Raw genomic sequence first — 57671 nt, forward strand, 5'->3', positions numbered from 1 at the left:
GGTCACCAGGGCGAGGCCGCCCACGGGGTAGGCGCTGTCGGTGACGGTGAGGATCTTCTTCGCTCCCGCGTGGACGGTGAGGGTCGCGCCGCGCGCCGCCACCCGCAGCCTGGTCCACTGGCCCGAGACGTAGCCCGGCACGGCGGCCGAGCCGAGCGTGACGCCGCTGCGGTAGACGAAGACCTGGCCGTTGTCGCGCAGCGCGACCAGGTAGCCGGTGTCCATGTCGGTGGCGTTGAGGTTGCGCACCATGAGCCCCGCCCAGTTGGTCCTGCCTCCGCTGGCGTTCACCCCGGTGATCCGCAGGTCGACGCCCGCCACCACGTCGCGGTAGGCCCTGCCCTCCAGCGCGGCCGTGATCCCCCAGGTGGCGGAGGAGTCGGACTGGACGTACTCGCCGCCGCTGACCGACCAGGCGCCGGCGCTGTGCCGCCAGCTCTTCTCGCCGGCGGCGAAGTCGTCGGCGTAGGGGAAGCTCAGGTCGGGTCCCTGCGAGACGAGCGCGTCGAGGATCTGCCTGTGCCGGTTGTCGACCTCGAGGCCGGACTGCTCGTAGGAGGTCGAGTCGGTGATCAGGGTGTCGGCGATGGCCCGCGCGGTGACCGGCTTGGTCCTGGCCAGCAGGTTCAGCAGCTCCACGTCCTCCAGGCCGTCGAGCTGGGTCTCGCTCCTGACGCTGTCGTAGACGTCGTAGGCCGCCTTGTTCGGCCTGACCAGCCAGTTGTCGCCGGTCTGCCAGTCGTCGAAGGTGTCCGACGACCGGTTGAGGTCGCTGAAGTCCCACCAGAAGTTCCAGCCCCAGTGCAGGTAGCCGGTCCCGCCGATCTTCCAGGTGAGCCAGGGGGTGAGCCTGGTCGAGGCCAGGTGGTAGGAGATGAAGCGGTTCATCCGCCTGTCCTGCGGGACGATGCAGTTGTAGAGCCACAGGTCCGCCCCGCTCAGGCGGCGGCGCTGGTAGTAGCCGACGTTCCCGTCGTAGAGGCCCGTGTACGGCGTCGCGGTCGTGAGGTCGCCCTCCATCGCGGGCAGCACGGCCAGGTGCGCCTCGTTGGTCAGCGGGTTCGGGAAGTACTCGCGGTACGTGGCGTAGACCCACTTGGCGGCGTTGACCTGGTTGGCGGTGGACGGCTCGTCCAGCGCGCTCATGTAGAACAGGTCGGTCCACCCCTTGGCGTCCAGGTGGGCCTTGAGCGCGGGGAAGAGCTGGGCGAGGTAGGCGTTGGTCTCGGCGGTGTCGGGGTCGGCCAGGACCCGCTGCACGACGCCGTTCACCTTCTTGATCATGTCGAGCTTGACGACGTCGTTCGGCAGGCCCTCGAGCAGGTGCGGGGTGTAGATGTACTGCATCGCCCCCGCGTCGACGAAGGTCTGGACGAACCTGTCGAAGGTGGCCCAGCCGAAGGTGTAGTCGCCCGCCGCGTCCACGGTCGTGTCGGGGATGAGCAGGGCCTGGAAGTCGGCGAAGATCACGTTGTTGCGGTGCTTCGCGTGGTTGGCCGCGATGTTCTCGATGACCCGCCACCAGTTGGCGTCGAACATCTGCACGCCGTACTGGGCGGGGATGGCCCTGACCGTGCCGTTGTAGTCCCAGCCCGCCGAGGTGAACCAGTTGTTCATCTTGAAGGTGGACCGGTCGGCGGGCGGGATCGTGACGCCGTAGACCGTGACCGCGACGTTCACCACGACGTCGCCCGCGCCGCTCCTGACCGTGGCGGTGCCGGTGTACGTGCCGGGAGCCTGCGAGGCGGGGACCCTGACGCTGTAGTGGTAGGGCAGGGTGAGGTTCGCGGCGAGAGTCTGCGGCGTGTTCTCCACCAGCGCGTCGTAGTAGGCGGTGCCGCCGTCGGGCGGGCTCTGGTGCGCGCCCACCTTGGAGATGCGCGGGTGGTTGTACTCACGCCTGACGGTGACGGCCGACGCGGGGATCACCGCGCCCGAGGGGCCGCTCAGCGCGCCTGCCGTGACCTGGACACCGGTCAGCGGCGTGTCCGACCTGACCAGGATCTGCGCGGCCTCGCTCTCGCCACGGGCCGCCCAGAGCGCGACCGAGGAGGAGTCGCCCGACGGTCGGACGGTCGAGGAGAAGGCCCGTTCGGCCGCGCTCTGCACCCAGACGGACAGCGCGGCCGCATGAGCGGGAACGGCCAGGAGCGTGGAGATGACGAGAAGGGATACCGCTGCTGACAGGGCCGGTCTGATTGCCATCCAAGGCTCCTCACGAGATCCCCCGAGGACGCAAATAAAACGTTTCAAACCGCTGGATCGGACGGTAGACCTGCGCAGAGCTGCGGTCAATAATCCGTCTTCGGACCGTTATACGCACCGCTGACCCCGTTGACAGCGCCCCGTCCGCTCCTTAGCGTTCGCGACAACGGTCCTTAAAACGTTCTCCACGAAGGGGTCGAGACCGGATGAAGCTCGTCATCGCCGACGCGGGGCCGGTCAGCCCGCTGCCGATCCTGCGGCCCCCCGCCGTGCCGATCACCGACTTCGGCCACCGCCCTCGCTGCTCCCCTATGGCGCCCGCGACTCCTACCGGCGCGACCCCGTCGAGCGCGAGGTGCCCGCGATCACGCTGGAGAACGAGCACCTGAGGGCGGTGTTCCTGCCGGGGCTCGGCGGCCGCCTGTGGTCGCTGGTCGAGCTGTCCACCGGCAGGGAGCTGCTGCACCGCAACCCGGTGATCCAACCGGCCAACCTCGCCCTGCGCGACGCGTGGTTCGCCGGCGGCGTGGAGTGGAATCTGGGCACGACCGGCCACTGGGCCCTGACCTGCGATCCCCTTCACGCGGCCTGGGTGGACGCGCCGTACCCCGTGCTGCGGCTGTACGAGTACGAGCGGATGCGCGGGCTGGTGGTCCAGATCGACGCCGCCCTGCCTCCTGGCTCTCGCGCGCTGGTGGTGTCGGTCGCCGTGCGCAACCCGCGACCGGAGAGCGTGCCCGTCTACTGGTGGTCCACCATCGCCGTCCCGCAGACCCCCGGCACCCGCGTCCTCGCGCCCGCCACCCTGGCCGACCACTTCGGCTACGCCCACCGCCTGACCACCGTGCCCTATCCGGGCGATCCCGACGTCAGCCGCCCCGGCACCTGGCGGGCGGCCGCCGACTACTTCTTCCACGTCACGTCGGAGACTCCCTGGATCGCCGCCGTCGACGCCGAGGGCCACGGCCTGCTCCACACCTCCACTCCCCGGCTGCGGGGCAGGAAGCTGTTCGGCTGGGGCACCTCCCCCGGCGGCGACCACTGGCAGCGCTGGCTGTCCGGTCCCCGCTCCCCCTATCTGGAGATCCAGGCCGGCCTGGCCAGGACCCAGCTGCAGCACCTCGCCCTGCCTGGCCACACCACCTGGACCTGGACGGAGACCTACAGGCCCCTGGCCCTCCCCGAGCCCGACGCCCCGTACGACCGGGCCCGCGCGGCCGTCGACGTGCTGGTCCAGGCCTCGGGACAGCCGGAGACCGGCCCGTGGACCGAGCTTCCCGTCACGGACGTCATCCACCGAGGATCCGGGTGGGGCGCGCTGGAGCGAAGGGCAGGAGGGCTGCCCGCGTCGGCGGCCACACCCTTCCCCGACGACACGCTCGGCGCGGAGCAGGCCCCGTGGCTGACCCTCCTGGAGGATGGCCGGCTACCGGGCGAGGCGGAGTGCGTCGTCGGAGCGCGCTGGCTGGCCCTGCTTCGTGCGGCGGCGGACCCGCACGGCCGCTACCACCTCGGGCTCAACCTGTGGTCCACCGGCGACAGGGCCGCGGCCCTGGACGCCTGGGGCAAGGCGCTGGCCGAACGGCGCGACCCCCTCGTGCTGCGCGCCGTCGCAGAGGCCCACAGGATCGACGGCGACGATGCCACGGCGGCGGCGCTGCTCCTCGAGGCGCACGCGCTGGCGCCGGCCGTGCGCCCGCTCACCGTCGAGACCCTCGCCGCCCTGCTCGCCGCCGGCCGTCCCGCCGACGCTCTGACGCTCATCGACCGCCTGCCTCCTGGCGATCGCGCCCATGGCCGCATCCGGCTGCTGGAGGCCAGGGCCGCCCTGGCCGCCGGCGAGCGCGACAGGACCGGCCGCATCCTGCGGGACGGCCTGGTCGTCCCCGACCTGCGGGAGGGCGAGGACGCCCTGGACGAGCTGTGGTTCGCCTATCACGGCGAGGAGCGCGACCTGCCCGCGGACTACGACTTCCGCATGAGCTGACGGCCTCGGCACCTGGGTCAGTCGCGGGAGATGGCCAGCCGGCGGCTGTCCCGGGGAGCGCCGCGAGAGATCACGACTGCTGCCCGGCGTTCCGGTCGGCCTGGTTCCGCTGCCACTGCTCCATGACCTGCCCGAGGGACGCGTTCACGAGGAGCAGGAACTCGGCTGCGACGCCGAAGCGGGCGCCGGCCGGGGTCGCGGCACCGAGGATCTCCACCGCGTGCTGCGACGCGGTGATCAGGGTGTCGTTCATCCGCAGAGCCGCAAGGGTGGACCGGACCCAGAGCTCGTCGTCGACGACATAGCGTTCGCGGCGCCCGCCGGGGGTTCGTTCCCGTGCGAGTAGTCCCTGCTGTTCGAGGAAGGCGACGGTCTGCGAGATCGACGCGGGGCTGACGCGAAGTCGCTGGACCAGGTCAGCGGCGGTGAGGGTCCCGGAGTCTGTGGCGTACAGGCAGGCCAGCACCCTGGCCGCCATCCGGGGCATCCCCTGCTGCTCGAGGAGCGTGGCGAAGGATTCCGTGAGGTCGTGGACCGCCTGGGGGTCACGCCCATGGCTGCTGTCGCCGACCGGCGGCGCCGGAGGCTTGGCCTGCCTGCGTCGGCGCGCACGCTGATTGGTGGCCTCCTGCGCCCGCTGCGCCCCGTAGCCGTCGGGTCCGCCGTTGCGGGTGACCTCCCGCATGATGGTCGAGGCGGGCCGCCCGAGACGTCGGCCGATCTCGGTGTATCCGAGCCCTTCGGCCAGCCCCGCAGCGATGTGCTGACGGTCCTCATCGGTGAGTCTGTCTCCGGGCATCGGTGCTCGTCTCCCATCTGCCGGCAGGCGCGGAGCTCGGCGCCGCACCTTCGCCGCACAGTATGCATTCACTCGAAGCTCATTGCAATGCAACTCTTGATCGCCCCTTGCATTCAGTGTCACATTCATTGCAATAAATGTTCATTATCGCGGCTTAACAGGGTTCTACCTCTGCGCTTTATGTTGACCGATTTATGAATGCAATGTACTGTCGCAGACGTTCAGCAATGAATGAACGCCCAGGTAAGGAAATTCATGATGGAACACGGCAACAGCGGATTTTCCAAGGCCGGACTGGACAGACTGCGCGAGGTGCTGGCACGGCATGTCGAGTCCGGGAAGATCCCCGGGCTGGTCGCCCTGGTCACCCGGGGCGAGGAGACGCATGTCGAAGCGCTCGGGACGATGCGCCATGACGGTGGCGCGCCGATGCGCCGCGACACCATCTTCCGGATGGCCTCCACGACCAAGCCTGTCGCGGTCGCGGCGACAATGGTCCTGCTGGATGAGTGCCGGCTGCGGCTGGACGACCCGGTGGATCCGTGGCTGCCCGAGTTGGCCGACCGGCGGGTGCTGAAGCGTCCCGACGGCCCGCTGGACGACACCGTGCCGGCACGGCGGCCGATCACCGTGCGGGACCTGCTCACCTCCACGTGCGGGCTCGGACTGGACATGACGGCGCGGACCGCCCCGATGATGAGCGCCTTCTTCGAGCAGGGGGTCTACGGCCAGGAGGACGGATGGCTGCTGCCCGAACCGGGGCCGGACGAGTGGATGCGCCGCCTGGGCACGCTCCCGCTGATGTACCAGCCCGGAGAGCGGTGGCTGTACAACGTCAGCGACGACGTGCTCGGCGTGCTGGTGGCCAGGGTCACCGGCCAGTCGTTCGAGGAGTTCCTGCGCGAACGCATCTTCGGCCCGCTGGGCATGAAGGACACCGCCTTCCACGTGCCCGCCGACAAGCTCGACCGGCTGCCGCCCCTGTACGCCCCCGACTGGCAGACCGGAGAGTTCCTCGTGGAGGACGAGGTCGAAGGGGGACACCACAGCAGGCCTCCGGCGTTCCAGTCAGGCGGCGGCGGACTCGACTCCACCGTCGACGACTATCACGCCTACTTCCGGATGCTGCTCAACCACGGCATGCACGGCAGCGAACGGATCCTGTCCCGGCCCGCCGTCGAGCTGATGACCACCAACCGCCTCACGCCCGAGCAGACAGCCGCCCTCCAGGCCTGGGCCCGCAGCGTCGTCCATCTGTCACACGGCCAGGGGCAACACGGCGGCTGGGGCTTCGGAATGACGGTGCGTACCCATCGCGGCGACTACGCGCCCATCGGTCAGTTCGGCTGGGACGGCGGAGCCGGCACCACCACCTACGCCGACCCGGACAACCAGCTCGTCGGCATCCTGCTCACCCAGACCGGGATGTCCACCCCGGATTCGGCGCATGCCATCCACGATTTCTGGACCACCCTCTACCAGGCCATCGACGACTGACCTCGCGGTCGTGTGAGGAGCGGGCGACGAACGTGGTGCGCGGCGCACGGCCGATAGCCCGTGGTGGCCGACGCTCCTCCCCATCGCCTGCATGAACAAGCCCGTCACGTCTTATACATGGCCGCCTGCGGGGCGCAGGGCAGACTCTTCTCAACTTCTTTTCGGATTTCTTGCCCGCGATGTCGATCCGGCGGTTCCGCCGTTCGACCCATGGGTGAGAGGGTCCGAACGGGACCCGCGACACCGCAGGAGAAGACCGTGAAGTACATGCTGATCATGCGCGCGAGCGACGAGGCCTACGCCGCGTTCCAGGACGTCGACTTCAACGAGATCATCGAGTCCATGGGCCGGTACAACAGCGAGATGATCTCGGCCGGCGTGCTGGTCGCCGCCGAGGGTCTCGATGACGCGTCACAGGGTGTCGTCGTGGACTACTCCTCCGAGCCTCCCGTCGTCACCGACGGACCTTACGGTGAGACCAAGGAGCTGTTCGGCGGCTTCTGGATCCTCGACGTCGCCTCGAAGGAGGAGGCCGTCGAGTGGGCCAAGCGGGCGCCGATGAGCGGTCCGGGGATGAAGGCCGAGATCCGCCGCGTCACCAGTATCGACGAGTTCCCGCAGGACAACGAGTGGATCCAGAAGGAGCGGGCATGGCGGGTGGCGACCGGCCAGCTGTGAGCGACCCGTACGGCGGTCGCCAGGCAGTCGTGGCGGTGTGGCGGATCGAGTCCGCGCGCATCGTCAGCACACTCGCCCGCTTCACCGGCGACTTCGCTCTGGCCGAGGACCTGGCCCAGGAGTCACTGGCCGAGGCGCTCGTCGCCTGGCCGCGTGACGGCGTCCCGCGCAATCCCGCGGGATGGCTGCTCACCGTGGGCAGGCGTCGCGCGATCGACTCCTTCCGCCGCCGCTCGGCCCTCGACGAGAGATACGCCGCCCTCGCCCGGCACCTGGGAGAGGGCGGCGCCGCCTCCGGCCATCCGGTGGGCGCCGCACCGGACACCGACCTGCTGTGGGATCCGGACCATGTCGACGACGACCTGCTGGCGCTGATGTTCATCGCCTGCCACCCGGTGCTGTCGCGCGAGGCCCAGATCGCGCTCACGCTCCGCGTCCTCGGCGGCCTCACGAGCGACGAGATCGCCAGGGCCTTCCTCGTGCCGACCGCCACGGTGCAGGCGCGCATCACGCGGGCCAAGAAGACGCTCGCGGCCGCGCGGGTGCCGTTCGAGGTGCCGCCGACCCACGAGTGTCGCAAGCGGCTCGGCCCGGTGCTCAGTGTGCTGTACCTGATCTTCACGGAGGGCTCGACCGCCTCGTCCGGACCGGAGTGGATCCGCCCCGACCTGGCTCGCGAGGCGGTACGGCTGACCCGGATCCTGGCGCGGCTGGTCCCTGACGAGTCGGAGGTGCACGGCCTGCTCGCGCTCCTCGAGCTCACCGCCGCCCGCTTCCCCGCGCGCCTGGACGACGACGGGGAGCCGGTCCTGCTGGAGGATCAGGACCGCCGGCGCTGGGACCGGGCGGCGATCCGGCGCGGGCGGGCGGCCCTGGTTCAGGCAGGGCGGGTCGGCCGTGGTCTCGGCGTCTACGGCGTGCAGGCCGCGATCGCCGAGTGTCATGCCGTCGCGCCGTCCGTCGAGGAGACGGACTGGGAAAGGATCGTGCTGCTCTACGAGGCGCTCGGCAGGCTGGCTCCCTCGCCTGTCGTCGAGCTCAACCGGGCGGTCGCGCTCTCCATGGCCCAAGGCCCCGCGGCCGCGCTTCCCCTCGTCGACGACCTGGTGGCGGCGGGCGGCCTGTCCGGCTCCCATCTGCTGCCGAGCGTGCGCGGGGAGTTGCTACGCCGCCTCGGGAAGGTCGACGACGCGCGGCGTGAGATCGAGCTCGCCGTACGGCTCTGCGCCAACGAGCGCGAGCGCGGCCTGCTCCGGCGTAAGCTCGCCGCCCTGGCCTGAGCGCCGGCCAGACACCCGCGCGACGCCCGCCGCGCACGGCCGGACCCGCGCGGACCCGTGAAAGTTTCACCGCTCGTTGTCGGCGGGCGTGGGGCGTGTTTCAATTCCACCGCGAGTGCCGTGTGGCCCTGACACACCGGGCTTTCGCCGTGCTGTCCGACGGCGTCGCACTCGAAAGGGCATCTCAGTCTTGCGGAAACTCCGGCACCTGGCCGCACTGGCCTGCACCGTCCTCCTGGCCTCGTTCCTGGTCGGCTCCTCGCCGGCCCAGGCCCACGGCGTCACCATGTTCCCCGGCAGCCGTACCTTCCTGTGCTGGCAGGACGGCCTGCGGGAGAACGGCTCGATCCAGTCCTACAACCCCGCCTGCGGCGCGGCCGTGGCCCAGAGCGGCACGACACCGCTGTACAACTGGTTCGCGGTCCTGCGCTCCGACGGCGGCGGCCGTACCACCGGCTTCATCCCCGACGGCCAGATCTGCAGCGGCGGCAGCGGCGGACCCTACGACTTCACCGCCTACAACGCCGTCCGCGACGACTGGCCGCTGACCCACCTCAGCGCCGGCTCCACCATCCAGGTACGGCACAGCAACTGGGCCGCGCACCCCGGCTCGTTCGTCGTCTACATCACCAAGAACGGCTGGAACCCCGCCGCGCCGCTGAAGTGGTCGGATCTGGAGGTGCTGACCAGCGTCGCCAACCCCCCGCAGTCGGGCGGGCCCGGCGGGCTGAACTACTACTACTGGGACCTGCAACTGCCCTCGGGCAAGAGCGGGCGGCACATCGTCTTCACCCACTGGATCCGCGCCGACAGCCAGGAGAACTTCTACAGCTGCTCTGACGTGGTCTTCGACGGGGGCAACGGCGAGGTCACAGGGGTGGGCCCAGGCCAGAGCCCCTCACCCACGCCGACGGTCACTCCCACCTCGACCCCGACGCCCACTCCCGGCGGCTGCACGGCCACCTGGCGCGCCGTCGACAACCCGGGCTGGCCCGGCCACTTCCAGGCGGAGGTCACGGTGAAGAACACCGGATCCACCGCGACCAACGGCTGGCGCGTGCAATGGGCCTACACCGGAGGGCAGGGCTTCGAGGGCGCGCCATGGAACGGCGTGCTGACCTCGCAGCCGCCTGACGTCTCGGTGAGCAACGCCTCCTACAACGGGCGGCTGGCGCCGAACGCGACGGCGGCGTTCGGATTCAACGCGACGGGCAGCGTTCCGTCACCCGCTCCCGCCCTGACCTGCACCACCTCCTGACCCGGTGTCCCGCGGGCCCCTCCCCGGGGCCCGCGGGGCCGGCTACTCTCCAGCCGCTTCAGCAGTGAGGATCACATGAGACGAACCCTCCGCCTGCCGTACGCCTGGCAGGTCAGGACACGGGCCGCCGTGCTGGTCGCGGCGTCGGCGGCCGTCCTGGTCGCCGTTGCCGTGACCGTCGTGGCGCTGGCCGCGAACGCGGACGAGTTCGGCCCGCCCGAGCTGAAGCGGGCCCTGGCGCTGCGGGTGACACAGGTGCTCGAGCAGGCCACGCTGCAGGAGCACCGCGAGCACGGGCACCACTTCGGCGAGCACGACGGGCAGGTGGTCTGCGCGGTCGCGCCGTTCGGCGTCCACCCCGAGGGCGCGGTGAAGGTGGCCGAGGTGCGGTGGGTCTACGCGCACCACATGTGCGCGGTCACGGGCGCGCGCCAGTCGTGGGCGACCTCGGTGCGCGCCGCGGGCCCCATCGCCGTACGGCTGGCGGGCAGGCCCACGGTACGGGTGCCCGCCTCCGGCGGGGACTACGCCGAGCAGGTCAGGGCGCTGGTGCCCGAGCGCTGTCACGAGGCGGCGCTGGCCGGGTTCGCCGACGACGAGGCGATCGAGGAGGCGCGGCGCAGGTTCGACGGCAGACGCGGCTGACCGCCGTCGCGGTCAGCCGCGCCCCGCTCCCGGTCCTGGTGCGAGTGCTGTGGCCGCGGCCCTCCCTTCCTGCTCGTGGGAGCGATCCCATAGAACCGCCGGGAAGGGCCGGGACGTCAACCCCCGGCCGAGAAACCCGCCGTCCGCCGTGAATCTTTCAGCGGGGCGCGACCCGTCGGCCTACCCCGCCGCGGTCCAGACGGCCCTGGCCACGATGGGCGTCTGCGCGCCCTCCCAGTCGACGCTGGCCGACCAGATGGCCACCGACTTCTTCCAGTTCACCCTTCCCGGCGGGCTCTCCGTCGCCCTCAACAAGTACGCGGGCCCGCCCGACTACCACGGCTACTACCAGAGCAGCACCCCCAAGGGCTGGGAGGCGGGACTGCGAAAGATCGTCCAGTCGCTCTCCCGCGGCCGGCCGGTGATCGTGATGGTCAGGTCCGGCTCGCTGCCGTGGAACACCAGCTCACCGCTGCCCCGGCACTACATCGTCATCCACGGCTACGGCGGCTGGCAGCACCCTGACGCCGGCTACCTGGCCTCGAACTTCAAGGTCCTGGACCCATGGGACGGCGTCGAGCACCAGATGTCCCTCGACGACCTCATGGCCGCCACCCATCTGGCGGTCAGCCAGGGCGACTACTTCGTGGCCAGGACCTGACCCACGGACGCCCGGCAGGGCGAGGGTGTCCGGCGCCCACGCCCCCCGTCCCGGGGTCCTGCGGCGGAGAGCCGCCTGTGGTCATCCGGATCGTTCGGGCCCCTCAGGGATTCGGGAGAGCTTGTCGGGGTTGCTGACGACGTAGATGTCACGCACCTGCTCGCCGTCGGGGGTGAGGTCGACGACCATGACGGCGAACGGCGCGTTCCGCGCGAAGACCACCGCGGACGGGTCGCCGTTGACGTCCCTGTACTGGATGTCGAGGCCCTCGGCCTGTTCGGCGGCGCTGGAGACGAGGAGCCTGGCGACCTTGTCGCGGCCCTTGACCGGCCGTGGACTCGCCACGTTGGACCTGCCTCCGCCGTCGGACCACAGCGTGACCTGCGGCGCGAGCATCTCCATGAGCGCGTCGAGGTCGCCGCCGAACGCGGCGGCCACGAACCGCTCGGTGACCTGCCGCTGCACGCGCGGGTCGACGTGGTGGCGTGGCCGCCGGGCCTGGACGTGCCCGCGGGCGCGGTGAGCCAGCTGGCGGACCGCCGAGGGGCTGCGGTCGATCATGTCCGCGATCTCGGTGTGGGCGTAGGCGAACACCTCGTGCAGGATGAACACCGCGCGTTCCAGCGGGCTGAGTGTCTCCAGGACCACCAGCATCGCCATCGACACCGACTCCGCCCGCAGGACCTCCTCCGACCCGTCGGCCACGTCGCCGGCGGAGGCGACGAGCGGTTCGGGCAGCCACGGTCCGACATAGGCCTCGCGGCGGCGGCGCAGCGCGCTCTGCTGGGCCAGCGCCTGGTTGACCGCGATGCGCACCAGGTAGGCGCGCGGGTTCTCGATCCGGCTCTGGTCTCTCGAGGCCCACGACAGCCAGGCCTCCTGCAGCACGTCCTCGGTGTCGGCGACGCTGCCGAGCATGTTGTAGACGATGGAGAACAGCAGTTCACGATGGTCGGCGAAGACCTTGGTCGGGTTGTCCGGCATCGTGGCCCTCCTCAACTGTCGCGGACATCCCCCTAAGAGCCGCGGAGGGCCTGCCGATGTGACATCGGCCCCGGAAGTGTGAGCCGCGTCTCAGAGCCAGCCCGCCTCGGTGGCGATGCGGACCGCGTCCATGCGGGTGCGGGCGTTCAGCTTGGTCACGGAGGAGGCGAGGTAGTTGCGCACGGTGCCGTAGCTGAGGTGCAGGTCGCGGGCGATGTCGCGGGGCGTGGCTCCCTCACCCGTCAGGCGCAGGACCTCGGCCTCGCGCTCGGTCAGCGGGTTGCCAGGGACGTCGAGCGCCGCGTAGGCGAGCTGCTGGTCGATGACCAGACCGCCGGCCGCGACCGTGCGGATGGCCTGCACCAGGTCCTGCGGCCTGGAGTCCTTCAGCATGAAGCCGGAGACGTGCGCCTCGACGCCGCGCCGTAGGTTGCCTGGCCTGCCCAGCCCGGTGAGGATCAGCACGCGGCATTCGGGCAGCCGCTCGTGCAGCAGAGCAGCGGCGCTCAGCCCGTCGAGCGCCGGCAACTCGATGTCGAGCACCGCGACGTCGGGCCGGTGCTCCAGCGCCGCGCGCACGATCGCGTCGCCCGTGTCCACTTCGGCCACGACCTCGATGTCCTCCTCGAAGCCGAGCAGGGCGACCAGCGCCTCACGCAGCATCCGGACATCCTCCGCCACAAGCACACGAATCACAGGTTGCATGCTAGGCGTGATAGACAACGCACGTGACGGCCAAGGACGCGAGCGGACGAGCGTGGACAGGCTGGGCGCTCGTGTTCGGGTACATCGCCCTGCTCGTCCCTGCGCGCTTCACCATCTTCCAGACCATGGCCCAGGGGGAGCGGTACTCGCCGCTCACCTCGGCGTCCGGTCTGGGCCTCATCGTCTCCGTCATGGCGCTCTTCGCCGTGGTGGCCGTGGGCAGGCGGTGGGCCGTCCCTCTGCTGGCGGCCGTGACCTTCGGGGCCTACGTGCCGTTCGCGGAGCTGTGGGGACCGATCGCGGGGCCGCTGGCCGCGGCGATGCCGTTGACCGTCGCGGGCCCGGCCGGATGGGCCCTGTTCGCGGGGGTGATAGGCGCCGACACGCTGGTGTCGTTCGTGCTCCACGCCCCGGGCGTCTTCACGGTGACCAGCTTCGCGATCATCGACCTCAACACCGGGCTCACCCTCTTCGCACTGGTACGGCTGGCCGTCCTGCTGGCGCAGACGCACGCGGCCAACCGGCAGGTCGCCACGCTGGAGGTGGCCGACGAGCGTCTGCGCGCGGCCGACGACCTGCGCAGGGCCATCGGCGCCAGGCTCTCCGCCGTCCTGACACTGTCGCGCAGAACTCCGGTCACCGCCGACGCGCTCGCCGACATCGCGCGGATCTCGCGGAAGGCGGCGGAGGAGGCTCGGGCGGTCGCCGACGTACGCAGGGAGCCGCTGCCGCCGCCCGTCCACGCGGCCGGCCTGCCTGACGCGTCGGCCAGGCTCGCCCGCTGGTCCATGATCGCGATGACCCTCAGCATCTCGACCATCACGCTCAACAACGTCGCAGACTCCGGCGCCGCGGACCGGCAGGTCTGGGCCGTCGCGCTTCTCGTGACGGTGCTGACGGCCGTCCTTCAGCTCTACCACGGCGTTCCCCGCGCCTCCACACCCGCGGCCTGGCGCTGGACGGTCCCGGCGCAGATCCTGATCGCCGTCGCGGCCGCCGTGTACGTGGGCCAGGGCATGTTGGGGGCGCTGGTGGGCCTCGCGGTCAGCAACACGTTGCTGTGGCTGCCCCCACGCTGGTCGGTGCCCATCGTCGTGGTCGCCGCCGTCGGTGAAGGGCAGCTCCTGCGGCTCTACCCCGAGGTCGGCGACTACGCGCTCTACCAGACCGCGTCGTTGCTCGTCATGGCCATCGGCGTGTACGCCTTCAACCGCCTGCCCCAGGCGGCCGCGCGCCTGCGCGCTCTGCGCCGCCAGATCGCCAGGAACGCCGTGATCGCCGAGCGGCTGCGGGTGGCCAGGGACGTGCACGACCTGCTCGGCTTCACCCTGTCGGCCATCACGCTCAAGGCCGAGCTGGGCCTGCGCGTGCTCGACGACGACCGGGTCAAGGCCGAGTCGCTGCTGGAGGAGGTGGGCCCGCTGGCCGTCCGCGCGCTCGCGGACGTGCGCTCGATCACCGAGGAGGGCGCCACGCTCAGCCTGCGCGAGGAGATCGACTCCGCACGTGTCCTGCTGGCCTCCGCGGGCGTGGACGTCCTGCTGGACATCCGCGCCCCGGAGGAGGACCCCGTGCTCGCCACGGTCCTTCGCGAGGCCGTGACGAACGTCGTCAGGCACGCGGTCCCGCGCTCGTGCACGATCGCGGTGGCCGACGACGGGCACGAGGTACGGCTGAGCGTCGCCAACGACGGCGTCACGCCGGCCCTTCCCTCGGCAGGCAGGGGGCTGGCCAACCTGGCGGCCAGGGTCGAGGAGGCGGGCGGCTCGTTCTCGGCCGGCGACCAGGGCGACGGCACGTTCACCCTGGTCGCGGCCGTCCCCCCACCAGAACGACGCCGCCGGGACGACGCCATCAGGACGGCGCCCCCAGGACAGCGCCGTTAGGGCGCGTCCGGTCGATCACGAATCGTCGGTCGGGTCGGGCCCGTGGCCGGTCGGCGATCTCAGCGATCGTCTGTCTCGACAGTCGCGCCCGGCGGTGCAGGCGAGCACGTCACGATCGCTCGCCGACGAGCCCGGCTGTGCCAGGCGAAGCCGAGCGCGGCGAGCACCTGCGTCCCTGCCGCGGTCAGGAGTGCTCCGGGAAGCGACCAGTCCGCGACCGGTCCTGCGATGCCCGCGCCCAGGGCGAAACCTGTGATCTTCAGGCTCGCGCCCGTGGTGAAGATCTGACCCCGCAGACGCCCGGGCGCTTCACGATGACGTATCGCGAACAGGGCGGTGAGTTGGGGGCCCTCCCCAAGGCCGGCGATCACCATCGCGGCGATGACCAGAGCCGGTCGATCGGTCGCGAGGAGGACCAGGGCGGCAGCGAGGACGATCGTGCTGCACCAGATGATGGTGTCCGGGGCCAGAAGCCGAGGGTGGCGGGTGAGTATCGCGTTGGCGACGAGCGCGGAGGCGGCGGTGACGGAGAGAAGGATCGCTCCGTAGCCGGCCGCGCCGAGGGAGTCGCCGAGCAGGGGGATACACGCGATCACCATGCCCTGGCCCGCGCAGGAGATCACCGAGGTGCCGGTCGCCCTTGCCAGTCCCCTGCTGCGGAGGATGGCGCGGAGTCCAGCGGCGAGGTCGGAGGCGACCGAGGGGCTCGGCCGGCTCTTGGCCGGCTTCGGGATCGCGGGCAGCGTCAGCGCCGAGGGCAGCGCCGAACAGATCAGCGCCGCGGACACGACCACACCAGCTGAGGCGCCCCACACTCCCGCGACGATCCCGGCCAGCGCCGGACCCACCAGACTCGCGAGGTTGAACGTCATCGCATCGAGCGCGTTGGCGCGGGGCAGCCGCTCACCGGTCGCCACTCGAGGCAACTGGGAGGTCCATCCGCCGGACAGAGCCGGTCCCAGCAGCCCGACGCACACGGCAAGCAGGATCGTGACGACGACCGGGACACGTCCCAGACTGGCGAGGATGGCCACCAGGCCCGTCGCGTAGACGCCGAGCGCCCAGGCAAGCAGGCGGCCTGGTCTGGTCGCTCTGTCGAGCAGCACGCCGAAGACGGGGCCGCCGATCGCCGCCGAGATCATGATGCCTGCCAGCAGCGAGGAGGCCGTGGAAACCGATCCGGTGATCGCCGCTCCGGCGAGCAGCAAGGCCGGCCCTGACATTTCGTCTCCCGTGCGGGCGGCGGTTGCCCCCACGGCATATCCCCTTAAGGCGTAACGCTTTCTCACGACCGTCACGTTACGCAGGTAACTCAAAACTTGGCCAGATGCGTTACATTCGACCGGTGACCCCTTCGAGCACTGAATGGTCCACCCGTCATTCGGTACAGGCCGTCGCACGGCGTACCGCCGCCCTCGTCAACGCCCTGTCCGACGAGGAGCCGACCCCGGGTGTGATCGCTGAGCTGCTCAGGGAGCACGGAGAGGTCGGCTCTGTCGATCTCTCGCCGAGTGATGTCGCCGAGATGCGTGCCGCCGCCGTGCTCCTGCGGGAGGTCTTCGCCGCCGCCCACGTCGATGTCGCCGCGTCGCTGCTGAACCGGCTTCTACGGCAGAGCCTCGGAACCGTGCGCCTCACCTCGCACGGCGGCCTCACCCCTTGGCACCCTCATCTCGACAGCGACGACGACGCGCCCTGGGGGGAATGGTTCCTCGCCTCGTCGTGCATGGCTCTGATGGTGCTGATCTGGGACCATCAGCGTCCACCTGGCGGTCTGTGCGCATCGTCCAGCTGCCGGAACGTCTATCTCACGCAGGGAAGCGGCCTGCCGCGCCGTTACTGCTCACGCCGCTGCGCGACGCGTGAACGGGTGGCCTCTCACAGGCGCTCGCGAGCAGCGCGGTGAGCACGCGCTCCGCTCGCGTGCCCACAGCAGTTCCTCGATCAGCCGGGCACGCGGGTCGCACGTCCGGCTGCCGCGTGGTCACAACTGGTTCCTGATCGGTTCCGGTGTGTCAGGGACCGGCTGTGCGAGGTGGTCGGCCACCTCGGCGGGGGTGAGGAGGCGGGCTTCGCGCAGGATCTCCAACGACTGCCGCCAGGACTCCCTGGCCTCCTCGGGCCGGCCGAGGTCGAACAGCGTGCGGCCGAGCCACCAGCACGACACGGCGACGCCCACGGTGGGTCCGGCCGCTCGCTGCAGTCTGATCGCATGCCGGTACGCCTCGATGGCCTCGTGAAGCATTCCGCGAGCCCGGTAGGCGTCGGCCAGGGTGTCGTGGGCGACACCGAGGTCACCGGTGTCGCCCACCTCCTCCGCCAGCGCCAGGGCATGCCGTGCCTCGCCCACGGCTTTCTCGTATCTCCCCTGGCGGTAGTAGACGTGCACCCGGTTGTTGCGAACGTAGGCCTCGTGATCCCTGCGTCTCGTCCGTCCGGTGATGGCGAGGGCGCTTCCCAGCGCGGCGAGCGCGTCGTCGTAGCGGCCCATCATGGTGTAGCTGGTGCCGAGGTCGTTGAGGATTCCCGCCTTCCTGTCCGGCAGCCCGGCCCGGTCCCAGCAGGCCAGGCCTTCCTCCAGATGGGATACGCACTTCTGGAAGCGCCCGAGCTGCTGGTGGACGGAGCCGAGGCCCTGTAGCAGGTACGCCTGGGTCGTCCAGTCCTCCTCTTCCCTGGCCAGCCGCAGCGCCTCCTCGCTCACCTCGACGAGCTCGGCGAACCAGCCGCGACGGTCGAACAGCCATTGGACGCAATGCGCCAGCCCCGCCGTCGAAGAGTCGGCGTCACGCGCCGCCTGCCGTACCGCGGCCAGCAGGTTGTCCCGTTCGCGTTCGACCCAGTCGTTGGCGGCCGCCGGGGTGGCGAGTTCCTCCCCTGGCCGCTCGGCGGGGAACAGGGAGGCGTCCACGCTGCCGCCGTTCACCAACGCGGAGGCCCGTCGCGCGGTGGCCAGGTAGTGGTCCAGCAGGCGAGCGACCGCGCCGGCCCGTTCCTCGTCGGGGACGTCCTGCTCACGGGCGTACAGCCCGACGAGGTCGTGGAAGCGGTAGCGGCCCGGTCCTGCGGTCTCGAGCAGGCGGGCGTCCATCAGGTGCTCCAGAGCGGCCTCGGCGCGGCGCTCGGACCAGTCGGCGAGCGCGGCCGTGGCGGCCGCGGTGTGCGTGGGCAGGTCCACCAGCCCCAGCAGGGCGAGCAGCCGCGCGGCGTCCCGCCCGGCGGGTTCCTCGCGCAACTGCTGGTGGCTGACCGCGATGCCGGCACGTACGGCCAGATCGGCGTACTCCAGCAGGTCGAGCCGCCGGGTGGCGTCGGCGAGCCGTACCGCGAGATCGGAGAGCGACCAGTCAGGACGGGCTACCAGGCGGGCTCCCGCGATGCGCAGGGCGAGCGGGAAACCGCCGCAGAGCCGTGCGATCTCCTCCGCCGCCCGCGGCTCAGCCTCCACGCGGTCGGATCCGACGACCCTGGCCAGCAGCGTGGCGGCGGCGGTGTCGTCGAGCCCGCCGAGGCGCAGGGGCCGGGCGTTGTCCAGGGTGGCGAGCGGGTCTCGGCTGGTGACCAGGACGCGGCAGCCCTGGCCCGCGGGCACGAGCGGGCGGACCTGACGCACGTCGCGGGCGTTGTCGAGGATCACCATCAGGTTGGCCGTGGCGGTGAGCGAGCGGTAGCGGGCGGCGGCTTCCTCGGGGTCGGCGGGGACGGCGGCGCCGTCCAGTCCGAGGGAGCGCAGCAGGTGACGAAGCGCTTCGATGGGTGTCAGGGGGTCGAGCCCGGCGGTGGAGCCGTGCAGGTTGACGTAGATGACGCCGTCGGTGAAGCGCCTGGCGACAGCGTGGGCGACGTGTACGGCGAGCGCGGACTTGCCGATGCCGCCGGGCCCGTTGATCACGGTGACCGCGGCGGCGTTCACCAGGTCGGCGTGGAGGCGCTCGATCTCGGCGGCCCGCGCCGTGAACGCCCGGGTATCGGCGGGCAACTCGGCCGGGGCGACGCGCCGGTCCGGCGTCGCCTGCGGCGCGGGCGCCAGGTCGAGCACCGGATCCTTGACGAGGACAGCCTGGTGGAGGCGGCACAGTTCGGCGCCGGGCTCGATGCCCAGTTCCTCGACCATGACCCGCCGCAGGCGATGGTAGACCTCGAGCGCCTCGGACGCCCGCGCGTCGCGGTACAGGGCGAGCATGAGCTGGGCGGCGGGCCGCTCCCGCAGCGGGTGCGCCCTGACGTGCGCGGCGAGCTCGCAGGCCACGGCGCGGTGGTCGCCGGCGGCCAGGCGCAGCTCGGCGTGGTCCTCCAGGACGGACAGCCGCTCCGCCTCCAGCCGGTCGGCCTCGGTCTTCGCCCATGGAGTGTCCACCTCGGCCAGCGCAGGGCCCCGCCAAAGCCCCAGCGCCCGCCGGAACAGCGCGTCCGCGGTCGCTGTCGCGCCTTCGGCGTGGGCGGCGCGCGCCTGCCTGGACAGGCGGGTGAAGGCGTGGGCGTCCACGTGGTCGGGCTCGACGACGAGCCGGTAACCACCGGGCACGGTCTGGATGATCTCCGCACGACCGTGGAGGGCGAACGTCTCCCTGAGCTTCGAGACCACGATGTGCACCTGCTTGGCCGCGGTCACGGCGGAACTGCGTTCCCACACGTCGGCGAGCAGCCGATCGGCCGGTACGGGTTGCCCCGCGGCCAGGGCGAGCCGGGCGAGCACCCCGATCCGTCGCACCCCGGCGACCTTCACAGCGACGCCGTCGGCCTCGACCTCCCAGGGGCCGAGGCACCTGATCTCCAGCCTCAAGGGAGCGCTCCCATCGTCAATGAAGATTCGGAGTCTAGCGATTCACCGAGTGGTTCGAACGAGGTCCGAAGTCTTCGGAGACGGATGACGCCGCAGGCCGGCTCACCGCCCACAGGGCCGTTCCGCGGGGCGGAGGAGAAGGTCGGTACTCATCGAAGGCGGACGAGCAGCCGTCGACCTGTCGGCATACCGGCGACATACCCGGGATCAGTACGCTGACGGACCCCTCACATGATCACGTTCAAGGAGCCTCCGTGCCCCGCCTCGTACGCGTCGCCGTCCTCGCCCTGTTGCTGTCGATGATCCCCGGCACGTCCCATGCCGCGCCGCCCGGCGTGGTGGGTACGGCGGGCAACCTCGTCCGTGAGGTGGAGCCGCGCGCCGACGGGATCAGGCACGTCGACACCAAGGCGATGATCCCGGCGCTGAAGGCGCTCAACGTGAACACCTACGTCTACCCGATGGCCGGCGACCACCATCACTGGGACGACCTGCACAGGGAGTTTCTGCCGGCCGCCGCGGACGCGGGGATCGACGTGTGGGTTCTGGTGAACGCGCCGAGCCAGGCGACCTGCTGCGTCTCGCGGCCCTACGAGCACGACTACGTCGCGTGGGCCCGCGAGCTCGCCACTCTCTCGAAGAGCCACCCGAACCTGATCGGCTGGACCGTGGACGACTACAGCTTCGATCTCCAAACGTTCACCCCGGCGTACGTCCAGCAGATGCGGGCCGCGTCCAAGGCGATCAACCCCTCATTGAAGTTCATCCCGATCGTCTACTACCTCCACTTCACCGACGCGTTCGTCGCCGAGCAGGCCCCGCTGCTGGATGGGGTGATCTTCCCCTTCTGGGATGATCCGGTCCGGGACACGTCGTGGTCGTGGAGCCTGTCTTCCCAGGTCAAACAGATCGCCAGGCGTCTTCCCTATACCGACGTCTACCTGATGCCGTATGCCTACCCCCTGAGCCACGCTGCCCAGAAGCCGACCGTCGCCTACGTCGAGGCCGTCACCAGGAAGGCTCTCGAGCACGTCGGCACGGCAGAGCTCGCCGGGGTCGTGCAGTACAAGCTCCCGTACATGTCCCGCAGTTCGGGGTGGACGCGCCCCGCGACCGACAACCTCGCCCGGACCGGCAACGGACGGCTGAGCTTCGTCGTCGAGGCCGACATGGCCACCAGGGCCGGGATGTCGTGCACCGCGATCCGGAAGGTCGGCCTGACGTCCGGTGCGGCCAGGCACGCGGTGAGCTTCTGGCACAGGGACACCCGCGGATCCGGCGACAGGGGCGGATACCACGTCAAGCAACTCCTGCTCAACGGTCAGGTGGTCTGGCAGCGGGACGTCGCCGCCGATCCGCGCGACGAGTGGCAGAAGGCGACGGTCGACCTGACGTCCAAGCTGGCCGGGGCGACGAGCGCGACCCTGCAGTGGCGGCTGTACGAGCGCATCGGCGTGAGCGACTACCGGGTCGACGCGAGCGTGGACGACATCGCGGTCACCGGCTTGCAGCTGAGCGATCCCGGCGTGGAGAACGCCGCCTTCTGGACGCCCGCCCTGACGCGCACGGGCGGTCCTGTCTACTGCTCCGCGCAGGTCTACCACCAGAACTACGGCGCCGACCTGAGCGCGCGCGTCGCCGAGCTGTACGCCGCGGGAGCCTCTTGACGGCAGCCGCCGAGACCACCGGACCCGACGAGCGCCCCCCGCCTCGCAGACGCGCATCGCCCCGGCCCGGCACGACCGGGGCGATGCGCGGCCGCAAGCTCGCCGCCCGCCGTCACGCCGCTCTGCCTGCGTGCCGCCATGGCTCAGGCGAGATCCACCGAACACAGCGCCGCTAGGACAGCGCCGCGAAGAAGCGGCGGATGTCGGCCACCAGCGGCTCGGGCGCCGCCATCGCCAGCATGTGGCTGGGGTGCTCGAGATCCTCCCAGTGGACGATGTCGTTGTGCCGCTCGGCCAGCCTTCGGAAGGCCGACGAGCCGCCGTGCGAGACCCCTGTCGGCACCGCGCTCTGGTCGATCGGCATGCCGGCGGCGTTCTCGTAGTACGTCCACGACGACGAACCGCCCGTGTTCGTCAGCCAGTACAGGCTGGCGTTGGTGAGCACCAGGTCACGCTCGATCGGCTCGTGATCAGGCTGCCAGCCGTCGAACTCCCTGAAGCGCTCCACGAGATAGGCCAGTTGCGCGACCGGCGAGTCGGACCAGCCGAAGCTGAGCGTCTGCGGACGGGCGGCCAGGTAGGGCGCGTAGCCGCTGCCTCCCGACCCTGCCAGCATGTCGGCCAGCCAGGCCACGCTCGCCCGCTCCTCCTCCGACAGCCCTTCCAGCTCCCCTGGGGCGCCGGTGAGCATGCCGACCCCTCCCGTGATGTGCACTCCCACCACGTGCTCGGGGAACAGCGCCCCGAGCTGGGGCGAGACCAGCGCGCCCGCGTCGTTGCCGTGCGCGCCGTACCTGTCGTAGCCGAGCCTGCTCATCAGCTCGGCCCAGGTGCGGGCCACCCGTTCGACGCTCCACGGCCGCTCGTCGGCGGGCTCGGGGAACGGGGAGAACCCGAATCCTGGCAGCGAGGGCGCGACCACGTGGAAGGTCTCGGAGAGCGGGCCCAGCAGGTTCAGGAACTCGGCGATCGAGTTCGGCCAGCTGTGCGTGATGATCAGCGGGAGCGCGTCCTCGTTGGCCGAACGCACGTGGAAGAAGTGCACCTGCTGACCGTCGATCTCGTCGACGAACTGCGGGAAGGCGTTCAGCCGCCGCTCCCATTCCCTCCACCGATAACCGTCCCGCCAGTGGGCCACCAGGTCCTGGAGATAGGGCACGGGCACTCCCCTGCTCCACTGCTCGCCGGGCAGCGCGGCGGGCCAGCGCGTACGGCTCAGCCGATCCTGGAGGTCGTCGAGGTCGGCCTGCGGGATGTCGATCGTGAACGGTCTCATGCGGTCACCTTCACGAAGAACTCGCGGACGTCACTCGCGTAGACGGCGCTCTCCATGTGCGCGGCGTAGTGCCCGCCGCGCTCGTAGGTGTGCCACTGCACGATGTTCTCGTGGTCGCGTTCGGCGAAGCGCCGGATGGACTGGAAGTCGCCCTTGGCCGAGGCCAGTCCGATCGGCACCGTGGTCGGTCCGGCCGGCGGCTGTCCCGCCTTGGCGTTCTCGTAGTAGAAGCGGATGGAGGAGCCCGCCGTACGGCTGAGCCAGTAGACGGCCGTGTTGGTGATCACGAACTCGTCGTCGAGGTCCTCGTCGAAGAGCTGGGCGTTCCAGCCCAGCAGGCCGACGGGCGAGTCGGCGAGGGCGTGGGCCAGCGTCTGGGGCTGCTGCGAGTGCAGGAGGTTGAAGGCGCCCTTCTCCTCCCAGAACCACTTCAGCACCTCCATGGCGGCCAGCTCCTCCTCCGTCATGCCCTCGAACTCCGCAGGGTCGCCGGAGGGGAAGGAGAAGATCTGCGTGACGTGCACGCCGACGACGTTGGCGGGGGCCAGACGGCCGACCTCCGGCGAGACCATGGACCCGCCGTCGTTGCCGACGGCGCCGTAGCGCTCGTAACCGAGCCGCGCCATCAGCTCCACCCACGCCTTGGCGGTGCGTACGGTGCCCCAGCCGCTCTCCGTGGTCGGCCCGCCGAAGCCGAACCCTGGAAGGGAGGGGATGACAAGGTGGAAGTCCTTCGACAGCGGCTCGATGGCGTCGACGAACTCGACGAACGAACCGGGCCAGCCGTGCGTGAGGATCAGCGGCAGCGCGTCCTGCTTCTCCGAACGCACGTGGAAGAAGTGGATCGTCTGCCCGTCGATCTCGGTGGTGAACTGCGGGTAGGCGTTGAACCTGGCTTCCCACGCACGCCAGTCGTAGCCGTTCCTCCAGTGGTCGACCAGCCGCCTGACACGCTGGACGCTCACGCCGTAGGCGTCGGGGAACTCGTCGGTGAAGCGGGCGAGATCGAGCCGCGTCTGCAGGTCGTCCAGGTCTGCCTGGGGGATCTCGATGCGGTAGGGAATGATGTCCGAACTCATGCCTTCATCCTGGGGAAGGCGCGTGGTCGCTGGTAGTTCGCCGTGCACCGGTTCCATGTGCAGATTGCACACGGACTTCTTACCTCGAAGCCAGTCGAAACTCTGTTCGACGTATGGGATCTTCTTCGGGTCGGGCACACGGGGGCCCGCTGGAGCGAGGAGATCTGTCATGCCCGTCCGAGGATCCTTACGCGCGCTCGCGCTCGTCCTGGTGTCCGCCACCGCGCTCGTCGCGCCGGCCGCGCCCGCCCATGCGGTCGCGCCGGTGGAGCGCAACGTCGTGCTGCGGTGGAACGAGGCGCTGCTGTCGGCCGTCCGCTCCGGCACGCTCGGCCCTCCGATGGTGGCCAGGGCGCTGGCTGTCGTGCACACCTGCGCCTACGACGCGTGGGCGGCGTACGACGCCGTCGCGGTCGGCACCCGGCTGGGCGGCTCGCTTCGGCGGCCCGAGGCCGAGCGCACGGAGGCGAACAGGGCCGAGGCCATCAGCTACGCCGCCCATCTGGCGGCCGTCGACCTCTACCCGGCGCAGCGGGCCGGGTTCGACGCCCTCATGACCGAGCTGGGCTACGACCCCGCCGCTCCTACGGGCCAGCCGGCCCGCACCGGGCTGGCCGCCTGTCAGGCGGTCCTCGACCACCGCCACGGCGACGGCTCCAACCAGCTCGGCGGCTACGCCGACACCACCGGCTACGCGCCCGTCAACGCGCCGATGGTGGTCGCCGACCCGCTGACCTCGGTCGCCGATCCGAGCCGCTGGCAGCCGCTCACCTATCGCAACAGGGCAGGGGTGCTGGTCACCCCACCGTTCCTCGCGCCGCACTGGGGCGGGGTCGCCTCCTTCACCGGCCGCGCCCGCGACCTGGCCGACGCCGTGCCCGCGCCCGCGGCGTACGGCACGCACGCCTACCGCGCCCAGGTCGCCGAGATCGTGTCGCTCACGGCCGGCCTGACCGACAGGCGCAAGGCCATCGCGGAGTACTGGGCCGACGGCCCGAGCAGCGAGACCCCTCCCGGCCACTGGAGCCTGTTCGCCCAGCGGGTGTCGGCCCGCGACGGCCACGGCCTCGACGAGGACGTGAAGATGTTCTTCGCGCTGGCCAACTCCGTCATGGACGCGGGCATCGCCTCGTGGGAGGCCAAGCGCGACCACGACTCGGTACGCCCGATCACCGCGGTGCGCTTCCTCCACCGGGGCAGGCAGATCCCGACCTGGGGCGGCAGGGTGATCGACGGCGCCACCTGGACGCCCTACCAGGCGCCGACGTTCCCGACCCCGCCGTTCGCCGAGCACGTCTCGGGCCACAGCACGTTCAGCGCGGCGGCGGCCGAGGTGCTGCGCCGCTTCACCGGCGGCGACGCCTTCGGCGGCGAGGCGGTGATCGCGAAGGGATCGTCGCTGGTGGAGCCCGGTGTCAGCCCCGCGCACGACGTGACGTTGCGCTGGTCCACCTTCACCGAGGCCGCCGACCAGGCCGGGCTGTCGCGCAGGTACGGCGGCATCCACTTCCTCGCGGGCGACCTGCAGGGCCGCGCGCTCGGCAAGGCGGTCGGCGCCGTGGCATGGGAACGCGCGCAGGCCTACTGGTCGGGTCGAGGCTGAGGCCCGCTCCCCTTCGATGCTGCGCCCGCTTCGCGTCATTCGCGTGGTTCCTGGTCGCCGGGCGGCCTATGATCATTTTCACCGCCCCTGGTGAGAGGATCTTGTGGTCGACATGGCAGACGAGTGGAACAGCGCGATTGACACGAGCAGGCCCAGCATCGCCAGGGCCTACGACGTGGTCCTCAACGGCAAGGACAACTTCGAGGTCGACCGGAGCTTCGTCTCCGAGATCGTGAAGGTCGTCCCCGAGATCTACGACGTGGCGGCCTACAACAGGCAGGTCCTCGGGCGCGGCGTGCGGTTCCTCATCGACCAGGGCATCGACCAGTTCCTCGACCTGGGCTCCGGGCTGCCGACGGTGGAGAACACCCACCAGGTGGCCCAGCGAGCCAACCCCGACGCGCGGGTGGTCTACGTCGACAACGACCCGATGGTGCTGGCTCATGGCAGGGCTCTGCTGGCGGAGAACGACCGCACCGCGGTCGTCACCTCCTCCTCCACGACCCGGCGGCGTAGTCCACGTCCCGAAACGGCCGCCAGCGCAGACGGCGGTCTGCGCGGCCATCGCAGGTCGCGTGGCCGCCCACCGGCGGCCGTCCTCCCTGTGGTTCCGCCGTCAGCACCTGGGGCGGCGGGGAACTCCCGGCAGATGGCGCTCCCACTCTGCAGGGGTGAGGGCACGGCCGGCCCGGTCGCACAGCTCCTGGGCCAGGCGGTCGCCGTCGGTCGGTAGCTCGAGTACGGTGCGCCGGGTCGTCATCCGCAGGGTGAGGTCGGCGGTGAAGAGCAAGTGCTCCACGGCATGTTCGTCAGGGAGGGGCACCGCGGCCAGTCGCGTCATCGTGGCGGTGTCCCACACGTGGACGACACCGCCGTCCCGCCACTGTTCACCGTACGCGGCGACCAGGGAGCCGTCGGGGCTGAAGGCGAGAAGGCGGGTTTCGGCGTCGGCCTGGAGAGAAGGGGTCAGCGGAGTGCGCCGGTGGATGTCCCACAGCGTGATCCTGCCCTGGGTCCCGCTGACCGCGATGAGGGGTCCCACCGGGCTCGCGGCCACCACCGAGTGGTCGACGACGGAGAACCCGAGGCCGATCTTCTGGCCGGTCCGCAGGTCGAGCATGGCCCCGGTCGGCGACACCAGCGTCGTGCCGTCGGCCGCCACGACGAAGTGGCCCAGATCCGACTCGAGTGTCCTGTCGTCGATCACCCTGCCGGTGGCCGTGTCCAGCCGCACCAGCCGGTCACCGGGTCTGGCCACGTAGTCGATCGTCTGCAGGCCGACCACGTGGACCGTGCCGTCGGCGGTGAACGTCCGCCTGTTGACTCTCCAGCCGGCGGGGATCGGGTGGGTCCACAGCGGCCGGCCGGACGCGCTGTCCCACCCGCGCAGGGCCGCCTCGGTCGCGCTCACCCGCAGCCGGCCGCCCGGCGCACGGTCCGCGTCGGGGATCGACCGCCCGGCCGCCCGGGACGGCCGCGTCACGGGAAGGCGGGGCCGCAGGTCGAGGGTGACGACGGTGTCGTCGCGCTGGTACCGCAGGGTGGCGCCGTCCGGCTCCAGCCATACCGCCTGCGGCTCTGCCCCGATTCTGTGCTCCAGGATCCGCTTTCCAGCCGCCCACACGGTGATCGCGTCGCCGGCGTACCCCACCATCACCTCGTCCGCCGCCCTGAGTCCGGCGCCGCCGACCATGTTCATCTGGTCGAGCGCCGAGATCCGCCAGTGCGGCCCCTTGGTCTTCCGCCCGGTCGCCAGGTCCCAGGAGGTGATGTCGCCGTCGGCGCACAGCAGGCGGCGTCCGTCGGGGCTGAACGCGGCCACCGAACCACACGTTCTGGGAACGCGGTCGTCGGCCGTCATGACAGGCAGCCGCACGAGCTTCAGCGCGCCGAGGTGGACGGCGGCCGCGTGGGTGCCGGCGGCGGAGATGAGCGGGCCGTCCGGAGCGTAGAAGTCGGTGAGCTCGAAGGTTCGCCCGTCGAGGGTGTCCCACAGGACGTGGACGCCGGTTCCGCGCCCGAGCGCCACCAGCGACTCGTGGTCGCCGAAGCGCACCAGCGGCAGCTCGCCGCCCTGGCCGAGGAACCGCTCGCGGAGCTTCCTGCCTGATCGCGCGTCCCACGCGGTGACCCTGGCGTCCCAGGCGGTGGCCTTCTCGGCCCGTGACACCACGACGAGGATGCGGCCGCTGGGGCTGAGCGCCGCCGCCGCCGGCGTCTGCGCCTGCCCCGGCGGCCAGGGCCAGGAGGCGGTCAGCCGGCCGGAGGGCACATCGTGCAGACGTACCCCGTGCTCGCCGACGCCGGCCATGAGCCGGCCGTTGCCACCGGCCGCGATGGCGCCGATCCCCGCGACGGCCGGGAGGCGGAACGCAGCCCGCTCCGGCGCCCGCACCGCGTCGATCAGACCGGCTTTGGTGCCGGTGTCGGGCGCCAGCCGCCAGCCGGCGACGTTCAGGAGCATCGCCTTGACCGGATCGGTCGTGCGCAGCCGCCCGGCCTCGGCGGTGACCTGCCGGCCGGTCGCCAGGTCACGCTGGTCCTGAGCCAGTCTCGCCTGCCAGACAGCGGCGCCGGCGGCGGCCACCGCGACGGCCAGCAGCGTGGCAAGCACCGCGGTCGCCGCGCGCCTGCGCTGGGCCTGCCGCCGGGTCAGGCCGGTGGCGGCCTGCAGGAAGTCACGCTCGCGGGCGATCAGGGTGGCGTGGGTGCGGCCGGTGGCCGCCCAGGTCAGCGCGTGCTCCAGGCGGCTGCCGCGGAGCAGGTCGCCGTCCCTGCGGCCGTGGTCTTCCCAGGCGCGCGCGGCCGCGCTGATCTCGGCCAGCATGGCCAGGCCTTCGCGTTCGGCCGCCACCCATTCCCTGAGCCGCGGCCAGGCGTGCACGATCGCCGGCCGGGTCAGCACGACCCGTTCGTCATCCGTGGCCACCATGTAGCGGAAGGCTCGTAGCACCGGTTCGGCCTGCGGCCCGAGCTCGGCGGTCGTGGCGCCCCGCTCTCCCATCGCCACCAGGCGCAGCAGGACGGGGGCGACGTGCCGGCGCTCCTGCGACGCCAGGCAGGTGTAGGCGTCTTCGGCCAGCGCCCCCAGCGAGGGGTCGTCATGACCGGGCGACCGTACGCCTCCGGCCGTGCGCGTCCCGGCCACCAGCAGCTCGGTGGTGTTCGCCGGGCTGCCGGTCACCAGGGCCAGCAGCAGGTCGCGTGCTGTGGGCCTGGCCTCAGGATCCTTCGCCAAGGCGGCCTTGACCAGGGAGCGCACCGGGTCGGGCAGCGCGCTCACGTCGGGCTGCGCTGACAGCACCTGGTGCATGACCGCGCCCATGGTCTCGCCTCTGAAGGGGTCCTCGCCGGTGGCGGCGAAAACCATGACCGCGCCCCACGCGAAGACGTCCGCCGCGGTGCCGGCACGCTGCCCCGTGAACACCTCGGGCGCCATGTAGCTGGGCGTTCCCGCGATCACGCCGGTCATGGTGAGCGACATGTCCGCGGTCCTGGCGATGCCGAAGTCGATCACACGAGGCCCGTCGGGACCGAGCAGCACGTTGTCGGGTTTGAGGTCGCGGTGGACGACACCGGCGTCGTGGATGGACGTCAGCGCGGTGGCGACGGCGGTGGCGAGTCTGTGCAGGTCGTCGCCGCCGAACGCGCGTCCTTCCCGCACGGCACGGCGCAGGCTCGGGCCCGCGACGTATTCGCTGACGATGTACGGCCGGCCACCGGTCAGGTCGGTGGCCAGGACCTTGGCCGTGCAGTACGAGGCCACGCGCCCGGCCGCAGCGGCCTCCTTGGCGAGTCGGTCGCGGCTGCCCTCCGTGTGCAGCACCTTGACCGCCACGCGGCGGCCTTCTGGATCATAGGCGTCGTAGACCACACCCTGACCGCCCGAACCCAAGCGGCCCGCCAGGACGTAGTCGCCGATACGCGTCTCCATAGCGGGTTAGACGCGGCGATTCAACCGGAAGTTGTATCCCGCCTGGAGGCAACGGGTGGAGCCATCTCTCACGTAGCAGAGCTTCCGGAGCCGTCCACGGTCACCTCGATCACCGTGGGCCCGTTGACGTCGAGCGCCCGCTTCAGCGCCGCGGGCAGCTCCGCCAGGTCGGCGACCCGCTCGCCTCGCCCGCCGAAGGCGCGGCCGAGTGCGGGGAAGTCGATGCCGTCGATGTCCACGGCGACCGGCGGGATGTTCCTGGCCAGCATCTCCTCGCGGATCTCCGCGTAACCGTGGTTGTTCATGACGATCACGGGCAGGCTCAGCCGCAGCTCGGCGGCCACGGCCAGCTCCTGCACGCTGAACAGCGTGCCCCCGTCACCGGCCAGCGCGATCACGGTCCTGTCCTGGGCCGCCAGCTTGGCGCCGATCGCGGCGGGCACGGCGTAGCCGAGCGTGGCGTAGCCGGTCGGGTAGACGAACCTGCGCGGCGCGTCCATCGGCCAGAACGGCACGGTCCCGAAGTAGGACACCTGTGCGCTGTCGCCCGCGACGATCGTGTCCTCGGGCAGGCAGTCGCGCAGCACCTCCTGCACCGGCCGCCAGGCGGCGCCCACCGACATGGCCGCCTCCTCGGCCGCCGCCCGCACCCGCGCGGCGCGCTCCTGTCCGTGCCGGCCGGGTGCGCGGCCGCCCAGAACGTCATCCCGGGCGCCGCCCGGGCTCGCGGCCTGGATACCGCCCGGGGTGTCCCTCGGCGTGTCGCCCCTGGCATCGGCCAGGCTGTCGGCCAGCGCGCCGAGCACCGTGGCGGCGTCACCGTGGACCGCGATGTCGGCGGGCACGTTCTTGTGCAGCTGGCGCAGGTCCACATCGACCCTGATGACGGTGCCGCGCGGATGGAGCCGCACTCCCCACAGGTCGGAGTCGGCCAGCTCGCTGCCCGCCACCAGCAGCACGTCGGCGGCCTCGATCGCCTCCTGCACCGGGCCGAGGCCGACGCCGGCGCCCAGCGAGAGCGGGTGACTCTCCGGCACCACGCCCTTCCCGCTCACGCTGGTGGCCACCGGCGCGCCGAGCAGCTCCGCCAGCCGTACGGCCTGGGCGCAGGCGTCGCGCGCGCCGCCGCCGAGGACGATCAGCGGGGTGGAGGCGCCGCGCAGCGCGGCGGCGGCCCCGGCCAGCACGCCGGCGGAGGGCAGGAGCGCCGCGCTCTCCAGCGGCCCTGGAGCCGCCCCGTCCCACGGCGACTCCAGCACGTCGAGCGGCAGTTCCAGGTGGACGGGGCGGGGGCGCTCCACCCGCCAGCGGGCGAACGTCTCGTGGATCACCGCGGCGGCCTGCGCGGGCGAGGAGACGCGGACGCTGCGGTCGTAGAGCGCGTCCATGGCGGCCCGCTGGTCCTTGACCTCGTGCAGCCAGCCCACGTCGGCGCGCTCCTGCCCGAGCGGCGCACCCGGCGAGATCACCAGCAGCGGCACCGAGTCCGCGTAGGCCGTGGCCGCGGCGGTGGCGATGTTGGTCAGACCCGGCCCACTGGTGGTGACGCACACGCCTGGACGGCCGCTGACCCTGGCGTAGGCGTCAGCCGCGTAGCCGCCGCCCTGCTCGTGCCTGGGGGCGACGTGACGGATGTCCGAGCTCGCCAGCTGCCGGTACAGCTCCAGGTTGTGGGTGCCGGGGATGCCGAAGACGGTCTCGACGCCGTTGCCGCGCAGCGCGCCCACCACGGCTGCGGCACCGGTCAATGATGATTCGGTTGCCATAGTGCGGTTGAGCCTACGTTTCGCCCGTTACCTTTGTCTATGTGGATCTGGATCGCACCGACCTTGAGATCGTCAGGCACCTACAGGCCGACGGACGGATGACCTTCGAGACGATCGCGCAGCGGGTGGGCCTGTCGCGGCCCGCCACCCGCACCCGCGCGCAGCGGCTGCTCACCTCGGGCGCGCTGCGGATCGTCGCCATCGTGCACCCCACGGTCAAGGGGCTGACCGCCATCGCCCACGCCTCCATCAGAGTGGACGGCCCCGCCCGGCCCGTCGCCCACTCGATCGCCGAACTGGCCGAGGGCCCCCCTTCGTCACGCTGACCGTCGGCGGCCACGCGGTCGTGGCCGAGGTGCGCGCGCCCGACTTCGCCACGCTCGCCGCCTCCATCGAGCGGCTGCGCGGGATGCAGGGGGTGCGCGGGGTGGACACGCTGGTCTACACGCGGGTGCTCAAGGACTCCACCGCGCTGTCGGAGCCGCGCGCCGAGCTGCAGATGGACGAGATCGACCACCGCATCCTGGGCGAGCTCCAGGCCGACGGACGGATCGCCTTCGCCGACCTGGGCGAGCGGGTGGGGCTGTCTCCCGGTGCCGCCAGGGTGCGGGCGCTGCGACTGCTCGACGCGGGGGTGGCCAGGGTGGTGGCGCTGGTGCGTCCTGACGTGCTGGGCATGGGACAGCTGTGCGGGTTCGCGCTGACCGTCGAAGGGGACGCCGCGCCCCTGGTTGAGCGGCTGTCGTCGTGGGAGCGCGTGTCCTACCTGGCCGCGTGCATGGGCCGGGCCGATCTGGTCGGCACCGTGGCGGGCGAGACGCTGCCCGAGGTGATCACGCTGCTCGAACAGGTGCGGGAGATGAAGGGCGTGAGAGAGCTGACTTCCTGGGTCCACGCCGAGCTCGTCAAGGAGCGCTACTGACGATTCGTTTGCCAGATGGCCACTTGACAAACGACTCGTCCGTTACGCATGCTCCCTTCAATCGAAACCGCTTGAGGGGAGAGTGCGCATGGACACCCTGCTGGTCGCCGGGGCAACGGTGGTCACGCCGGACGGGCACGCGGAGGCGCTCGCCGTACGCGGCGGGCGGATCGAGCACGTCGGGACCGTCGCCGAGTGCCGGGAAGCGCTCGGCCGGGTGGACGAGGAGCTCGTCCTGGACGGCGGGGTCGTGCACCCCGGCTTCGTGGACGCGCACTGCCACCCCGTCATGTACGGCCAGGCACTGGCTTGGGTCGACTGCAGGCCGGAGGCGGCCCCCGACCTCGACACGCTGGTGTCGCTGCTGGCGGAGACGGCCAGGCGGCTGCCGCCCGGCGCGCCGGTACGCGGCTTCGGCTACGAGCACAGGCGGCTGGCCGAGCGCCGTCACCCGACCGCCCACGACCTCGACAGGGTCGCGACCGATCGGGAGGTCTATCTGATGAACGCCTCCGGTCACGGCGGCGTCGTCAACACCTACGCGCTGCGGCAGTACGGCATCACCGCCGGCATGCCCGACCCGGTGGGCGGGCGGATCGGCCGCTTCGACGGCGGCGAGCCCAACGGCGAGCTATGGGACGCCGCCTGCGACCTGCTGACCGGCCTAGACGGCGTCAAGATCCGCAACCACGGGCCCAACTTCCACCTGTCCGAACCCGCCGACATCATGATCGAGCACGTCAGGCGGGCCCAGGAAATCTTCCTGGCGGCGGGGGTGACCAGCGTCGGCGACGCCCAGGTGTCGCGGCGCGAGCTGGAGACCTACCTCTGGGCCAGGGACGAGGGCGCCCTGCGGTTGCGGGTCTCGGCCTATCTCACCTCCGCCCTCCTCGACACCGCCGCCGACCTCGGCCTGGCCGGCGAGCTGGGCGACGACCGGCTGAGGATCGCGGGGGTCAAGTTCTACGCCGACGGCACCCTGGGCGGCTGGACCGCCTACTTCCCCGACGGGTACGCCGCCGACTGCTGCCACCACGGCCAGCTCTACCACTCCCCCGAGGAGTACACCGAGCTGATCGGCCGCGCGCACCGGCTCGGCCTGCAGACCGCCACGCACGCGCAGTCGCCCTACGCGATCGGCATGGTGCTCGACGCTGTGGAGAAGGCGGGGCCGCCGTACGGCATGCGCCACAGGATCGAGCACTCGGGGCTGCCCACCGACGAGCAGATCGGCCGCATGGCCGAGCTCGGCGTGATCCCCGTCATGCAGCCCCAGCACCACCTGCGCACCGGCGACGGCACGATCACCGCGGTCGGCGAGCTCGGCCACCGCTACAACCCGGCGGGGCTGTGCGCCGCCGCGGGCGTGCCCGTCGTCTTCAGCTCCGACGCGCCCGTCGCCCAGCCCGATCCGCTGGAGGCCGTCGCCGCCGCCGCCACCCGCACGACCGTTCTCGGCACCGTGCTCGGCGGCCCCGAGCTGCGGATGTCCGTGCCCGACGGCCTGCGCGCGCACTCGATCGCGGCGGCGGGGGCGCTGCGCCGCGAGCACGCGGTCGGCTCGCTCGAGCCCGGCAAGCTCGCCGACTTCGCCGTCATGGACGGCGACCCCACCACGGCCCAGCCCGCGGAGCTGAGCTCGATCCGGGTCACGCAGACCTGGATCGGCGGCCGCCTCGCCTGGTCGGCCTGACCCCCCATCCCGCCCTGGAGGAACCCCCCATGACCAACAAGAGCAGGTCGGCGCTGGCGGCGCTGGTCGGCACCTCGATCGAGTGGTACGACTTCTACGCCTTCGCCACGGCCGCCGCGATCGTCTTCAACCAGGTCTTCTTCCCCCCCGACATGTCGCCCTTCGTCAGGACGGTGGCCTCGTTCGGCACGTTCGCGGTCGGCTTCCTGCTCAGGCCGCTCGGCGGGATCATCTTCGGCCACATCGGTGACCGCATCGGGCGCAAGAACACGCTGGTCACCACGCTGCTCATGATGGGCGTCGCCTCGTTCGCGATCGGCCTGCTGCCCACGTACGCGCAGGTCGGCGCATGGGCGCCGCTGATGCTTGTGGCGCTCAGGCTGGTGCAGGGCATCGCGCTGGGCGGCGAGTGGGGCGGCGCCGTGCTGGTCGCCGTGGAGAACGCGCCGCCAGGCCGGCGCGCCTTCTTCGGCTCCTTCGCCCAGCTCGGCTCCTCCGTGGGAGCGCTGCTGTCCACGGGCGCCTTCAGCCTGATGAGCTCCTTCGGCGACGAGGCGTTCGTCTCGTGGGGCTGGCGCGTGCCGTTCCTGCTGTCGGCCGTCCTGGTCGTCATCGGCCTGATGATCAGGCTCAAGCTGGAGGAGTCGCCCGCGATGCGGCAGGTGCGCGCGGAGCGGGCCGTCGCCGACACGCTGCCGGTGCGCGAGGTCCTGCAGAAGTCGTGGCGCACCGTGCTCCTCGGCGTCTTCGCCCTGGCCACCGCCACCGGCGGGTACTACGTCACGACCACCTTCCTGCTCACGTACGGCACCGGCACGCACGGTCTCACCGAGGCCATGCTGCTCAACGGCCTGTCACTGGCCGCCTTCCTCGAACTGCTGGTCACGCCGCTGCTGTCGTTCTACGCCGACAAGATCGGGCCTCACCGCATGGTCATCGCCGGGCTGATCGGTGTGATCGCGCTGTCCGTCCCGCAGTTCCTGGTGCTGGGCTCGGGCAGCGTCGCGCTCATCTACCTGGCGATGCTGGCCATGCGGTTCGCCATGTCGGCGCTCTACGGTCCGGTCGCGACCGTCCTGGCCGAGGGCTTCGCCGCGCGGGTCCGCTACACCGGGATCTCGCTGTCGCACCAGGTCTCCACCATGATCTTCGGCGGGCTCTCCCCCATCGCGGCGACGGCGCTGGCGGCCTCGGCGGGCGGCAGCTTCTGGCCGGTCGCCGGGCTGCTGATGGCCATCTCGCTGGTCGGCGTGTACTGCACGGCCCGCCTCAAGCACCACGAGAGGCTCGTCGTCACAGCCGCCTGATCGGGCCGGTCTCCTCCAGGCAGGGACCCAAGATCCGCTGGTTCGGCCATGGGTTCATTTGACTCAGCAATCAATTGAATATAATCATGACTCCATGGAAAGTGAGGCCAGGCGTCCGTACCGCATGGGTGCCCGTGCCGCGGCCATGGAGGTCACGCGTACGCGCGTGCTGCAGGCGGCGGCCGGGCTGTGGATGCAGCGGTGGTACGACGACGTCACGCTGCAGCACGTCGCCGATGAGGCGGGCGTGTCGGTACAGACGATCGTCAACCACTTCGGTGGCAAGGATGAGCTGGCCGACGCCGTCGCCGACTGGGTGGCGTCGCAGGCGGCGCTCACCCGTCAGGCGCCGACCGGTGATGTCGCGGCGATCGTGGCCGCGCTGTTCGAGGACTACGAGCGACACGGCGACGCCAACGTGCTCTGGATCGCGCAGGTCGACCGTGTACCTGCGATCGCCCGGGCGGCCGCTCACGCGCGCGGCCAGCATCGGGCGTGGCTGGAACGGGTCTTCGCCGACCGCCTCCCGGCCCCGGGCCCCGCTTGCGAGCACGCGCTGAACCTGCACCACGCCGCCACCGACGTCTACCTGTGGAAACTGTGGCGGCGTGACCTCGGCCTGTCGCGTGAGGACGCCGAACGTGCCATGTGCGACCTGTTGACCTCGATCGACCCGCGGAAGAGGAACCATGAGTAGCGATTTCCTGTTCGCCACCTGGGCCGGCGGCGGAGCCGTGCCGCCCGTCCTGTCGGTCGCCCGCGCGCTGCGCGAACGCGGCCACGGCGTCCGTGTGCTGGCCGACAGGTCGCTGCACGAGGAGGTCGCCGCCAGCGGCGTGGAGCCGATCGCCTGGACGACGGCGCCCCAGGGCGACGCCTCCGATCCGGTCAAGGACGTCATCAAGGACTTCGAGGCCCGCACGCCGCTGGGCGAGTTCGCGCGGCTGCGGGATCGCATCGTCTGCGGACCTGCGGCCGATTACGCCCGGGACACGCTGGCCGAATTGCGTGCCCGCCCGGCCGACGTGCTGGTCGCCGAGCACATGCTGCTCGGCGCGCTCACTGGCGGCGAGGCCGCCGGGATCCCTGTGGCCTCGCTGGTGACGAGCCTTTATCCACTCCCCACTCCGGGGGCGCCACCGCCCGGTCCGGGCCTCGCCCCGGCCACGGGCGCGCTGGGGCGCCTGCGTGACCGGGTTCTGACCCAGCTGATCGTCAAACCGTGGGGGAAGGGGCTGCCGGCGCTCAACGCCGCCCGCATCGCCAACGGCCTGGCGCCGGTGGACTCGGTCATCGGCGCGTTCGATCGCGTCGACCGGCTGCTCGTGCTGTCCCCGCGCGCGCTCGACTATCCCAGCCGACGCTTCCCCGCCTACGTGCGGCACGTCGGCCCACGGCTCGACGACCCGGCCTGGGCCGGGGAACTGGAGCTGCCGGCGGGTGACGCACCACTGGCGCTGGTCGGCCTGAGCTCGTCGTTCATGGACCAGCGCACAGTGCTCGAGCGCATCGCCGAAGCCCTCGGCACGCTGCCGGTGCGCGGGCTGCTGACCACCGGCCCGGCCGTGGACCCGGCGAGGGTCCGCGCGCCCGGCAACGTCCTGGTCGCCGCGGCCGCCCCGCACAGCATCGCGCTGCGCCACGCCGCGGTGACCATCACGCACGCCGGCCACGGGACGGCCGTCAAGTCCCTGGCGGCCGGGGTCCCCCTGGTCTGCGTGCCGCTCGGGCGAGACCAGCGCGAGGTTGCACGGCACGTCGAATACGCCGGCGCCGGGATCACGGTGAGCAGGCGCAGCTCACCGCGCGCCATCGCCCGCGCGGTCGACCGAGTCCTGAACGACCCGTCCTACCGCCGCGAAGCGCAGCGACTGGCGGCTGAGATCGCCGCCGAGACGGCCACCGACCGAGCGGTCACCGAACTCGAGGCCCTCGCCGAACGAGCACCGACAAGGACGAAGGCGCCGCGATCAGGGGGTGACGGAGCACCAGCTCGACCATGACCGTGTGGCCAGATCGGCGGGCGATCAGGTCTTGCCACACAGAGATGGTCGTTAGAGTGCGGACATGACCGACATCCTCCTGCGCGGCGGCCGTCCGTGGCGGCTGCCCGCGCCGGCCGATCTCCTGGTACGCGACGGCGTCATCGCGCGGGTCGGTCAAGGGCTCGACGCCGACGGAGCCCGCGTCGTCGACGTCTCGGGCCAGCTCGTGCTGCCCGGCCTGGTCGAGGCCCACTGCCACCTCGACAAGACCCTGTACGGCGGAGCCTGGGTCCCGCACTCGGCCGACGACACGCTCACCGGCCGCATGTCCAACGACCTGGGGCGTAGGGCGGAGCTCGGAGTGCCGAGCGTCGAGCGGATCACCGCGCTGCTCGAGCGGATGAGCTCCTTCGGCACCACCCACGTCCGCACGCACACCGACATCGACCCCGCGGTGGGGCTGCGCGGTGTGGAAGCGGTCGGCGAGGCCGCGGCGGCGCTGAGCGACCGGGTCTCGGTACGCCAGGTCGCCTTCCCCCAGCACGGGCTGCTGACCAACCCGGGCACGGCCGAACTGCTGGAGGAGGCGCTCAAGAGCGGCGTCGAAGCGATCGGCGGCATCGACCCCGCGGGCATCGACCGCGACCCGGTGCGCCACCTCGACACCGTCTTCGAGCTGGCCTCCCGCTACGGAGCCGCCGTCGACATCCACCTGCACGACGGCGGCACGCTGGGCGCGTGGGAGCTGGAGCTGATCATCGAACGCACGGCGGCGCTCGGCCTCGGCGGGCGGGTCACGGTCAGCCACGCCTACGCGCTGGGCCAGATCGACGGGGCCCACCAGGACCGCCTGGCGAAGGGCCTGGCCGAGGCGGGCGTGGCGGTGGCCACGGCGGCCGTCTACAGCTTCCCCGTGCCGCCGGTCAGGAAGCTGCGCGAGGCCGGCGTCACCGTGGCGTGCGGCCACGACGGCATCCGCGACCTGTGGGGCCCCTACGGCAGCGGCGACATGCTGGAGCGGGCGATGCACCTGGCCTACCGCAGCACCTTCCGCGCCGACGCCGACATCGAGCTCGCGCTGGAGGCGGCCACCTATGGCGGAGCCCGGGCGCTGAACCTGCCCGGCTACGGGCTGTCGGTCGGCGACCAGGCCGACCTCGTGGTCGTCCCCGTGGGCGGCGCCGCCGAGGCGGTGGTCACCCATCCGCCGCGCTCACTGGTGATGAAGCGCGGCGTGCCGCTGCCCGCATGACAGATGGAGGAGAGCGCGCCTGGGCGCCCAGCAGGACCGTGGGCCGCCCACGACGCCCCTTCACCGACGTCGACCAGCGTGCCGGGGCCGTCCTCGCCGCCTGTCCGCGGGTTCAGGGTGTCACGACCTCCAGGTCTCCCGAGTCGCTGGACAGCTCGATCGAACGCGGGGCCGAGGGGGCGCTCGCGGCCTTGATGTCCTTGGTGCCGGAGTCCGTCTGAGCCACGATGTTGTACGGCCCCCGCGGCACGTGGATGACGGTCCTACCTGAATCCGTGGTGGTCGTGACCTGGTCGGGCCGCCCGGCGAAGGCCAGGTTCATGTCACCGGAGTCGGTCCGCGTGACGACCCGCCGGCCCGTCAGCCCGGCGGCCTCGATCGCCCCTGAGTCGGTGGTGGCCTCCACCTCGCCCGACAGGTTCTTCAGCGTCAGGCCCCCCGAGTCGGAGCCCACCTTGACGCGCAGTCCCTCGGGTACCTCCACCTGGTAGCTCACGTCGCAGGAGGTGCCGATGGCGGCCCACCCCCACGTGGTGGGACAGGCGAAGGTCAGCTCCAGCGTGTCACCCTGCACCTTGTGGCTGGACTCCGGCTTGTTCTTGAGCCAGGTCCGCCGCTCCGTCACGCGGATCCCCCTGCGATCCGACTGAACCACTTCGACGGTCCCTGAGTCGGCTTCGACGTGCAGCGCCGCCACCTTGTCGGTGACGTCGTACGACACGACCTCCTCATCCAGCGAGCCGCCGGTGCCGCACCCCGCCAACACCGCCACGAGCCCGAGCAGGCCCGCGGTCACCGCCGTTCTCTGCGTCTTCATGATGTCCAATTCTGAGTGATCCGGCCTGGTCGCCTGGAACGGTTCCTGCGGTGAGACCCCGCGCCTCCATCAGGCGGCGGCGAACTCCTCGGCCACCTGCGGCAGGGCCCTGCGCACCGACATGTTGTGGTCGACGTCGCCGACGTCGGTGAGGCTCTGGGTGGCGCCCCTGGCCTTCAGCTGCCGCTGGCAGTACAGCGCGTTGTCGAAGGAGACGTCGGCGTCGCCCTTGCCGTGGAAGATGTGCACCGGCACGGCCGGCTTCCAGTCGCAGGTGGAGTCGAGCGCGGTGAGCAGCTGCTCGAGCCTTCCCGTGGGCTCGCGCACCTTCTGCAGGAACGCCTCGGTGAACAGCTTCGCCGACGTGGGCGGCAGCGCCTGGGCGATCTCCTGCGGCTTGTGATCGCCGTCGAAGAGCTCCTCGACCTGCTGGTCGTACGGCTCGCGGAACGCCTCCGCCGGGGAGTCGTAGATGCCGGTGAACCGGTCGGCGGCGATCGCGAAGTAGGCCAGATACAGCGAAGCCATCCGGATCCTGTCATCGGCGGCGGCCGCCTCGAAGGCGCTCAGGTGGTACGGCCCTGCGATCGGCGCCAGCGCTCCCAGCCTGAAGTAGGAGTCCTCCCCCTGCTGCAGCGCCCTGCCCACCATCATGGTCGCCGGCCCACCCTGGGAGAACCCGCTGATCAGCACCCGCCGGTCCAGCCGTCGATCACTCCTGGCGGCGAAGGCCCTGGTCGCGCGCAGGGCGTCCACCGGAGCCGACACCGTGGCGCGCGGGTAGCCGTACGGGTGGTGGCCCGGCCCCTTCCCGAGCCCGAGGTAGTCGGGCGCCGACACCGCCTGCCCGGTCGAGGCGAACAGCAACGCCGCGGCCCGGTCGGTGGCGGCCGGGTTCATCGAGGCCACGTCACCCCGGTAGACCGTGGTGCCGTGCAGCCAGGAGACGACCCGCAGGTTGCGTTCGCCGTTGTCAGGAAGGGCGACAAGCTGGCTGGCCGTGGTCGGCCTGCCGTACGGATCAACGGTGGTGTGAACGACCCGGTAGGCCCGCACGCCGTACGTGGCCTGAGCAGGGTCCAGGCCGGCCGCCTTGAGCCGCTCGGCCACCTGCTTCTTGTCGAGCTTCTCCACCTGGGTGGCGGAGACCACCGTGCCGCGGGCCGAGGGCGCGGTCCGGGCAGAGGCGCTCGCCGCCACCGGGGCGGTCGAGAGGCAGACAAGCGCCAGCGCGCCGGACATCATCAGCCGTGCGAAGTTCATGGGGAAGACTCTAGGAACCGTTGTGAGCCGCGACATTGCCGTTGGCAGGCCACTCGTTGGTAGTGCCTGCCCCACCCCTACTGGAAGTCCCCGAGACCGCGGTGCCCGCCTCCGCCCATCGGCCCAGGACCGCCCGCCACTCGCCACGGTCCCGCACGAGCGGGTCCACAGCGAGCGAGCTGATTCCGAAAGTGGCGTCCCATCCTGTGGGAAGCAGGGCCTGTGCCGGGTTCGGATCTTTGGTGGCGGCCGATCTCGGCTGACTGTCGGTACGGCCTGCCACCATGGCCCGCATGACGACAACCGATCCCTTGGCACCGTTCCAGTGGCTCAACGTGTCCGAGAACGACGGCGGCGGCGGCCCACTGGGCGTGATCTTCAGCGTGGCCTTCTTTAGTGGGCTCGACCCTGCGGAGGTGGTGCGCCGCTTCGGCCGTGGTGAGGACTCCGGCCAGGAGTCGGACTTCGACGGCCTCGACGACAAAGCCTACGAGTTCGTCAGCGAGACGGACGGCGGGGATGGCGGCGGCTACGTGGGCGTCTTCCAGGCCGGCGAGTGGTGCGTGGCCATCGAGCCTACGGCTGGATGGCCACCGACCACGAGGTGGTGAGCAGGCTGTCGCGGGGCTGCGAGGTGCTGGCGGTCACCCGGCACGACTACGCCGCTGAGCACAGCTTCGAGTACGCGATCGACGGCGCGCGCGTCACCGGCTACCCGCTGCGGCACCCGTACGAGCGTTACGGCTCCGACCCCGACCGGCTCAACGGCTTCATGCGGGAGCTGGGCATGGTGCTGGACAAGCCGGAGGACGACGCGACGTGGGAGGACAACTACGACAACGCCGTGCCAAGGGGCTTCGCCCTGGCGGCGAAGGTCACCGGGGTGTCGTTCACGCCGGACATGCTCGGCCGCCCGATGCTCGTGGGGCCTATCAAGGAAAGATGATGGTCCTGTGGCCGTCCAGTGCCACCTGACCGCCCTGGCCGGCGCGACACGATCCTGCGCTGGACGACGACTTGTCGAACGGCCACGGTCTGACGCCGAACCTTCCGCCCACCGACAGGAGCATCCGATGACCGGCACCATCGACAAGATCGCGTGGATCCACGTGGCAGACGGCAAGATCCTCAGCACCCGCTCACGCGGTAAAGATGTCTATTACATCCCCGGCGGCAAGCGCGAACCCGGCGAAACCGACCTCGACACCCTCACCCGTGAGATCGACGAGGAGCTCGCGATCACCATCCTCCCCGCCACCGCCAGGCACATCGGCACCTACCAGGCCCAGGCACACGGTCACACCGACGGCGTCACCGTGCGGATGACCTGCTACACCGCCGAGTACCACGGAACACCCACACCCAGCGCCGAGATCGAGGAACTCATCTGGCTGTCCTACACCGACCGCGAGCGCGTGTCCCCTGTCGACCAGATCATCTTCGACCACCTGCACCAGAGCGGACAGCTCTGCTGACTCCGCTGCCGGTCCGCCTCCCAGCGCTCGACGCGGCGGATGCGGCGAGGACGGCATGCGCATGGATTGACCGTGCGATCCGCATGGCCGATCGGTGACATCGCGAGGGTGGGGCTTGCGCCAGGGCGCCAGCACGCTGGGCGCATGGACAACACCGCTCCCAGCCGCACACGACTGACCGTCGTGCTGCGCCGCTGGCCCACCGCGCTGGCCGCCGGAATCGCGTTTCTCAGCCTGGGCGGAGGTGGCTCCGACCAGGGCGTCGCCGCGCTCGGGAACGCGCTGATGCTGCTGCCCCTGCTGTACCTGATCGTCGCCAAGCTACGGCGACGCCAGGCGTCATGGCCGGTGCTCGCCGCCCTGGTCGTGCCCTTCGTCCTCCTGCGAGCGCTGGACGTGATGCCGCCCTCCGCCTTCTTCTCCGCCGTCGCGCTGGCGGTCCTGGTCTGGGGCGCCGTCGACGGGCAGTTGCACAGGCCGGGGCCGTTCAGGACGCAGGCTCTGGGGATGGCCGCATTCGGCGCGCTCGCGCTGGCCGGGCTGATCGTGGATCCGGACCTGGGCCGCTACCTGGTGGCGGCGGGCTGGCTCTTCCACGGCGTCTGGGACTTCGTCCACCTCAAGCTCGACAAGGTCGTGGCCCGCTCGTACGCCGAGTGGTGCGGCGTCTTCGACGTCCTGATCGCCGCCCAGCTGGTGTTCATGCTGTGACCGCCGCTCCCCCGCCGGTGAACAGCGCCTCGATCTGGCCGGCGCCGCCCCGCTGGAGCCAGGTCTCGAAGTCCAGCAGGCCGGGGTGGCGTTCGCGCAGCGCCGCGATGTCGGCTCGCCACAGGCCACGGCCTCCGGGGAAGGTGCGCTCCACCGCACCCAGGCCGAGGCCGTCGACGGCGACCTGCCGGTAGGTGATCTGCCGCCCGAGGCTCCGGCTGATGAGCTCCACGGCCTGCTCGGGCGTCAGCTCGTCGCCCGCGATCTCGACGGCCTGCCCGATGTAGTCCTGGGGGTGGGTGAAGGCCAGGCGGGAGAAGACGCCGATGTCGGCGACGGCGATGAGCTGCACGGGCGTGTCGGGATCGAACAGGTGCCTGAGCTCGCCGTCGACGATGCCGCCGACAGGCAGCCCCGGAATGGTGTGGTTCTCCATGAACCTGACCGGACGCAGGATCGTCGCGGGCAGGCCGAGCGCGCGAATGTGCTGCTCGATCCGCCACTTGCTCTCCCAGTACGGGATGCCGGTCCCGCGCTCGGCGCCGCCGACCGAGGCGAACACGAAGTGGGAGACGCCGGCCGCCGCGGCGGCGTCGACGAGGGCGCGGCCCCTGCGGACCTCCCGCTCGACCTCCAGGTCGTCGGGCGTGACGCCGAAGACGCCGTGGACGCCGGCGACGGCCTCGGCGAGAGAGCCGGGGTCGTCGAGGTTTCCCGCGCGCAGTTCCGCGCCTTCCGCCTCCAGCGCCTTGGCCGCTGGAGCGTCGGGGTCGCGAACGAGGGCGCGCACGGGCCAGCCCGCCTCCAGGAGCCGGGCGGCGGTGGCGCCGCCCTGGCGGCCGGTCGCGCCGGTCACGAGGATGGGCTTGTCGGGGCTGATCACAGGGCTCCTCCTGAGCGCAGAGTAAACTGAGGCTGTCTCGAGAAATATATTGAGAGAGTCTCAACTTAGCAATCCCTGGAGCGCCCATGTCGACCACAGGCCCCGCGCCGCAGCGCCGGATGCGCGCCGACGCCCGCCGCAACTACGAACGACTGCTCGCCGCGGCGGCGACGGTCTTCGCCGAGCACGGTGTCGACGCGTCGCTGGAGGACATCGCCAGGCGGGCAGGGGTGGCGAACGGCACGCTCTACGGCCACTTCCCCACCCGGCAGGCCCTTCTGGAGGCGCTGCTGCGCGACCGCATGGACGCGCTGACCGCCACGGCGCGCGACCTGCTCGACCACCCGTCGGCGCACGAGGCGCTCGTCATCTGGGCGCGGGCGGCGATGGCGCACACCACGACCTACCGGGGGCTGGTCACCGCACTGATGCGCAGCATCAAGGACGAGAGCTCCGAACTGCACGCCGCCTGCCGGGCCGTCCTCGTGGGCGGCGAGCAGTTGCTCACCCGCGCGCAGGCCGCCGGGACCGTACGAGAGGACGCCACGGCCGCGGACCTGTACGCCATGATCAACGCGGTGGCGTGGGCGGGCGAGCAGACCACGCCCGCCCAGGGCGAGCGCCTGCTGACCTTCAGCATCGACGGGCTGCACCCCTCCCGCAGCCGGGAGCACTCGTCCTGATCGATGCACCTGAAGAGCCAACGCCCTTGATGTACTTGTGCCACTGAGTGGCGCTATATTGGCGGCTGGCAACCTCGCCTCTTCGAAAGGTGTACGCCGATGCGTGCTCTGGTCGTCGACCACTCCGTACCCGCCGGGCTGCGGCTCCAGGAGATCCGCGATCCCGAACCGGCTCCGCACCAGGCGCTGGTCCGGGTCGCCGCCACCTCCCTGAACTACGGCGAGGTGAGGTACGTCCTCGCGGGCCAGCCCGACGGGGCCGTCCCCGGCTGGGACGCCGCGGGAGTGGTGGAACGCCCCGCCGCCGACGGATCGGGACCGGCCGCGGGAACGCCGGTGGTCACCCTGGCCGACGGCGGCGCCTGGGCCGAGCTCAGGGCCGTGGACACCTCGCTGATCGGCGAGGTCCCCGCGGGCGCCGACCTCGGCGCCATCGCCACGATCCCGGTCGCGGCAGGCAGCGCGCTACGCGCCCTGCACAGGATCGGCGCCCTGCCCGGCAAGCGCATCCTGGTCACCGGCGCCACCGGCGGCGTCGGCAGGTTCGCGGTGCAACTGGCCCACCAGGGCGGCGCGCACGTGGTCGCGGTGACAGGCGACCCCGACGCGCACGGGGAGAGCCTGCGACTGCTCGGCGCCGACGAGGTGATCTGCGCACCGGGAGAGCTCGGCGAAGCGGTGGACGGCGTCGTCGAGCTGGTGGGCGGCGCCCATCTCGTCGACGCGTACGCCAGGCTCACCGAGCACGGCACCCTGGTCAGCGTCGGTCACGCCTCGCAGGAGGACACCGTCTTCCCCGCAGGATCGTTCAGGGGCGACGAGGGTCGCCACAACCGCACCATCTCCACCTTCTACCTGCTGGCCTGCACCGGCCTCGCCCCCGACCTGACCCATCTCGCGGAGCTGGTGGCCAGGGGCGCGCTCGATCCCGGCATCAGCTGGCGCGGCCCGTGGGACAAGGCCGAGGAGGCCTTCGACGCCCTGCGTGAGCGCCGCCTGCACGGCAAGGCCGTCCTCGATCTGGCCTGACCGGCGACCCCCACAAGGAGAGACCTGCGCCATCGCGACCAGGCGGTCCGTTCGGCTCAGTCGCGGGAAGCGCGGCGCCGTACGATCGCGTCGCTGACATGACGCGCCACGTCGAGCTCGGGCGCCGCCCAGGGGCGCAGGCCGGGGTCCCCCACCTCCGCGGGTTCGACGATTACCTGCGGCAACGGCTCCTCGTCCAGGCTGGACCGCCATGTCGCCGGGTCCGGCCGCTCGGGCAGGTCCCGGAACCGATCGCTCTGCGCATGATCTCTCATATCTGTCATTACGCCCCCAACCCCCCATGAAGTTCCCGCCCGAACCGTGCATTCCTCCACACCCACAGGACCCACGCCACGGAGCCGCTCACTCCAGCAGGGCCGGCGACCCTCGACGGCGCGGGCCCGCACAGGTGCGAGATGAAGCCGCTGCCCGCCGCCGGCATCCCCACCGGCAGGGGGCCTGACCTCTCTGCACGAGGCCGCCGGAGGTGGCGATGGACGCCGGATGTCCACAGGTGGACGACATCCGGCGGCTCGGGGAGCCGTGACGCCCGGCGGCACCGCCGCGCAGCGGAGGTGCCCGTCTCGGCGCCCTGGGAGGGTTACGTTCGCACGACGGGTCAGTTCCCCGCCGGGCGGCGCAGCACCTCGATGATGCTGCCGTAGCTGTCGGAGCCGTGACCCGCCGCCCTGGCCCGCAGCATGGTGGACCTCAGCAGCTCCGGCAGGGAGTTGTCCACGCCCCGCTCGTGCGCGGCGTGGATGAGGTGTTCGATCGCGGCGATCTGGACGTCCACCGTGGCGTCGTCGCCGGGGTAGCGGCCCTCGTCCACCTGGGCGGCGTAGGTCGTGATGAAGTGCGCCACCGCGCCCAGCCAGCGCAGCGCGATCGGCGTGTAGGCGGTGGCCTCGACCTTGTCCGCGCCGACCACGGCCGTGCCGTGCAGCCAGCCGGTCATGGTGGCCCACATCAGCCCGAGCAGCGCAGCGTCGTAGAGCGAGGCCACGCCGGGGTCCTCGCCCAGGTGCAGGGGGTCTCCCAGGACCGACAGCACCTCACGACGCGCTTGGAAGACCTCCTCCGAGCCGCTGTAGAGGAACATCATGTCCTGGCTGCCGACCCCGGGAGGCGTCGTCATGATGGCGCCGTCGAGGTAGCCGATGCCGTGCGAGCGCGCCCACGCGTCCATCTCCCGCGCCTGCTCGGGAGAGCCGGAGGTGAGATTGACCAGGTGCCTGCCCTCCAGCGAGCCTGTCACGGGCTCCAGCACCCCCCGCACCGCGTCGTAGTCGAGGACGCAGGCGATCACCACGTCGGCGGCCTCCACCGCCTCCAGCGGCGTGGCGGCCTCGCGCGCTCCCCTCGCCACCAGCGGCGCGGCCCTGCCCGCCGAGCGATTCCACACCGTCGTCTCCACACCCTTGTCCAGCAGGGCGCCGGCAAGCGCCGACCCCATCGAACCCAGTCCGAGCACGGTCACCCGCATGTCACAACTCCTCAGATCTCGACTGCTGGGACCAGCTTCACAGGGGGACATCAGGCCGCGACAGTGACACCGATGACGGCCATCACCAAATTCCTGCCATACGGTGGGTCCATGAGTGCCGGATCCGTCGCCGTGGTCGTGCCCGAGGACATCGCCGTCCCCTCCTGGGACCTGTACGAGCTGAGCCTGCCGTGCACCGTCTTCGGCAAGCCGCAGCCCGACCTGGCCGACCCCTGGTATGAGCTGCGCCTGTGCGGGACGGGGCAGGCCGATCCCGGCGGTCTGGCCGTACCGGGGCTGGCGCTGCGCACGCCGTACGGGCTCGACGACCTCGTCGGCGCCGACACCGTCATCGTGCCGTCGGTGCCCGACGCCTGCGTCGAGGACGGAGCGCCGCTGCCGCCCGCGCTCGTCTCCGCTCTGCGCGACGCCTACGACGCCGGCGCACGCATGGTGTCGCTGTGCACGGGCGCGTTCGCCCTGGCCGAGGCCGGACTGCTGGACGGCCGCCGCGCCACCGCCCACTGGATGCACACCGCCCAGCTCGCCGAGCGCTATCCGAAGGTGCAGGTGGACGACTCGGTGCTGTACGTCGACGACGGCGACGTGCTCACCAGCGCGGGGCTGACGGCGGGGCTCGACCTGTGCCTGCACCTCGTACGGCGCGACCTGGGCGCGCACGTGGCCAACCAGCTCGCCCGCCGCATGGTCGTGCCCGCGCACCGGCCCGGCGGTCAGGCCCAGTTCGTCGACCTGTCGGTGCCCGCCACCGACGACGACGGGATGGCGCCGGTGCTGGAGTGGGCGCGCGCCAACCTCGACCAGCCGCTCACCGTGGAGGATCTGGCGCGCCGGGCCGCGATGAGCCCGCGCACCTTCTACCGCCGGCTCCAGGGCGCCACCGGGCTGACGCCGCTGCAGTGGCTGCTCAACCAGCGGCTGAGTCTGGCCCAAGGTCTGCTCGAGTCGACCGACCTGCCGATCGAGAAGGTGGGGGAGCTGAGCGGCCTCGGCACGGCGAACAACCTGCGCCACCACTTCCTCAAGCAGGTGGGCGTCTCGCCCAGTGACTACCGGCGCGCCTTCCCCCGCACCGCGTAGAGCGTCCTTGGCGAGGCGTCAGCGGCTGGCCGCCAGGACGTTGCGGGCGATCTCGGCCCGCTCGGCCGCCTCCTCCTCGGCGGCCTGCTGCTCGGCCAGTACGCGGGCGTCGTAGGCGGTGCGGGCGGCGGCGATCTCGTTCTGGTGCGTCTCCGTCCAGGTGACCAGCTCCCGGATGGTGGCGTGCAGGGTCGCGCCCAGCGGGGTGAGCTCGTAGTCGACGCGAGGCGGGACGGTCGCGTGCACGGTCCTGCTCACCAGCCCGTCGCGCTCGAGGTGGCGCAGCGTGCGCGTGAGCATGCGCTGGCTGACGCCGTCGATCAGGCGGCGCAGTTCGGTGAAGCGCAGGCTGCGCCGGTCCAGCAGCGCGATCACCAGCAGCGACCACTTGTCCGCCACGCGGTCGAGTATCTGCCTGACCTCGCAGTCCGCGCGCGTGTCCCACTGGAGAACGTCGTAGTCGCCGTCGGTATCCCCGCAGTAACCGAGGGACTTAATAGTGCCATCTTCCATGACATTGCATGATGATCGACGATTCAGCTGGTTACAAGAAGGAACCGGCAGTCGGTTGAGGAACCATGGGCCGGTTCTGTGCTTTGTGAGAGGAGTGGACCGTGTCCACAACGAACAACCGCATGGACGCACGCGCGTGGGGCGTGCTCTTCGTGCTGGCAGGCGCGATCTTCCTGGAGGGGATCGACGTGGCGATGCTGAACGTGGCGCTGCCGGCGATCCGGGCCGACCTCGGCCTGTCCACCGGCATGCTCAGCGGCGTGGTCAGCGCTTACGTGCTCGGCTACGGCGGGTTCATGCTGCTGGGCGGCCGAGCGGCCGACCTTCTGGGCCGCCGCCGGATGTTCCTGTTCTGGCTGACCGTCTTTCTGGTCTTCTCCGGTCTGGGGGGTTTCGCGACCGAAGGGTGGATGCTGCTGGTCGCCAGGTTCGTGACCGGCGTCGCGGCGGCGTTCATGGCGCCAGCCGGGCTCTCGCTGGTCACCGGCAACTTCCCCGAAGGACCGCAGCGCACCAAGGCGCTCGGGGTGTACGCGGGCACCGCGGCGGGCGGCTTCTCGCTCGGCCTGGTGGTCGGCGGGCTGCTGACCTCGCTCGGATGGCGGTGGGTGTTCTTCGCCCCGGTGCTGCTGGCGGCGGTCATCCTGTTCGCGGCGGTGGCCCTGATCAAGGAGGCCCCCGCGCCCGAGCGCCCCTCGGGCGGCTTCGACCTGGCCGGCGCGTTCAGCATCACCGGCTCGATGCTGCTGCTGGTCTACGGCGTGGTGCGGCTGGAGCACCCGGGCAACGGCCTGGCGGGCACGCTGGGCGCCTTCGGCGCGGGGCTCGCGCTGCTGGTGCTCTTCGTCCTGGTCGAACGGCGGGCGGCCAGCCCCCTGGTGCGTCTGGGCATCCTGCGCTCGGGCCCGCTCGTCAGGGCCAACCTGGGAGCGCTGCTGTTCCTCGCCTCGTTCGCGGGGTTCCAGTTCGTGGCCACCCTCTACCTGCAGGAGGTACGCGGCTGGAGCAGCCTGCAGACCGGTCTGGCCATGCTGGTGATCGGCATGGACACTGTCCTCGCCCCGACGCTCACCCCGCGCCTGGTCAACCGGTTCGGCAACGTGCGGGTGCTGTTCGGCGGCCTGGTGGTCGCGGCCCTGGGGTACGCGCTCTTCCTGCCGATCGGGATGGACTGGACCTACGCCGCCATGCTGCCGACCATGCTCCTGCTCGGCCTGGCCTTCTCCCTGGCCTACGGCCCGCTGACCATGGCCGCCACCGACGGGATCGAGGAGCACGAGCACGGCCTGGCCGGCGGCCTGCTGTACACGTCCTTCCAGTTCGGAACGGCGCTCGGGCTGTCGGCGGTGACCGCGGTGAGCGTCGCTGCCCTCGGCGGCGCCACCACCCCCGAGGCGAGGCTTGACGCCCTCCAACTCGCCCTCGTCGTCCCTGTAGCCGCCGCGGTCGCCGGCGCGGTGATCACCGCCTTCGGCCTCCGCCGCCGCGCCGGAGGAGCCGAGGCGGGGCAGGCCGCCCCCGTGTCCGTCTCGACGACGGCCTGACCCCATTCGATCACAGCGAACCCGGAGCGGTCAGCGGGAGGCGACCGTCGCGGACAGGACGAGGGCGGCGGCCCCGCGGGCGTGGGCGCTGTCGTCCCACGGGCGGACCATGATCTCCAGCCCCGACAGCACGCCGCCCTCCACCGCCGGCCTGAACCCCCTCTCCAGGTACGGCCACAGCACGTGGCTCTCGCCGATCACCGTCAGCGCCCGCACCGCCAGCACGTTCACCACGCCGGCCGCCGCCTGTCCCAGTGCCGCGCCCGCCTCGGCCATCAGGTCGCGAATGCCCGGCGCGTCCACCGCTGCCAGGCGGTGCAGCTCGGCCACCTCCACGACCTCGGAGGTGAGGCCGCGCGCGTGGGCCCGCGCGGCCAGGGCGTAGTCGGCCGCGTACGTCTCCAGGCAGCCGCGCCGCCCGCACACGCACGGCGGCCCCTCCCTGTCGATCGGGACGTGCCCGAACTCCCCCGCCACCCCGTCGGGCCCCCTGTGGATGCGCCTGCCGAGCACGATCCCCATGCCGACGCCGCCGCCCACGGCCAGCACGAGGAAGTCGTCGTGGTCGCGGCCTGTGCCGAACAGCAACTCGGCCATGGTGCTGGCGCGCGTGTCGTTGTCGATCAGCACGGGGACGGGCAGGCGCCCGGCCAGCAGAGGCTGGAGCGGCAGGTCCGACCAGCCGAGGTGCGGCGAGAGCCGGACGACGCCCCTGGCGGGGTCGATCACGCCGGGGACGGCCAGGCCGATGCCGCGGATGCGCTCGCCGGTCTCGGGATCGGCGAGCGCCTGCTCGCACACCGCCACGAGCTGCTCCACCGGTGCGGCCTTCGGGTCGAAGGGCAGCGTGAAGCGGCGCACCTCGCTGCCGTTGAGCCGCATGAGCACGCCGACCAGGTGCGTGTGGTGGACCCGCAGCCCGAGCGTGTAGGCGGCGTCCGGCACCACCTCCAGCGGCACTCTGGGCCGTCCCCTCCCCGCCACCTGGGGCGCCAGCTCGCGCAGGTAGCCGAGCTCGATGAGCCGCCTGGTGTGCTCCGAGACCGTCGCCGCCCCGAGCCCTAGCCTGTGGGCGATCTGCGTCCGATTGAGCGGCTCGGACCCGAGCATGGTCAGGACCTCCGTCCTGACCAAGTCCTCGCGCATGGGCTGCTCCCTCTTGACGGTCTCGCTGATCAAGCCTAGGGTCCGGCATCATAATAATTTCGTCCACGAAATTATAGTTCGTGACGGAGGTACTCGATGAAGGCACTACTGGCCGCGGGACTTGTGATCCTCGTCGGCGCCACCGCGTGCGGAGGCGGCGAGGGCACGGCGGGCGGCGCCAAGCAGGACGACGGCACGGTCACTCTCGACTGGGAGATGTGGGCGGGCAGCGAGGAGGAGAAGGCCCAGCTCGACCATGTGGCGCAGCTGGTCACCCAGCAGCACCCGAATATCAGGATCAAGCTGCGGACCGCGCCGTTCAACGCCTACTTCACCAAGCTGCAGACCGAGTTCGCCGCGGGCAAGCAGGCGTGCGTCGTGTCCATGCAGAGCCTGCGCCTGGGTGCCTACGCCGACCTGCTGGAGCCGCTGACCGCTCCCGAGGGCTTCGCCCCCGCCTCGCTCGACGCGCTGAAGATGGACGGCAAGCAGCTGGCCCTGCCGTACGACCTGTCGCCGATGCTCCTGTACTACAACAAGGACGCCTTCGCGAAGGCCGGGGTGGCCGAGCCTAAGGCGGGCTGGACGATCGCCGACTTCGAGAAGGCCGCCAAGGCGCTGAGCACCGGCGGCAAGTTCGGCTTCGGCATGTCCTTCTCCGATCTGCACACGCTGTCGCTGCTGCTGTCCTACAACGGCGCCAGGCCGGTCACCGACGAGGTGAAGCTGCAGATGGACAGCCAGCCGATGGTCGACGCGGTCACCTGGTACGCCGGCCTAGGCGCCGGCAAGTCGGCCAGCGTGCCCGCCGGCTCGGCCGAGGCGGGCTGGGGCGAGACGCAGTTCATCAACGGCAACGCCATGATGGCCGTCGACGGCTCGTGGAACATCGGCTCCACCATCAAGGACGCCAAGTTCAAGGTCGGCATCGCGCCGCTGCCCGCGGGGGCCCGGCGGGTCGAAGACCTACGTGGCCAACTCCGGGTTCGGCGTGGCCAAGGGCTGCGCGTACAAGGAGGAGGCGATCAAGGCGGTCTCCGTGCTCAGCGGCAAGGAGGCCCAGGCCTACCTCGCGGGCCAGGGCCGCGGCTTCCCCGCCAGGACCGAGCAGCAGCCGGTCTACGAGGACTTCCTGGTGAAGCAGAACCAGGACAAGGCCGCCGACGTGCAGGCCGCGATGTCCTCGGTCAAGGAGGGGCTGGCCGGCGGCGTGCCGCTGTTCACCACCAAGAACTGGGACGACGTGAGCAAGCTCATGGCCCAGCACCTGCTGCAGGTCTACACCGGCGCGCAGAGCGCCAAGGAGTCGCTCACCACGATCCAGCAGCAGGGGGCGCGCGGGCAGTGAGATCACGGGAGGAGTGGAGCGCGCTCGGGTTCGCCACCCCGAGCGTGCTCGGGCTCGGGCTGTTCACCCTGTTCCCCGTCGGCATGGCCGTGGTGATGAGCTTCTTCGACTGGCCGATGCTGGGAGAGAGCGAGTTCGTCGGGCTGGAGAACTTCCGCTACCTGTTCGGCGAGGACCCCGACTTCCTGTCCTCGCTGCGCAACACGTTCGTCTTCACCGGCCTGTACGTGCCGCTGAACATCCTCGTGGCGCTCGGGCTGGCGTTCTGGATCAGCAACTCGCGCTGGTAGAACCTGTGGCGGGTGCTGTTCTTCATCCCGGCGATCACCCCGATGGTGGCCAACGCGGTCATCTGGAAGCTGCTGTTCCAGCTCGTCGGCACCGAGCCCAACCTGCTGGCCGACGGCAGCACCGCGCTGCTGTCGGTGGTGGCGATGAGCGTCTGGCAGGGCTTCGGCTACAACATGATCGTGTTCTCGGCGGCGATCAACGAGATGTCGCCCTCCGTCCTCGAGGCGGCCTCGCTGGACGGGGCCACGGGCCTGCGCAGGCTGGTCAGCGTCCAGCTGCCGCTGATCTCGCCCGCGTTGTTCTTCGCCACCACGATGACGGTGATCAGTTCGATGCAGGTGTTCACGCAGCCCTACATCCTCACCGCTGGAGGCCCTGGCAACGCCACCGAGACGCTCGTCATGACCGTCTACCAGGCCGGCTTCCAGTCCCGCGAGCTGGGACTCGCCGCCGCGGGAGCGTGGGTGCTGTTCGCGATCATCCTGGGTGTGACGGCCGTGCAGTTCCTCGGCCAGAAGCGGTGGGTGCACTATGAGAGCTAAGAGCGTCGTCTCCCACGTGCTGCTGGCCGCGGTCACGCTGGCCTTCCTCTACCCGCTGGTCTTCGCGGTGGCCACCGCGCTGAAGCCCGCAGGCGAGACGTTCGCCGACCCTGGCGCGCTGGTCGGCTCCCAAATCCGCTGGCAGAACTTCGGCGACGTCTTCACCTACGTGCCGTTCCAGCGCTACATCCTCAACGGCGTGCTGGTGGCGGGCGTCGGCACGCTGGTCGTGCTGGCCGCCTCGGCCCTTTCCGCCTACGCCTTCGCCTCCTTGCGCTGGCGCGGCAGGGACGGGATCTTCCTGGTGTTCCTCGCCACGCTCATGGTGCCGCAGGAAGTGCTGGTCGTGCCGATGTTCATCCTCATGCAGGCGTTCGGGTGGGTGGACACCTACCAGTCGCTGATCTTCCCCTGGGCCTTCACCGCGTTCGGGACGTTCCTGCTGCGCCAGTTCTTCCGCGCCGTGCCGCGTGAACTGCAGGAGGCGGCGCGCATCGACGGCGCGGGCGAGCTCCGGATCTTCCTGCGGATCATGCTGCCGCTGGCCAGGCCCGCGCTCGGGGTGCTGGCCGTCTTCACCTTCATCAACTACTGGAACAGCTTCCTGTGGCCGCTCATCATGATCAACGATGTGACCGCGCGCGGCACCGTGCCGCTCGGCCTCCAACTGTTCTTCGGCCAGAACGGCAACCAGTGGCATCTGGTGATGGCGGCGTCCGTCGTCTCCATTCTGCCGACGCTGCTGCTGCTCATCGCCCTCCAGAAGCACCTGGTCAAGGGCATCGCCACCGCCGGTCTGGCCGGCCGCTGAAAGGATCGCAGTGCTGCTTTTCGACCGCCGCGTGGGCCCCGACCTGGGCGCCGACTACCCGGCGAGGGACGTGCCCGACTGGTACAGGGACGCCAAGTTCGGCGTCTTCGTGCACTGGGGGCTGTACTCGGTGTCCGCGTGGGCGACCCCGCGGCTGCCGGGCGAGCACGTGCCGGTGGAGCTGGAGTTCAGCCACCACCAGTACGCCGAATGGCACGCCAACACCGTCCGCATCCCCGGCTCGCCCGCGCGGGCCTTCCACGAGCGGGAGTACGGCGTCGGCACCTCCTACGAGGACCTGGCCGACTCGTGGACGGCGGAGGCGTTCGACCCGCAGGGCTGGATGCGGCTGATCGCCGGCTGCGGCGCGCGCTACGTCGTGCCCACGGCCAAGCACCACGACGGCTTCTGCCTGTGGGACACCGCCACCACCGCCTTCAGCAGCGTGCACAGGGGGCCGCGCCGCGACCTGATCGCCGCGATGGCGAGCGCGGCCCGCGAGGAGGGGCTGCGGTTCGGGCTCTACTACTCGGGCGCGCTCGACTGGCACGTCTCCGACTTCCCGCCCATCCAGTCGATGACGGACCTGTTCACGCTGCGCCGTAACGACGAGGCGTTCGCGAGGTACTGCTTCGACCAGGCCATGGAGCTGATCGACGGGCACGCCCCCGACATGCTCTGGAACGACATCGACTGGCCGGACTCGGCCAAGGCGGCGGGGCCCTACAGCCTGCAGACCCTCTTCGAGCGCTACTACGAGCGCGTCCCCGACGGCATCGTCAACGACAGGTGGGGCGTCCCGCATCTGGGGTCGCGCACCCGTGAGTACGTCTCGGAGGAGCAGACCTCGCCGTGGGTGTGGGAGGCGACGCGCGGGCTCGGCCGCTCGTTCGGCTACAACAGGGCCGAGGACGACAGGCACCTCCTCGAGCCGGCCGAGCTGGTCCACCTGCTGGTCGACACCGTCGCCAAGAACGGCAACCTGCTGCTCAACATCGGCCCTCGCGCCGACGGGTCGCTGCCGGAGTCGCAGGTGGAACGGCTGCGCCACCTGGGCGCCTGGCTCGACGCCCACGGCGGCGCGATCTACGGCACCAGGCCGTGGGTACGGCACGCCGAGCCCGCGGGCGACCCCGTCCGCTACACGCTCGCGCAGGACGGCACGCTCCACGTGATCGCCCTCGACCCGGCGGCCGGACGGCTGCGGCTGGCCGAGGACCTGGTGGAGCCGGCGCGCGCCACCGCCTCGTGGGGCGAGGGCCCCGCCGACATCGACGGCTCAGGACAGGTCGTCGTCCCCGAAGGGCTGCGGGGGCTGCCTGCCGCCGTCCTGAGGCTGGAGCCCCGCTCCTGACCCTGCGCGCGGCGAGGTGCGGGCTACCGGGTCGAGCACGTGCGCGCGTCAGCGGACCGGCGTGCGGGAGGCCGCGGTGCCTCCCGCCGGCGCCTGCCATCCCGCCACCACCGTCGGGTGGCCGTCCACGGCGCGGGTCAGGGGCACCCGCACGGTCGTGGTGCCCCGGCTCGCGACGGTGACGACGCGACTGCCGACCGTTCCCCGCTCATCGCGGACGAACAGGTGCGCCCTGCCCGCCGCGTTGGCGCGCAGCGTCACCTCGACGGCGTTCCTCGTGCTCCTGGCGGAGGTGACCCAGCCGCTCTCGGACCGCTCGGCCGCGGGACCGCCCGCGAGCGGCAGGCCGATGCGGACCGCCTGCTCCAGCGACTGCGGGGAGTCCAGGCTGGACAGCCCTGTGTCGGGGATCACCGGGTCGGGCGGGGTGGTCGGCCGTCCGGGCGGCGGCTGGTATCCGGGCAGCGTCGCGATGCCCCACCGGTACGGGTCGCCCTGCACGCCGCCCCACGTCGACCAGCCGATCCGGGTCTGGCCGGTCTTGTCCTGGGTGTCGGAGTCGTACACGAGGACGTTCAGCCCGAGGCGTGAGGGGTCGACGGCGCCGGGGAGCGCCTCCATCGGGATGGCCATCTCCACGGTGTACGCCCCCGAGGACAGCGACGAGGCCACGCGCGTGCCGGGGGCACCGGGTCCCTGACGGTTGTCGGCGTCGCGAAGGACGCACGGCGGCCCCTCGGCCGTCACGGGCAGCACGGCGGTCTTGAACGTCGTGGAGGTGTTCTCCGACCTCCCGCGCGGGTCGAGTGTCACCTCGACGGAGTCGGTGCGCCAGTGCCGCTTGCAGTCCGACGCCGGCAGGCGGGCGCCGATCACGTCGTCCTTCACCTGGACCAGGACGTACAGCGTGTCGTCACGCCAGGCGAGCTTGGCCGTGCCCGAGCAGTCGGCCGCCGACGAGCAGGCGCCGCCCTCCCACAACCGTGAGATGTCCAGGGAGGGTCCCGGGTACTCGCCCTGGCCCTCGGCGCCGTCGATCGACGGCGCCGATGCCGCCCGCGCGATGGAGGTGGCGGGGACCAGTTCGAGCGCGGGCCTGCTCACGCTGGAGCCGTCCGCGCTGGTGGTCGTGATGGTGTAGGCGTAGTCGCCGCCCTCGTTCGAGGTCTTCAGCGAGGTGTCGGTGTTGGTGACGGTGAACGGCACGGTCGTCGACGCCCCGGCCGCCAGGCCGCTGTAGCCCGCCTCAGCGCGGTCGGCGGTGAAGCCGGCCGGCAGCGCCAGCCGCACGGTCCCCGACTGGGTGGTGTCGCTCACGTTGGTGACCACGACCCCCACCTCGCGCGAACCGCCTGACGGGAGGGTCAGCACGGGCGCGACCAGGCCGCGCAGCTGCGGCACGCCGAGCGCGCCCACCCACTTCTCGTACTGCTCGACCTGGGGCAGCGCCTGCTGTCCCCCTCGTACGGCGGGGCTGACCTCGACCTGGCGGTCGGTGTAGCCGCCTCCCCTCTCCGTGGTCAGCGTCGCGGCGACGCGCGCCCGGTCACCGGGAGCCCCTGCGGGCGTCACGGTGAAGGTCGCCGAGCCGGTACGGCCCGGCGCCAGCCTGCCGAGGTCGCCTGAGCCGCTGACCTTCCAGCCGTCGGGAACGCGCAGCGCCACGGCCGACCGGCCCAGCGGCTCGCGGGACGGCGCCGTCACGCTGACCTTGACGGTGAACGCCTTGCCCGGACGGACGTCGAACGTGCTGGGACGCAGGTCCAGCAGGGTGCCGAGCGGGACGCCGCCGGCAGGTCGCACCAGCGCGCCGTCGAGGATCGCCGTCGGGGCCGCGGCCGCCTCGGTGCCGGGCGCGGGGAACGGCACGCGCGCGTCCACCTGGGTGAAGAAGTCGCAGCCGAGCTGGGCGGGGTCCGTCGGCAGGTCGGGGAAGCCGGCCCAGCCCTGTGAGGCGTACACGCGCTGGGCGTCGCGTTCGATGGCCGCCCAGGTCCTGCCCTGGCTCTCGGAGGCGCGCCCGCTCCACACGCCGTACACGTTCTGTGCCGGGTTGGCGGGACGGAAGGTCGAGGCGCAGTCGGGGCCGCTCTTGGAGGTGCCGCGCGCCCTGCCGAGGAGCACGCGAGCCGGCGCGAAGGGGCGCAGCCCCTCACGGGCGATCTGCTCGGGGAAGGCCTCGGGGTCGGCCGCCGCGTAGAAGGCCTCGACGGCCAGCCGCGCCGCCTGCTGGTGGTTGCCGTGGTTGCCGGGAGAGGGCGCGGGGTCCATGGTGAGCAGGATCTCCGGCCTGGTCTGGCGGACGATCCTGACGACCTTCTCCAGCGTGTCGCCGCCCCAGACCGTGTCGGTCAGCGGAGCGCTCACCGTGTAATAGAAGTCGACGTCGTCGAGGTTGAACACCTCCCGCACGCCCGCCTTGGCGACCGCCGTACGCTCCTCGGCCTCCCTGAGCAGGCCGAGGGCCGGGCCCTCCTCGGGCCCGACCGCGTTCCCCCCGCCCTCGCCCCTGGTGACGGTGACGACGCCGGTGCGGATGTCGTGATCCTCCTTCCACTGCCCCAGCGTCGACAGGGTGAAGGCCTCGTCGTCGGGATGGGCGCCGACGAACAGCGCGTCGAGGTCGGCGGAGGAGCGGTCCGAGGTGGCGGGGGGCGCGGCGGCCCTTCCTGCCTGCGTGGGAGGGGCGGCGGCCTTCCCTGCCAGCGCGGGTGCGGAGGGGACGAGGCCGAGGACGACCGCGGCGGCGAGCACCGCCAGGCGTCCGGGCGTACGCGGCACGAGCATGGAACCTCCGGGAGTTACTCGCGAACCGCCCCCTG

General features: G+C 71.4%; 50 protein-coding genes (2 of these 50 running past the window's edge). 31 read left to right on the top strand and 19 right to left on the bottom strand.

What is annotated here, in order from left to right; all coding sequences use genetic code 11:
- Positions 1-2205 carry the 5' portion of a discoidin domain-containing protein gene (locus FHR33_RS08735; RefSeq protein WP_183645458.1) on the bottom strand. The gene continues 936 nt to the left of window position 1, outside the view, so 2205 of the gene's 3141 nt are visible here — the first part of the coding sequence; it begins with the start codon at positions 2203-2205; the stop codon falls past the left edge of the window.
- 301 nt (positions 2206-2506) lie between these two features.
- Between FHR33_RS08735 and FHR33_RS08740 the strand changes: the two genes are divergently transcribed.
- Positions 2507-4192 carry a DUF5107 domain-containing protein gene (locus FHR33_RS08740; protein ID WP_221241661.1) on the top strand — a complete coding sequence of 562 codons (1686 nt, stop codon included), beginning with the start codon at positions 2507-2509 and terminating at the stop codon, positions 4190-4192.
- A 70-nt stretch (positions 4193-4262) separates the two neighbouring features.
- Here FHR33_RS08740 and FHR33_RS08745 read toward each other — a convergent pair whose 3' ends face one another.
- Positions 4263-4991: a GbsR/MarR family transcriptional regulator gene (locus FHR33_RS08745; RefSeq protein WP_183645459.1), complete on the bottom strand. Its 729-nt coding sequence runs from the start codon at positions 4989-4991 to the stop codon at positions 4263-4265.
- A gap of 255 nt (positions 4992-5246) precedes the next feature.
- Here FHR33_RS08745 and FHR33_RS08750 point away from each other — a divergent pair, with 255 nt between their 5' ends.
- The 6 genes from FHR33_RS08750 to FHR33_RS08775 all read left to right on the top strand — a co-directional run bounded on the left by FHR33_RS08750 (position 5247) and on the right by FHR33_RS08775 (position 11010).
- Positions 5247-6488 carry a serine hydrolase domain-containing protein gene (locus tag FHR33_RS08750; protein WP_246451714.1) on the top strand — a complete coding sequence of 414 codons (1242 nt, stop codon included), beginning with the start codon at positions 5247-5249 and terminating at the stop codon, positions 6486-6488.
- 258 nt (positions 6489-6746) lie between these two features.
- Positions 6747-7166: a YciI family protein gene (locus tag FHR33_RS08755; RefSeq protein ID WP_183645460.1), complete on the top strand. Its 420-nt coding sequence runs from the start codon at positions 6747-6749 to the stop codon at positions 7164-7166.
- The gene (locus FHR33_RS08760) at positions 7163-8446 is read left to right on the top strand and encodes an RNA polymerase sigma factor (protein WP_312896001.1); all 1284 of its coding nucleotides are present in this window, start codon (positions 7163-7165) and stop codon (positions 8444-8446) included. Before FHR33_RS08755 ends, FHR33_RS08760 begins: the two co-directional genes overlap by 4 nt.
- A gap of 190 nt (positions 8447-8636) precedes the next feature.
- Positions 8637-9704 carry a lytic polysaccharide monooxygenase gene (locus tag FHR33_RS08765; RefSeq protein ID WP_246451715.1) on the top strand — a complete coding sequence of 356 codons (1068 nt, stop codon included), beginning with the start codon at positions 8637-8639 and terminating at the stop codon, positions 9702-9704.
- Between the two features lie 75 nt (positions 9705-9779).
- Entirely contained in the window at positions 9780-10349 is a 570-nt protein-coding gene (locus tag FHR33_RS08770) for a hypothetical protein (RefSeq protein ID WP_183645462.1), read from the top strand.
- Between the two features lie 148 nt (positions 10350-10497).
- Complete coding sequence (locus FHR33_RS08775) at positions 10498-11010, top strand: C39 family peptidase (protein WP_183645463.1); 513 nt, start codon at positions 10498-10500, stop codon at positions 11008-11010.
- A gap of 81 nt (positions 11011-11091) precedes the next feature.
- On the opposite strand, the gene FHR33_RS08780 is transcribed toward FHR33_RS08775, so the two are convergent.
- Both FHR33_RS08780 and FHR33_RS08785 read right to left on the bottom strand, forming a co-directional pair.
- Complete coding sequence (locus FHR33_RS08780) at positions 11092-11994, bottom strand: RNA polymerase sigma-70 factor (protein ID WP_183645464.1); 903 nt, start codon at positions 11992-11994, stop codon at positions 11092-11094.
- A gap of 90 nt (positions 11995-12084) precedes the next feature.
- On the bottom strand, positions 12085-12690 hold the full coding sequence (locus FHR33_RS08785) for a response regulator transcription factor (protein WP_312895427.1): 606 nt from the start codon (positions 12688-12690) through the stop codon (positions 12085-12087).
- A gap of 32 nt (positions 12691-12722) precedes the next feature.
- Between FHR33_RS08785 and FHR33_RS52490 the strand changes: the two genes are divergently transcribed.
- On the top strand, positions 12723-14585 hold the full coding sequence (locus FHR33_RS52490; protein WP_183645466.1) for a sensor histidine kinase: 1863 nt from the start codon (positions 12723-12725) through the stop codon (positions 14583-14585).
- Positions 14586-14644: 59 nt separating this feature from the next.
- Here the strand turns inward: FHR33_RS52490 and FHR33_RS08795 are convergent, their stop codons facing one another.
- Positions 14645-15883 (bottom strand): MFS transporter, encoded by a 1239-nt coding sequence (locus FHR33_RS08795; RefSeq protein ID WP_312895428.1) that lies wholly within the window; start codon positions 15881-15883, stop codon positions 14645-14647.
- Between the two features lie 29 nt (positions 15884-15912).
- Here FHR33_RS08795 and FHR33_RS08800 point away from each other — a divergent pair, with 29 nt between their 5' ends.
- Positions 15913-16491: a CGNR zinc finger domain-containing protein gene (locus tag FHR33_RS08800; protein ID WP_183645468.1), complete on the top strand. Its 579-nt coding sequence runs from the start codon at positions 15913-15915 to the stop codon at positions 16489-16491.
- A 78-nt stretch (positions 16492-16569) separates the two neighbouring features.
- On the opposite strand, the gene FHR33_RS08805 is transcribed toward FHR33_RS08800, so the two are convergent.
- A complete protein-coding gene (locus tag FHR33_RS08805) occupies positions 16570-19368 on the bottom strand; it encodes an AfsR/SARP family transcriptional regulator (protein WP_183645469.1) in 2799 nt (932 codons plus the stop codon).
- A gap of 254 nt (positions 19369-19622) precedes the next feature.
- Here FHR33_RS08805 and FHR33_RS08810 point away from each other — a divergent pair, with 254 nt between their 5' ends.
- Positions 19623-21035, top strand: coding sequence for a hypothetical protein (locus FHR33_RS08810; RefSeq protein WP_183645470.1), 1413 nt, complete (start codon positions 19623-19625; stop codon positions 21033-21035).
- A 172-nt stretch (positions 21036-21207) separates the two neighbouring features.
- On the opposite strand, the gene FHR33_RS08815 is transcribed toward FHR33_RS08810, so the two are convergent.
- Complete coding sequence (locus FHR33_RS08815) at positions 21208-22311, bottom strand: epoxide hydrolase family protein (RefSeq protein ID WP_183645471.1); 1104 nt, start codon at positions 22309-22311, stop codon at positions 21208-21210.
- A complete protein-coding gene (locus tag FHR33_RS08820; RefSeq protein ID WP_183645472.1) occupies positions 22308-23390 on the bottom strand; it encodes an epoxide hydrolase family protein in 1083 nt (360 codons plus the stop codon). The genes FHR33_RS08815 and FHR33_RS08820 overlap by 4 nt, the downstream gene beginning before the upstream one ends.
- 169 nt (positions 23391-23559) lie before the next feature.
- Here FHR33_RS08820 and FHR33_RS08825 point away from each other — a divergent pair, with 169 nt between their 5' ends.
- On the top strand, positions 23560-24993 hold the full coding sequence (locus FHR33_RS08825; RefSeq protein ID WP_183645473.1) for a vanadium-dependent haloperoxidase: 1434 nt from the start codon (positions 23560-23562) through the stop codon (positions 24991-24993).
- Positions 24994-25105: 112 nt separating this feature from the next.
- Complete coding sequence (locus tag FHR33_RS49985) at positions 25106-25726, top strand: SAM-dependent methyltransferase (protein WP_246451716.1); 621 nt, start codon at positions 25106-25108, stop codon at positions 25724-25726.
- Here FHR33_RS49985 and FHR33_RS08835 read toward each other — a convergent pair.
- Positions 25610-28927 carry a WD40 repeat domain-containing serine/threonine protein kinase gene (locus FHR33_RS08835; protein ID WP_183645474.1) on the bottom strand — a complete coding sequence of 1106 codons (3318 nt, stop codon included), beginning with the start codon at positions 28925-28927 and terminating at the stop codon, positions 25610-25612. The genes FHR33_RS49985 and FHR33_RS08835 overlap by 117 nt on opposite strands.
- Before the next feature lie 68 nt (positions 28928-28995).
- Positions 28996-30693: a 5-guanidino-2-oxopentanoate decarboxylase gene (locus FHR33_RS08840; protein ID WP_183645475.1), complete on the bottom strand. Its 1698-nt coding sequence runs from the start codon at positions 30691-30693 to the stop codon at positions 28996-28998.
- 41 nt (positions 30694-30734) lie between these two features.
- Here FHR33_RS08840 and FHR33_RS49055 point away from each other — a divergent pair, with 41 nt between their 5' ends.
- The 7 genes from FHR33_RS49055 (at position 30735) to FHR33_RS08870 (ending at position 37852) form a co-directional block, all read left to right on the top strand.
- Positions 30735-31019 (top strand): Lrp/AsnC family transcriptional regulator, encoded by a 285-nt coding sequence (locus FHR33_RS49055; RefSeq protein ID WP_221241019.1) that lies wholly within the window; start codon positions 30735-30737, stop codon positions 31017-31019.
- 20 nt (positions 31020-31039) lie between these two features.
- Entirely contained in the window at positions 31040-31615 is a 576-nt protein-coding gene (locus FHR33_RS08845) for an Lrp/AsnC family transcriptional regulator (protein WP_221241020.1), read from the top strand.
- A gap of 88 nt (positions 31616-31703) precedes the next feature.
- Entirely contained in the window at positions 31704-33308 is a 1605-nt protein-coding gene (locus tag FHR33_RS08850; RefSeq protein WP_183645476.1) for an amidohydrolase, read from the top strand.
- Positions 33309-33337: 29 nt separating this feature from the next.
- Complete coding sequence (locus FHR33_RS08855) at positions 33338-34615, top strand: MFS transporter (RefSeq protein ID WP_183645477.1); 1278 nt, start codon at positions 33338-33340, stop codon at positions 34613-34615.
- Between the two features lie 94 nt (positions 34616-34709).
- The gene (locus tag FHR33_RS08860) at positions 34710-35312 is read left to right on the top strand and encodes a TetR/AcrR family transcriptional regulator (RefSeq protein WP_183645478.1); all 603 of its coding nucleotides are present in this window, start codon (positions 34710-34712) and stop codon (positions 35310-35312) included.
- Positions 35305-36618 (top strand): glycosyltransferase, encoded by a 1314-nt coding sequence (locus tag FHR33_RS08865; protein WP_183645479.1) that lies wholly within the window; start codon positions 35305-35307, stop codon positions 36616-36618. Before FHR33_RS08860 ends, FHR33_RS08865 begins: the two co-directional genes overlap by 8 nt.
- A 64-nt stretch (positions 36619-36682) precedes the next feature.
- Positions 36683-37852 carry an amidohydrolase gene (locus tag FHR33_RS08870; protein ID WP_183645480.1) on the top strand — a complete coding sequence of 390 codons (1170 nt, stop codon included), beginning with the start codon at positions 36683-36685 and terminating at the stop codon, positions 37850-37852.
- A 112-nt stretch (positions 37853-37964) separates the two neighbouring features.
- On the opposite strand, the gene FHR33_RS08875 is transcribed toward FHR33_RS08870, so the two are convergent.
- Positions 37965-38669, bottom strand: coding sequence for a DUF4097 family beta strand repeat-containing protein (locus FHR33_RS08875; RefSeq protein WP_183645481.1), 705 nt, complete (start codon positions 38667-38669; stop codon positions 37965-37967).
- A 69-nt stretch (positions 38670-38738) separates the two neighbouring features.
- A complete protein-coding gene (locus tag FHR33_RS08880) occupies positions 38739-39932 on the bottom strand; it encodes an alpha/beta hydrolase (RefSeq protein WP_183645482.1) in 1194 nt (397 codons plus the stop codon).
- Positions 39933-40225: 293 nt separating this feature from the next.
- Here FHR33_RS08880 and FHR33_RS51640 point away from each other — a divergent pair, with 293 nt between their 5' ends.
- The 4 genes from FHR33_RS51640 (at position 40226) to FHR33_RS08895 (ending at position 42118) form a co-directional block, all read left to right on the top strand.
- Positions 40226-40543, top strand: coding sequence for a DUF6461 domain-containing protein (locus FHR33_RS51640; protein WP_221241021.1), 318 nt, complete (start codon positions 40226-40228; stop codon positions 40541-40543).
- On the top strand, positions 40519-40878 hold the full coding sequence (locus tag FHR33_RS51645; protein ID WP_221241022.1) for a DUF6461 domain-containing protein: 360 nt from the start codon (positions 40519-40521) through the stop codon (positions 40876-40878). The genes FHR33_RS51640 and FHR33_RS51645 overlap by 25 nt, the downstream gene beginning before the upstream one ends.
- A gap of 127 nt (positions 40879-41005) precedes the next feature.
- Entirely contained in the window at positions 41006-41407 is a 402-nt protein-coding gene (locus tag FHR33_RS08890) for an NUDIX hydrolase (RefSeq protein WP_183645483.1), read from the top strand.
- A 144-nt stretch (positions 41408-41551) separates the two neighbouring features.
- Positions 41552-42118 carry a hypothetical protein gene (locus FHR33_RS08895; RefSeq protein ID WP_183645484.1) on the top strand — a complete coding sequence of 189 codons (567 nt, stop codon included), beginning with the start codon at positions 41552-41554 and terminating at the stop codon, positions 42116-42118.
- Here the strand turns inward: FHR33_RS08895 and FHR33_RS08900 are convergent.
- Positions 42108-43001: an NmrA/HSCARG family protein gene (locus FHR33_RS08900; protein WP_183645485.1), complete on the bottom strand. Its 894-nt coding sequence runs from the start codon at positions 42999-43001 to the stop codon at positions 42108-42110. The genes FHR33_RS08895 and FHR33_RS08900 overlap by 11 nt on opposite strands.
- Positions 43002-43087: 86 nt before the next feature.
- Between FHR33_RS08900 and FHR33_RS08905 the strand changes: the two genes are divergently transcribed.
- Both FHR33_RS08905 and FHR33_RS08910 read left to right on the top strand, forming a co-directional pair.
- Entirely contained in the window at positions 43088-43684 is a 597-nt protein-coding gene (locus tag FHR33_RS08905) for a TetR/AcrR family transcriptional regulator (RefSeq protein WP_183645486.1), read from the top strand.
- A 99-nt stretch (positions 43685-43783) separates the two neighbouring features.
- Complete coding sequence (locus FHR33_RS08910) at positions 43784-44713, top strand: zinc-binding dehydrogenase (RefSeq protein WP_183645487.1); 930 nt, start codon at positions 43784-43786, stop codon at positions 44711-44713.
- A 56-nt stretch (positions 44714-44769) separates the two neighbouring features.
- Here FHR33_RS08910 and FHR33_RS51650 read toward each other — a convergent pair whose 3' ends face one another.
- Both FHR33_RS51650 and FHR33_RS08915 read right to left on the bottom strand, forming a co-directional pair.
- Positions 44770-44898: a hypothetical protein gene (locus FHR33_RS51650; protein ID WP_281388150.1), complete on the bottom strand. Its 129-nt coding sequence runs from the start codon at positions 44896-44898 to the stop codon at positions 44770-44772.
- Between the two features lie 434 nt (positions 44899-45332).
- The gene (locus FHR33_RS08915) at positions 45333-46199 is read right to left on the bottom strand and encodes an NAD(P)-dependent oxidoreductase (RefSeq protein ID WP_183645488.1); all 867 of its coding nucleotides are present in this window, start codon (positions 46197-46199) and stop codon (positions 45333-45335) included.
- A gap of 111 nt (positions 46200-46310) precedes the next feature.
- Between FHR33_RS08915 and FHR33_RS08920 the strand changes: the two genes are divergently transcribed.
- Entirely contained in the window at positions 46311-47300 is a 990-nt protein-coding gene (locus FHR33_RS08920; protein ID WP_183645489.1) for a GlxA family transcriptional regulator, read from the top strand.
- Between the two features lie 18 nt (positions 47301-47318).
- Here the strand turns inward: FHR33_RS08920 and FHR33_RS08925 are convergent, their stop codons facing one another.
- Positions 47319-47813 carry a winged helix-turn-helix transcriptional regulator gene (locus FHR33_RS08925; protein ID WP_183645490.1) on the bottom strand — a complete coding sequence of 165 codons (495 nt, stop codon included), beginning with the start codon at positions 47811-47813 and terminating at the stop codon, positions 47319-47321.
- Between the two features lie 101 nt (positions 47814-47914).
- Here FHR33_RS08925 and FHR33_RS08930 point away from each other — a divergent pair, with 101 nt between their 5' ends.
- Complete coding sequence (locus tag FHR33_RS08930; RefSeq protein ID WP_312895429.1) at positions 47915-49357, top strand: MFS transporter; 1443 nt, start codon at positions 47915-47917, stop codon at positions 49355-49357.
- 30 nt (positions 49358-49387) lie between these two features.
- Here the strand turns inward: FHR33_RS08930 and FHR33_RS08935 are convergent, their stop codons facing one another.
- Positions 49388-50503: an ROK family transcriptional regulator gene (locus FHR33_RS08935; RefSeq protein ID WP_183645491.1), complete on the bottom strand. Its 1116-nt coding sequence runs from the start codon at positions 50501-50503 to the stop codon at positions 49388-49390.
- A gap of 96 nt (positions 50504-50599) precedes the next feature.
- Here FHR33_RS08935 and FHR33_RS49070 point away from each other — a divergent pair, with 96 nt between their 5' ends.
- Genes FHR33_RS49070 through FHR33_RS08955 form a run of 4 tightly spaced genes read left to right on the top strand, consistent with a single transcriptional unit; the run spans position 50600 to position 54849 of the window.
- Positions 50600-52141 carry an extracellular solute-binding protein gene (locus tag FHR33_RS49070; protein WP_221241023.1) on the top strand — a complete coding sequence of 514 codons (1542 nt, stop codon included), beginning with the start codon at positions 50600-50602 and terminating at the stop codon, positions 52139-52141.
- Between the two features lie 12 nt (positions 52142-52153).
- The gene (locus FHR33_RS08945) at positions 52154-52684 is read left to right on the top strand and encodes a carbohydrate ABC transporter permease (RefSeq protein WP_221241024.1); all 531 of its coding nucleotides are present in this window, start codon (positions 52154-52156) and stop codon (positions 52682-52684) included.
- Entirely contained in the window at positions 52674-53495 is an 822-nt protein-coding gene (locus FHR33_RS08950) for a carbohydrate ABC transporter permease (protein ID WP_183645492.1), read from the top strand. The genes FHR33_RS08945 and FHR33_RS08950 overlap by 11 nt, the downstream gene beginning before the upstream one ends.
- A gap of 10 nt (positions 53496-53505) precedes the next feature.
- Complete coding sequence (locus tag FHR33_RS08955) at positions 53506-54849, top strand: alpha-L-fucosidase (protein WP_183645493.1); 1344 nt, start codon at positions 53506-53508, stop codon at positions 54847-54849.
- 48 nt (positions 54850-54897) lie between these two features.
- On the opposite strand, the gene FHR33_RS08960 is transcribed toward FHR33_RS08955, so the two are convergent.
- Positions 54898-57636: a sugar-binding protein gene (locus tag FHR33_RS08960; protein ID WP_183645494.1), complete on the bottom strand. Its 2739-nt coding sequence runs from the start codon at positions 57634-57636 to the stop codon at positions 54898-54900.
- Between the two features lie 14 nt (positions 57637-57650).
- Positions 57651-57671 carry the 3' end of a carbohydrate ABC transporter permease gene (locus FHR33_RS08965; protein ID WP_183645495.1) on the bottom strand. 789 nt of this gene lie beyond the right edge of the window, so the window shows 21 of its 810 coding nt (coding positions 790-810); the start codon falls outside the window, past its right edge — the gene reads right to left on this strand; it ends in the stop codon at positions 57651-57653.

It is taken from the genome of Nonomuraea dietziae, assembly GCF_014195505.1.
In the GTDB taxonomy this organism is placed as follows: Bacteria; Actinomycetota; Actinomycetes; order Streptosporangiales; family Streptosporangiaceae; genus Nonomuraea; species Nonomuraea roseola.

Excerpts from the sequence above, each read along its gene's own strand:
- FHR33_RS08850 (WP_183645476.1), top strand. The coding sequence starts at position 31,704 with ATGGACACCCTGCTGGTCGCCGGGGCAACGGTGGTCACGCCGGACGGG.
- FHR33_RS49985 (WP_246451716.1), top strand. The coding sequence starts at position 25,106 with ATGGCAGACGAGTGGAACAGCGCGATTGACACGAGCAGGCCCAGCATC.
- FHR33_RS08825 (WP_183645473.1), top strand. The coding sequence starts at position 23,560 with ATGCCCGTCCGAGGATCCTTACGCGCGCTCGCGCTCGTCCTGGTGTCC.
- FHR33_RS08880 (WP_183645482.1), bottom strand. The coding sequence starts at position 39,932 with ATGAACTTCGCACGGCTGATGATGTCCGGCGCGCTGGCGCTTGTCTGC.
- FHR33_RS08870 (WP_183645480.1), top strand. The coding sequence starts at position 36,683 with ATGACCGACATCCTCCTGCGCGGCGGCCGTCCGTGGCGGCTGCCCGCG.
- FHR33_RS08895 (WP_183645484.1), top strand. The coding sequence starts at position 41,552 with ATGGACAACACCGCTCCCAGCCGCACACGACTGACCGTCGTGCTGCGC.
- FHR33_RS49070 (WP_221241023.1), top strand. The coding sequence starts at position 50,600 with ATGAAGGCACTACTGGCCGCGGGACTTGTGATCCTCGTCGGCGCCACC.
- FHR33_RS08875 (WP_183645481.1), bottom strand. The coding sequence starts at position 38,669 with ATGAAGACGCAGAGAACGGCGGTGACCGCGGGCCTGCTCGGGCTCGTG.
- FHR33_RS08905 (WP_183645486.1), top strand. The coding sequence starts at position 43,088 with ATGTCGACCACAGGCCCCGCGCCGCAGCGCCGGATGCGCGCCGACGCC.
- FHR33_RS08855 (WP_183645477.1), top strand. The coding sequence starts at position 33,338 with ATGACCAACAAGAGCAGGTCGGCGCTGGCGGCGCTGGTCGGCACCTCG.
- FHR33_RS08890 (WP_183645483.1), top strand. The coding sequence starts at position 41,006 with ATGACCGGCACCATCGACAAGATCGCGTGGATCCACGTGGCAGACGGC.
- FHR33_RS08800 (WP_183645468.1), top strand. The coding sequence starts at position 15,913 with ATGCGTTACATTCGACCGGTGACCCCTTCGAGCACTGAATGGTCCACC.
- FHR33_RS08935 (WP_183645491.1), bottom strand. The coding sequence starts at position 50,503 with ATGCGCGAGGACTTGGTCAGGACGGAGGTCCTGACCATGCTCGGGTCC.
- FHR33_RS51645 (WP_221241022.1), top strand. The coding sequence starts at position 40,519 with ATGGCCACCGACCACGAGGTGGTGAGCAGGCTGTCGCGGGGCTGCGAG.
- FHR33_RS08745 (WP_183645459.1), bottom strand. The coding sequence starts at position 4,991 with ATGCCCGGAGACAGACTCACCGATGAGGACCGTCAGCACATCGCTGCG.
- FHR33_RS08950 (WP_183645492.1), top strand. The coding sequence starts at position 52,674 with ATGAGAGCTAAGAGCGTCGTCTCCCACGTGCTGCTGGCCGCGGTCACG.
- FHR33_RS08820 (WP_183645472.1), bottom strand. The coding sequence starts at position 23,390 with ATGAGTTCGGACATCATTCCCTACCGCATCGAGATCCCCCAGGCAGAC.
- FHR33_RS08920 (WP_183645489.1), top strand. The coding sequence starts at position 46,311 with ATGAGTGCCGGATCCGTCGCCGTGGTCGTGCCCGAGGACATCGCCGTC.
- FHR33_RS08815 (WP_183645471.1), bottom strand. The coding sequence starts at position 22,311 with ATGAGACCGTTCACGATCGACATCCCGCAGGCCGACCTCGACGACCTC.
- FHR33_RS08860 (WP_183645478.1), top strand. The coding sequence starts at position 34,710 with ATGGAAAGTGAGGCCAGGCGTCCGTACCGCATGGGTGCCCGTGCCGCG.
- FHR33_RS08960 (WP_183645494.1), bottom strand. The coding sequence starts at position 57,636 with ATGCTCGTGCCGCGTACGCCCGGACGCCTGGCGGTGCTCGCCGCCGCG.
- FHR33_RS08910 (WP_183645487.1), top strand. The coding sequence starts at position 43,784 with ATGCGTGCTCTGGTCGTCGACCACTCCGTACCCGCCGGGCTGCGGCTC.
- FHR33_RS08780 (WP_183645464.1), bottom strand. The coding sequence starts at position 11,994 with ATGCCGGACAACCCGACCAAGGTCTTCGCCGACCATCGTGAACTGCTG.
- FHR33_RS08840 (WP_183645475.1), bottom strand. The coding sequence starts at position 30,693 with ATGGCAACCGAATCATCATTGACCGGTGCCGCAGCCGTGGTGGGCGCG.
- FHR33_RS08865 (WP_183645479.1), top strand. The coding sequence starts at position 35,305 with ATGAGTAGCGATTTCCTGTTCGCCACCTGGGCCGGCGGCGGAGCCGTG.
- FHR33_RS51640 (WP_221241021.1), top strand. The coding sequence starts at position 40,226 with ATGACGACAACCGATCCCTTGGCACCGTTCCAGTGGCTCAACGTGTCC.
- FHR33_RS08750 (WP_246451714.1), top strand. The coding sequence starts at position 5,247 with ATGATGGAACACGGCAACAGCGGATTTTCCAAGGCCGGACTGGACAGA.
- FHR33_RS08925 (WP_183645490.1), bottom strand. The coding sequence starts at position 47,813 with ATGGAAGATGGCACTATTAAGTCCCTCGGTTACTGCGGGGATACCGAC.
- FHR33_RS08835 (WP_183645474.1), bottom strand. The coding sequence starts at position 28,927 with ATGGAGACGCGTATCGGCGACTACGTCCTGGCGGGCCGCTTGGGTTCG.
- FHR33_RS08770 (WP_183645462.1), top strand. The coding sequence starts at position 9,780 with ATGAGACGAACCCTCCGCCTGCCGTACGCCTGGCAGGTCAGGACACGG.
- FHR33_RS08915 (WP_183645488.1), bottom strand. The coding sequence starts at position 46,199 with ATGCGGGTGACCGTGCTCGGACTGGGTTCGATGGGGTCGGCGCTTGCC.